Origin of the sequence: Streptomyces sp. Root1304 (assembly GCF_001426405.1) — a bacterium.
Taxonomy (GTDB): domain Bacteria; phylum Actinomycetota; class Actinomycetes; order Streptomycetales; family Streptomycetaceae; genus Streptomyces.
The window spans coordinates 1-56381 of sequence record NZ_LMEP01000022.1 but is presented as its reverse complement, the minus strand read 5'-3'; the positions used below and the strand labels follow the sequence as shown (position 1 = coordinate 56381).

The following is a 56381-nucleotide window of genomic DNA, read 5'->3' as shown; positions in this document are numbered from 1 at the left end:
GCTGGTGCCACCCGCAGCACGGCGTGCTCGGCCCGGACCGCTTCATCCCGCTCGCCGAGGACACCGGCCTCATCGTGCCGCTCGGCCGCTGGGTGCTCCAGGAAGCCGTCCGCCAGGCCCGCTTCTGGCAGACCCGGCACTCCGACGGCGGTCCGCTGAGGATCAACGTCAACCTCTCCCCGACCCAGCTCCACCACCCGCGCCTGGTCGCCGACACCGTCGACGTCCTGGAGCGGTCGGGGCTCGAACCGGGCGCGCTCTGCCTCGAAGTCACCGAATCGGCGCTCATCGGCGCCGACGAGGACCTCCTGAAGCCGCTGCGGCAGCTCGCCGAGATGGGCGTGGACATCGCGCTCGACGACTTCGGCACCGGCTACTCGAACCTGGCCAACCTCCGCCGGCTGCCGGTCAGCGTCCTCAAGCTCGACCGTTCCTTCACCCGGGGGATGCAGCAGCACCCGGTGGACCCGGTCGACCTCAAGATCGTCGAGGGGATCGTCTCGCTCGCCCACAGCCTCGAACTCGCCGTCACCGTCGAGGGCGTGGAGACCGGAGCGCAGGCCCGGCAGCTGCGGGACCTCGGCTGCGACACCGCGCAGGGCTGGTACTACGCCCGCCCCGGCGCTCCGGACCGGATCCACTCGCTGCTGCTGGCGGACGCGGTCTGAGACCCGGGCGTACGCGTACGGGACCGGCCTCCCCCCACGAAGCCGGGCCCAAGAGAACCGGCCTCCCCGCGCGAAGCGGGGAGGCCGGGAAGAGGTACGGGGGAGGAAAGCGGAGAGGCTAATTCAGGGAGTGTGAGAAGGAAGCCTCTCCATGGCCTCGCCCCGGAACGACCGTAACACTCAGGCGGGCAGCAGGTCGCGCAGATTTTCCGGGGTGAGCACGCGCGAGCCCGGAGCCAGCCCGTCCGGACGCTCCAGTCCGATGTACGTGACCGGGGTGTCCGGCAGCGTCCGGCCGTCCCACAGCGTCGTCGGCGCCCCCGACTCGCCCATCAGCTCCACCAGGTGACGTACCGTCAGCGGCGTCCGCCCGAACAGACCGCGCAGCAGGACCGCGATCGACACCCGGTGCTCCTCGACCCGGTTCGCCGACGGGGTGCCCCGCAGGTACAGATGCAGCCAGTGCGCGTTCCAGCGGCCCTCGTCGTCCCGCCGGAACGCGAGCGGCAGCGCCACCCGGCCCGGTCCCCGCAGATCCGACTTCATCCGGACGGTCCGCGGCTCGAACGGCCGGCCCTGCTGCGCGGAACCGCGCAGCATGAAACCGAAGAAGCACTCCGCCGCCTCGTCGAAGCCCTCGCCCGAGAAGACGTGCACCTGCGGAACGACGAAGGTGCCGCGCACCGCGCCGAGCCGCAGGTCGATGAACTCGGAAGCCCCGTCCGGCGCCGAGGTGATGTCGCCGGAGTGAGCGCCCTCGACGTCGGTGAGCGCCGTGTACGAGAGCCAGGTGACCGTCGCGAAGTCCTCGTCCAGGACGAGCGCCGACAGATCGTGGTCGGTGGTGCGCGCCGCCTCCCTCCAGTACGTGAAGAAGCGCAGCAGTTCGCCCTCGACCGGTGAGACCGAGCCGCGCGGCAGCACACCGAACCCCGCCGACGCCGCTCGGCCGCTCAAAGGCAGGGCGACATCGAGGACTTCGGGATCGATCAGGAGGTGACCGGGGTCCGGAAGCCGGCGCCGGGTCTCCGCGTCGAGCACCTCGATGAGCCGCTCGCGGTCGCCGTCCTCCAGCGGCCGACGCGTGTCGGCGGTGACCCAGGCCCTGCCCTCCCGGTTCACGAACACCCGGCGCTCCCCGCCGTTCCCGCCCGCGCGGTTCTGCAGGTGCTCGCGCACCGACAGGACGACCCGGCCCGACACCTCCGGCGCGGCCCGCTCGACGGCCGCCAGGACCGCCTTGCGCTCCTCGGCCTCCGTCGCGTCGCGAAGCAGCCGGTCCAGGGCGCGGAACAGCCGGCCCGGGGCCGCCGAGGCCAGCAGCCCGGCCGCGGCCGTGACGTCACCGCGCCCGAGGATCTCCTCCACGCGGCTGTCGAGCGACGGCACCTTCCGCTCGCCCCGGGCGACGGCGAACACCTCGGCGGCGTGCGGCCAGTGAGGGTACTCGTGGGGGTGCAGCCGCTCCCCGAGCCGCTTCCACGCCCCCGCGTGCGCGGACACGTCCGCCAGCTTGGCCGCGGACGCGGCCACCACCGCGTCGAGCCCCGCGAGCAGAGCACGCCGGTACGGGCGGGACAGCGCGCGGAAGCGGGTCGGCTCGCGCAGGGCGACATCGCCCTCGGCGAGGGCGCAGGCCAGCCGCAGGACGTCGGTCACGGTGTCGAGCAGCGGGGCGGCGCCCACCCGCAGCCGGGCGCGGTTGACCACGGCGCGGTTCTCCCGGACGGTGATCGTCTCCGGCTGGGGGCCGTCCGCGCAGTGCTCGGCGAGCACGGCCAGATCGTGCAGGTGCTCCTCGCCGAGCGGGGTCGTACTGTCGGCCAGGGCCAGATAGAGCCCCGTCACCTCGTCCTCCGCGGCCGCGCCGAGGTGCAGCACCGTCAGCCGGTCACCGGCCGCCGCGATCAGCTCCTCGTGGACGGCGAGCATCTCCTCGTACGTGTGCCCGTAGCGGCCGTACGAGGGGAGGGTCAGCAGGTCGAGAACGCCCGTGCGCAGCCGGTCGAGCGCACCGGAGTCGACGGAGCCGTCGTCGATCGCCTCGGTCACGCAGGTCATCCAGAAGTCGAGCGTGTCCGGCACGTCGGCCGGGAAGTCGATGAAGCGGACGTTGTGCCGCACATGGTCGCCGAGGAGTTCGCGGACCGTGGCGAGGGTGCGGACGGCGGTCTCGACGACGGTCGGCTCCGCCAGGCCCGAGAGGCGCTCCAGCAGCTCGGTGGAGAGCTTGAACCCGGCGGTCATGAGGGCCGCGTCGAACCGGCGCGCGACGGCGGTCCCGTCCCCGGCGGGGCCGGTGGGGCAGGGGAGACGGAGGGTGTGCCGGACGACCAGGTGTTCGAGAGGGTGGACCATGCGGGCATGCTCGCAGCCGCCGGCCGTCGGCCGCACGCGGATTTCGCGACCGGGGCCGTACGCACGAGGCCGAGGGCTCAGCCCGCCGCCGGCCCCTCCGGGGCCGCGCGTCGCGAGGCCAGCAGGATCCGCTGGAGCTCCCGCGCCGCCCTCGGCGGGGCCACGTCGCTCCGGTGCGCCAGGGCGATGGTCCGGCGCAGGCCCGGCCGGGCCAGCGCGGTCACCCGGAGGTCCCGGCCGCCGCGCGCCGCCACCATGGCGGGGACGACCGCGAGCCCGAGGCCGGCCCGTACGAAACCGAGGACCGCGTCCAGCTCGCCGCCCTCGACCGTGAACGTCGGCTCGAAGCCCTCCGCCCGGCACGCCGCCACGGTCAGTTCCCGCAGGTCGTAGCCGTGCCGGAACATCACGAGCGGCTGGTCCCGCAGGTCCTTGATCCGCACCGGGCGGCGGGGAGCGGGCGCCGACGCGGCGGAGACCACCACCAGGTCCTCCCGCAGCAGCTCCACCGTCGTCAGCGCCGGGGACGGGGTCGGCAGCGGGAGCACCACCAGCGCCAGGTCGAGGGCGCCGCGCGCCAGCTCCCGCACGAGGTCGTGCGAGCCGCCCTCCTCGATGAGCAGCTCGATCCCCGGGTGGAGGTCGTGGAAGGCCCGCAGGACGTCCGGGAGGAGGCCCGTGCACAGGCTCGGGGTCGCGCCGAGCCGCACCCGCCCCCGTTTCAGCTGGGCCAGCTCCTGCACCTCGATCCGGGCCGTCTCGGTGTCCGCGAGGATCCGGCGCGCGAGCGGCAGCAGGGCCTCGCCCGCGTCGGTCAGCGTGATGTTGCCCCGGGCGCGGCTGAACAGCTCGGCGCCCAGCTCTTGTTCGAGCGCCTTGATCTGCTGCGAGAGGGAGGGCTGCGAGACGTGGACGCGCTCGGCGGCCCGGGTGAAGTGACGGGTCTCGGCCACGGCGACGAAGTAGAGGAGCTGCTGGAACTGCATGGTCCCAGGGTAGAGGACATGAATAGGTGCTGCCTATCGAGATCAGCCGGACCATGTCTTGGACCTCTCGGGGCCTTCGGCCCTACCGTCATGAGCATGGCTCTGGCACCCACGAGGGACCGGACGACGGGCCGCCCGCCGTCCCCCACACCGTCACGCGGATTCCTGTCATCGACCCTCGGCAAGAAGACGGTCATGGCCGTCAGCGGGCTGATCATGCTCGGCTACCTCGTCGCCCATGTCGCCGGCAATCTGAAGGTCTTCTTCGGCCCCGAGGAGTTCAACGCCTACGGCCACTGGCTGCGGGTCATGGGCGCCCCCGTCCTCCACCACGCGTGGGCCCTCTGGATCGTCCGGATCGTGCTCCTCGCCGCCGTCGTCGGCCACGCCGTCTCCGCTTACCAGCTCAGCCGCCGCGACGTGAGGGCCCGCCCGACCGCGTACGTCCACCGCCGCAAGGGCGCGTCCTACGCGACCCGCACCATGCGCTGGGGCGGGATCATCCTCGCCCTCTTCATCGTCTGGCACGTCCTCGACCTCACCACCGGCACCGTCCACCCCGGCGGTTTCGAGGAGGGCAAGCCCTACCAGAACGTCGTCGACACCTTCTCCACCTGGTACGGCAACGTCATCTACATCGTCGCCATGCTCGCCGTCGGCCTCCACGTCCGCCACGGCTTCTGGAGCGCCGCCCAGACCCTCGGCGTCGGCAACGCCCGCCGCGAACGCCTCCTCAGGGCCACCGCCAACACCCTCGCGCTCGTCCTGACCGCGGGCTTCGTCTCCGTCCCCGTCGCCGTCATGACCGGAGTGGTGAGCTGACATGAGCTATTCCGACTACCGCACCGGCGAGCCGGTGGCCGACACCAAGGCCCCCGCGGGACCCGTCGCCGAACGCTGGGACACCCGCCGCTTCCAGGCCAGACTGGTCAACCCCGCCAACCGCCGCAAGCACCGGATCATCGTCGTCGGCACCGGCCTCGCCGGCGGCTCCGCCGGCGCCACCCTCGCCGAACAGGGCTACCACGTCGTCCAGTTCTGCTTCCAGGACTCCCCGCGCCGCGCCCACTCCATCGCCGCGCAGGGCGGCATCAACGCCGCCAAGAACTACCGCAACGACGGCGACTCCATCCACCGCCTGTTCTACGACACCGTCAAGGGCGGCGACTTCCGCGCCCGCGAGTCCAACGTCCACCGCCTCGCCCAGATCTCCGTCGAGATCATCGACCAGTGCGTCGCCCAGGGCGTCCCCTTCGCCCGTGAGTACGGCGGACTCCTCGACACCCGATCGTTCGGCGGGGTCCAGGTCTCCCGCACCTTCTACGCGCGAGGCCAGACCGGACAGCAGCTCCTCCTCGGCGCCTACCAGGCGCTGTCGCGGCAGATCGCCGCAGGGAACGTCGAGATGCACGCCCGTACGGAGATGCTGGACCTGGTCGTCGTCGACGGCCGGGCCCGTGGCATCGTCGCCCGCGACCTGATCACGGGCGAGATCTCCACCCACTACGCCGACGCCGTCGTTCTCGCCAGCGGCGGCTACGGGAACGTCTTCTACCTCTCCACCAACGCGATGAACTCCAACGCCACCGCCGTCTGGCGGGCCCACCGGCGCGGCGCGTACTTCGCCAACCCCTGCTTCACCCAGATCCACCCCACCTGCATCCCGCGCACCGGCGACCACCAGTCCAAGCTGACCCTGATGAGCGAGTCGCTGCGCAACGACGGCCGCATCTGGGTGCCCCGGGCGAAGGGCGACACCCGGGCCGCCGCCGACATCCCCGAGGACGAGCGCGACTACTACCTGGAGCGGATCTACCCCTCCTTCGGCAACCTCGTCCCCCGCGACATCGCCTCCCGCGCGGCGAAGAACGTCTGCGACGAGGGCCGCGGCGTCGGCCCCGGCGGCCAGGGCGTCTACCTCGACTTCGCCGACGCGATCCGCCGGATGGGCCGGGCCGCCGTCGAGGAGAAGTACGGCAACCTCTTCGACATGTACGAGCGGATCACCGCCGAGAACCCGTACGAGGTCCCGATGCGGATCTACCCCGCCGTCCACTACACGATGGGCGGACTCTGGGTCGACTACGACCTCCAGACCACCGTCCCCGGCCTGTTCGCCGTCGGCGAGGCCAACTTCTCCGACCACGGGGCCAACCGGCTCGGCGCCTCCGCCCTCATGCAGGGCCTCGCCGACGGCTACTTCGTCCTCCCCGCCACCATCAACGACTACCTGGCCCGCCACCCCCACACCGAACCCGTCACGGACGAGCACCCCGCCGTCCAGGAGGTGCTCGCGGAGACCGAGGACCGGCTCCACCTCCTCCTCTCCGTCGACGGCGACCGCACCCCCGACTCCTTCCACCGCGAGCTCGGCGAACTCATGTGGGAGTACTGCGGGATGGCCCGCACCGAGAGCGGCCTGCGGACCGCCCTCGACCGGATCCCGAAGATCCGCGAGGAGTTCTGGAGCCGCATCAGGGTCCCCGGCACCGGCCAGGAGTTCAACCAGTCCCTGGAGAAGGCCAACCGGATCGTCGACTACCTGGAACTCGCCGAGCTGATGTGCCTCGACGCGCTCCACCGCGCCGAGTCCTGCGGCGGCCACTTCCGCGAGGAGTCCCAGACCCCCGACGGCGAAGCCGCCCGCCGCGACGAGGAGTTCGCCTACGCGGCGGCCTGGGAGTTCGGCGGAACCGGCACGGCTCCCGTCCTCCACAAGGAGGACCTGACCTTCGAGTACGTCCACCCCACCCAGCGGAGCTACGCATGAGGCTCACCCTGCGCGTCTGGCGCCAGAAGAACGCCGACGCCCCCGGCGCCATGTCCACCTACGACGTGGACGGCGTCTCCGACGACATGTCCTTCCTGGAGATGCTCGACACGCTCAACGAGGACCTCATCCTGCGCGGCGAGGACCCCGTGGCCTTCGACCACGACTGCCGCGAGGGCATCTGCGGCGCGTGCAGCCTCGTCATCAACGGCGACGCCCACGGGCCGGAGCGGACCACGACCTGCCAGCTCCACATGCGGTCCTTCCGCGACGGCGACACCATCGACGTCGAACCCTGGCGGGCGTCCGCCTTCCCCGTCGTCAAGGACCTCGTCGTCGACCGCTCCGCCTTCGACCGCGTCATCCAGGCCGGCGGCTACGTCTCCGCCCCCACCGGCTCGGCCCCCGAGGCGCACGCGACCCCGGTGCCCAAGGCCGACGCCGACTTCGCCTTCGAGCACGCCGAGTGCATCGGCTGCGGGGCCTGCGTCGCGGCCTGCCCCAACGGCTCCGCGATGCTCTTCACCTCGGCCAAGGTCAACCACCTCAACGTGCTGCCCCAGGGATCCCCGGAACGCGAGACCCGGGTCCTCGACATGGTCGCCCAGATGGACGCGGAGGGCTTCGGCGGCTGCACCCTGACCGGCGAGTGCGCGACGGCCTGCCCCAAGGGCATCCCGCTGCCGTCGATCTCCGCGATGAACAAGGAGTGGCTGCGGGCGCGGAGGAAGGCCAAGGGGTAGGAGCGGGGCGGCCGCCCGCCGGGAGCCGCCCGGACCCGGGCCGGTCAGCCGCCTGCGAGCGCCCGCGCCAGGTACGGAGCCGTCCGGCTCACGGGAGAGGCGGCCACCTCGGACGGCGGCCCGGCCGCCACCACCCGGCCGCCCTCGTCGCCGCCGCCCGGACCGAGGTCGACGACCCAGTCGGCGGTGGCGACCACGTCCATGTCGTGCTCGACGACGACCACCGAGTGGCCCGCGTCCACCAGACCGTGGAGCTGCCGCATCAGGACCTCGACGTCCGCCGGGTGCAGCCCGGTCGTCGGCTCGTCGAGTACGTACAGGGTGGGGGAGCGGCGCGGACGCTGGAGCTCGGAGGCGAGCTTGATGCGCTGCGCCTCGCCGCCGGACAGTTCCGTCGCCGGCTGCCCGAGCCGCAGATAGCCGAGGCCCACCTCGAGGAGGGTCCGCAGGCTGCGGGCGGCGGCGGGGGTGTCCTGGAAGAACTCCGCCGCCGACTCGACGGTGAGGTCCAGGACTTCGGCGATCGTCAGTCCGCCCAGCCGCACCTGGAGCGTCTCGGGGTTGTACCGGGCGCCGCGGCAGTCGGGGCAGGGCGCGTAGGTGCTCGGGAGGAAGAGGAGCTCCACCGAGACGAATCCCTCGCCCTGACAGGTCTCGCAGCGCCCGCCGGGCACGTTGAAGGAGAAGCGGCCCACCTTGTAGCCGCGCTCCCGCGCCTCCGCCGTCTCCGCGAACAGCTTGCGCACGACGTCGAAGAGCCCCGTGTACGTGGCCAGGTTGGAGCGCGGGGTACGACCGATCGGCCGCTGATCCACCGTCACCATCCGCTCCACCTCGGCGAGTTCGTCGGTCAGCGCGCCGACGAGTGTCGACTTCCCGGAGCCGGACACGCCCGTGACGGCGGTCAGTACGCCGACCGGGAAGGCGGCGTCGACCGCCCGCAGGTTGTGGCGGGTCACCGGACCCGTCCGCAGCCACCCGGCCGGGGCGCGTACCTCCCGCGCGGGTACGGGCGCCCGGTCGAAGAGGAAGCGCCGGGTCGCGGACGCCTGTACGGCTGCCAGCTCGCGCGGCGGCCCGCTGTGGAGCACCCGGCCGCCGTGCACCCCGGCACCCGGGCCGACGTCCACGAGCCAGTCGGCGTGCCGGACCACGTCGAGGTGGTGCTCGACGACGAAGACCGAGTTCCCCGCCGCCTTCAGCCGGTCGAGGACCACGAGCAGCGCCTCGGTGTCGGCCGGGTGCAGGCCGGCGGACGGCTCGTCGAGCACGTACACGACACCGAAGAGCCCCGAGCGCAGCTGGGTGGCGAGCCGCAGCCGCTGGAGCTCGCCGTTGGAGAGCGTGGGCGTGGCCCGGTCCAGACCGAGGTAGCCGAGACCCAGCTCGGTGACCGTCCCGATCCGGGCGACGAGATCCTCGGTGAGGACCCGCGCGGTCTCCGAACCGTCCGTCGGCGTCGCGGAGAGGAGCCCGGCCAGGACCGTCAGCGGAAGCGACCCCAGCTCGGCGATCGTCCGCCCCGCGAAGGTCACCGCCAGCGCCTCGGGCCGCAGCCGGCTGCCGCCGCACACCGGACAGGGCGCACTCGTCAGGAACCGCTCCGCCTTCGCCCGCAGCGTCGTGCTCTTCGAGTCCGCGAACGTCCGCATCACATACCGCCGGGCGCTCATGTACGTCCCCTGGTAGGGGCGTTGGATGCGGCCCGCCTCCCGTACCGGATGCACCGTGACGACCGGCTGCTCCTCCGTGAACAGGATCCACTCCCGGTCCTTCGCGGCCAGCTCGCGCCACGGCCGGTCGACGTCGTACCCGAGGGTGTCCAGGACGTCCCGCAGGTTCTTCCCCTGCCAGGCGCCCGGCCAGGCGGCGATGGCCCCCTGGCGGATCGACAGCTCCGCGTCGGGGACGAGGAGTTCCTCGCTGGTCTCGTGGATCCGGCCGATGCCGTGGCACGAAGGGCAGGCGCCCGCAGCCGTGTTGGGGGAGAAGGCGTCGGAGTCGAGCCGCTCCGCCCCCTCCGGGTAGCGGCCGGCCCGCGAGAACAGCATCCGCAGCGAGTTGGAGAGCGTCGTCACCGTACCGACCGACGAGCGGGCGTTCGGCGAGGACCGGCGCTGCTCCAGGGAGACCGCCGGCGGCAGCCCGCTGATCTCGCCGACGGCGGGCGCCCCCACCTGGTGGATCAGCCGCCGGGCGTACGGGGCCACCGACTCGAAGTAGCGGCGCTGGGCCTCGGCGTAGATCGTGCCGAAGGCCAGCGACGACTTGCCGGACCCGGAGACCCCGGTGAAGGCGACGAGCGCGTCGCGCGGGATGTCGACGTCGACCCCCGCGAGATTGTGCTCGCGGGCGCCGCGGACGCGGACGTAGGGATCACGAGGGTTGTCGTACACAGGGCGATTTTATCCATTGATCCCCCGGTGTCCTGTTCGGGGGCGGCAGGCCTCCGGCGGTGCCGGGCCCACCGCGTGTCGGCACCCCGCCGGGCGGCTACTCGTACCGGTACTTCAGCGAATCCGCCTCCGCCTGCTCGACGTCCGCGAGCGTCAGCTCCGGCATCCGCAGCTGCGCCAGCGTCACCTCGGCCGAGGTCGGCTGGGCATCCGCCGGCAGCCACTCCTCCGGCTTCCAGGCCCCGCTGCGCAGGAGCGACTTGGGGCAGTGCGGGTAGACCTCCTCGATCCCCACCACCAGCGCACTCGCCGGCGGCTTGCCCACGGCGGTCAGCCGCGAGAGCAGCTCCGGGCGGGTGGAGACGCAGGCCCGGCCGTTCACCCTGAGCGTCGTGGTGCGCCCGGGGATCATGAACAGCAGCCCGGCCCGCCCGGTGGCGATCACGTTCCGCAGGGTGTCCAGGCGCTTGTTGCCGGTCGCGTCCGGTATCGCCACCGTCCGCGCGTCCAGGACGGAGACGAACCCGGCGGGACCGCCGCGCGGGGTGACGTCGCAATTGCCCTCGGCGTCCGCGCTGGCGACCATGACCAGCGACGAGCAGCCGATCAACGCGCGTGTCCGGTCAGTGAGTTCGGTCATCTGCTTGCGCACGGCCGCGTCGCTGGGCAGTGCGTAGACCCGACGCAGGGCCTCCTGGTCACGCACGGCGTCGAGACGGAGGGAGTCGAAGGTGCCGAGGGTGAGGGGTGTGGTCATGGCTCCGAACCTTGAGAGGGCCGACCGTGAGGGATCCCGGTCGGCGGTGACGTGACGTGGAGGCGGTCGCGCCCGCTGATGCCGCGGGTCCCGGCCGCCCGGCCGTCATATTCCGATGAAGCTCACTGTCTCCGGCATCTTCGCCCGCCCGGTGCGCGGCCGTGGCGCGCCCTCCTTCTCGAATCCCACCGAGACACCGCAGAACAGCACGAGCCCGTCCTCGGCCCCGACCGCCCGGGCGACGGTCCTGTGGTACATCGTCCACATCACCTGGGGGCAGCTGTGCAGCCCTTCCGCCCGCAGCAGCAGCATGACCGTCTGCAGATACATCCCCGCGTCCGCCCACTGCCCCGGGCCCATCGTCCGGTCGAGGTAGCAGAAGAGTACGACCGGCGCCCCGAACGCCTCCGCGTTCAGGGCGGCGATCTTCCGGGGCCGGTCGGGGTCGTCGCGCTCGATGCCGAGGGCCTCGTACCGCTGGGCTGCCGCGGCCGCGAAGCGGTCCGTGTACGGGGAGGCCAGGTCGGCCGGGTACATCGGATACTCCCGCTCGTCGCCCGGGTCGCCCGCCCGCGCCCTGGCCGTGGCGCGCCTCTTCAGCTCGGCCAGGGGCTCACCGGCCACGACATAGGCGTGCCACGGCTGGAGGTTCCCGCTCGACGGGGCCCGCGTCGCCGCGCTGAGCACCCGGTCGAGAACCTCCCGGGGCACCGGCTGGTCGCTGAACGCCCGTACGGCCCGACGACCGTCCACGGCTTCGTACACATCCACGTGGTTCCTGTCCTCTCGCTCGACGTAGTGCCGCCTGCTGGTCGGCAGATGACCCGTACCGGTCCCGGATCGCCGCGGTACAGCTCCTGCCGGTCGGTGGGGAAGGCGGTCACGGGACCGTGGACCGGCTCGCGGGCACGGTGTCCTTCGCCGCCAGAGTGCCGCCCGACCAGCAGAGCCGGTAGAGGTCGACCTCGGTCAGGAGGTCGCGGCCGGACCGGTAGAACTCGCAGCGGGTGCCCGGCGGTGGCGGTGCGGAACGGGTGTCGTCGGGCGGGTAGGGGTAGGTGTGGTCCGGCAGCAGGGCAGCGAGTTCGGCGCGCGGCCGGCCGAGGGTCAGCTCGTCGAACCGGGACGGCGGCAGCACGCTGGTCGTCAACTGCCAAGCCAGGTAGACGGCCGCGGGTACGAAGAAGGCGGCCGCGACGACAGGAGCCGCGAACGCGGCGACCGAGCGGCGGCGGGCGGCGTTCCGTACCGAGGTGAGCCGGGTGACGGACTCCGGTGCGGTGGGCGTCCCGGTGGTCGTCCCGGTGGCCGGGTGAGCGGCTCCCGCGTCCGGCCCGTCGGGTGCGGGCACCGCGCCCGGCAGGGGTGTCCCCGGGGCGGCGGCGACCTGGTGCGGAAGGACCGCGGTGACACGGAATCCGCCCTGGTGCGGGCCGGTCCACAGGGAGCCGCCGAGCACCGTCACCCGCTCCCTGAGCCCCGTCAGACCTCGGCCACCGGCGCCGGTCGCCGGGCCCTCGGCCGCGGCATCCGAGCGGTCGGCGGGCGGAGCGTCGTTCACGACGCTCACGCGGGTACGGTCGGCCCCGTGCGAGATCCGGACCCGGATCTCACCGTCGGGTGCGTGCTTCACCGCGTTGGTGAGGGCCTCCTGGACCGCCCGGTACAGCCCCCGCCGGACCAGGGGCGACAGCACGGGCGCCGCCCCCTGCCGCTCCCAGCGCACCGGCACCCCGGAGGCCACCGCCCGCCCGAGGAGGTCCTCGACGGTGTCGGTGACGGGCAGGCCCGCGCCCGGTTCCGTCCCGGCCGGGTCGTGCAGGACCGCGACCGTCTCGCGCAGCTGCTCCACGGCGTCCGCGATCGTCCCGCGCAGCTCGGCGAGATCGGTGCGGTCGCGGTCGGTGAGGTCGGGGGAGAGTTCCAGGGCGCCGGCCCGCAGCGCGACCAGGCTGAGCGCGTGCCCGAGGGAGTCGTGCATGTCGGCCGCGATGTCCGCGCGTTCGGTCAGCCGCGCCCGCTCCGCGACCAGGTGCTGCCGCTCCTCCAGGCTCCGGGCCAGCCGCCAGCCCTCCCGCACCAGCTCGCGCCGGCCGCGCCAGTGCCGTCCGGCCAGCCAGGGCAGCAGGAGGGCGGCGGGCAGCACGGCCAGCGCGTAGAACCACCACACGGCCGGCGTCCGCAGCACCGCGCAGGTCGCGAGATCGACGGCCAGGCAGCCGGCCAGGACCAGGAGCGGGCGCCCTGCTGCGGCGACCCGGGCTCCCAGCAGACAGCTCAGGGCGGCCAGCGAGAGGACATGGGCGTTGGCGGGCGTCGCCGGATCGGCCATGCCCAGCGCGCAGAGTCCGTTGACCAGGGCGACGGCGGTCCCGGGACGGCGGCGGGACAGCGGCACGGCCACCGCCAGGACGGCCAGCGGGAGGAACAGGTCCCCGACCGGCGAGGCCGCCGCACCCGCGTCCCGGAACCCGTAGGCGGTGGCGGCGGCGAGCACGCACCACAGGGCCACATCACCCCACGCGAGTCCGACCCGGGGCCCGGGCGCGTGCGGCAGGGTGCGCCGACCGTCCTTCTGGTGCATGTCCTCACCTCTCCGGGTCGATTCTGGGGGACGGGCCGGGACGCCCGGTGCGGGAGGGGTCCGGCGCGAGGGGCGGGTGGGCCCGGAGCGATCGTGGGGCCCGCCTGGGGCCTGCCGTCGGCGCCGGACTCAGGCGTCCCTTCGGCGCAGCACGTACAGACCGATCAGGTGGGCCGCCGCTGCCCACGCCGCCACGATCAGGAGCGCCGTCACCGGACCGTACGGTCCCTCGGCGGCGGGGCGCATGAAGTGGTCGCCCGCACCGTGCGGCAGCTTGTCGTTGAGGTCCGCGAGCGTGGGGCCTCCCAGGCCCAGGAGGATGCTGGGCAGCGCCCACAGGAGGGTGACGAGGATCGAGAGCGCGCCGGCCGGATGACGCGTGGCGAACGCCACCCCCACGCTCAGCACGGCGATCAGCGCCTCGTAGAGACCGACCGCGAGGACCTGGCGGAGGGTCGCGCCGGCGGCGAAGGTGGCCCGTCCGTCGAAGCCCACCCAGGCCACCGCCGTGCCCACGACGGCGAACGCGGTACCGGCGACGAACGCCACCGCGGCCGCCACCAGGGCCTTCGCGGCGTGGACCCGGTGCCGCCGGGGAACCGCGAGGAGCGAAGCGCGCACGCTGCCCGTCGCGTACTCGGAGGTGACCGCGATCGTGGCGAGGACGACGACGGTGAACTGGACGAGGACGGCGGAGGAGGCCGCCGCGTTCCCGACGGGTTGCACCGGATGCTCGTTGATACGGGCGATCGAGGCGTAGTAGTAGGTGAAGACACCGGTGATCGCGAGGCCCGCCAGAAGACAGAGCCAGGCGGCTCGCACGGACCACAGCTTCGTCCACTCGGCGGCGACGGCCCCGGCGAAACCGCCGGGAGCGCCCCGCCCGGGAGTCTCGGGGCCGGTGTGCGGCCGGTCGGGGTGCGCCTGGTCCGCGTGCCTGGCGGGTGTCGTCGGGATGGTCACGGTCGTCCCCCTTCGCCCGGTGCCGCGAGCGCGGCGGCCGTGTCCTCGCTGCTGCTGCCTGTCGTGCCTGTCGTGCCTGTGCCCGCCGTTTCCGTGGTGCCGCCGCCCGTCGTGTACTCCAGGCTGCGCGCGGTCAGGTCCATGTACGCCTGCTCCAGCGAGACCCGGACGTCGCTCAACTGGTGCAACCGGACCCGGCAGTGGTGGGCCAGGTCCCCGATCTCGGCGGCGGTGCGGCCCTCGACGGTGAGTTCGCCGGACCCGGAGGTCTCGACGCTCACCCCGTCGGCCGCCCTCAGCCGCCGTACCAACGTCGCCCCCTCCTCGGCGTCGGGCACGAGCGCCCGCGCCGACGCGGGGGAGGCGGCGGCCAGGAACGCGGTCATGGAGGTGTCGCTCAGCAGCCGCCCGCGTCCGATGACGACGAGATGGTCGGCCGTCAGCTGCATCTCGCTCATCAGATGGCTGGAGAGGAACACCGTGCGTCCCTCCGCCGCCTGGTCCCGTACGAGCCCGCGGATCCACCGCACGCCGTCCGGGTCGAGGCCGTTGACCGGCTCGTCCAGGACGAGCACCGACGGATCGCCGAGCAGGGCGCCCGCCACCCCGAGCCGCCCGCTCATGCCGAGCGAGTACGTGCCCGCCGGCCGACGGGCCGCCTTGGCGAGGCCCACCCGCTCCAGCACCTCGTCCACGCGGCGCGGGGGGATGCCGTTCGACCGGGCCTGGGCGATCAGATGCGTACGGCCGGAACGCGCCGGGTGGATGGCCCGGGCGTCGAGCATCGCGCCGACCGCGCGGAGCGGCCTGCGCAGGTCCGCGTAGGGGCGCCCGGCGATCAGGGCCCGCCCGCGCGTGGGATGGTCGAGGCCCAGGATCATGCGCATGGTGGTGGACTTCCCGGCCCCGTTGGGGCCGAGGAAGCCGGTCACACGACCGGCTTGGACGTCGAACGTCAGCTCGTCCACGGCGAGGGTGTCGCCGTAACGTTTGGTCAGTCCTCGGAGGGTGATCACGGAATTCCTTCGTGTCGGTACCGGGCCGCGCCACGGACCGCGGAACACAGCCTCGCGAGAGGCGAAGGCGGCGGGTGACGGGTGCACACGGGCGTACGGCCGGCCCGGAGCGGCTGCCCCGTCTCCCGTACGGAAGCGACGCTAGGCGTCCGCCGCGCCCGCTCCCATGGGCCGATCGGCAGCGGCGTCCTGCCTTTCGTCAGGGGTGCCCTCCACCCACGGGCGGATCTGCGGCACTCGACGCCCGCACGGCGGCGCACCCGGCCGTAGGCTCGCCGTGTGGAAGAGACGACACCCGGCAGTCGGCCGGTCCGGGTCCTCGTGGCCGACGACGAGGCGATGGTCCGGGCCGGGGTGCTGGCCGTCCTGGCCAGGGACCCGCAGGTCGAGGTGGTCGCCGAGGCGGGCAACGGTCACGAGGCCCTCGCACTCACCCGCCTGCACCGGCCGGACGTGGTGCTGCTGGACATTCAGATGCCCGGCATGGACGGGCTGACGGCGGTCTCGCGGCTCCACCGGGAGCAGGCCGGGGTCGGCGTGATCATCCTGACGACCTTCGGCCAGGACGAGTACATCACCCGCGCCCTGGAGGAGGGCGCCGACGGCTTCCTGCTGAAGGCCGACGACCCGAGGGAACTCCTCAACGGGGTACGGGCGGTGGGCGCGGGCGGCGCCTATCTGTCCCCCAGAGTGGCCGGCCGCGTCATCACCGGGATGCGCGCCCACCGGGCGGCCCACCCCCACCGCTCACTGGACCGCCTCACGGAGAGGGAGCGCCAGGTACTGGCCGGACTCGGGTCCGGGCAGTCCAACGCGGAGATCGCGAACAGCCTGCACCTGGTCGAAGGCACGGTGAAGGCCCACGTGAGCGCGGTGCTCTCGAAACTGGGCGCGCGCAACCGGGTGGAGGCGGCGATCGTGGCGTACGAGGCGGGACTGGCACCGTCACGGCGGGCGTGAGGCGGTGCCGGAGTCCCCGCTGCCGAAACATCCGGGTCGGGCAGGGGTGGGCGTGGTACGAACACTCATGACCCACCTCGCGACGGAAGGGACTCGGGATGGACCACGACGAGACGGACGTGCCGCCGGTGTCGGCGGCTGAGTTGTTCGATGGGCTGGGGATCGACTACGAGCACGCCTTCGTTCGTCTGCCGGCCCAGTGGGAGGCGATCGAGTGGCTCACCGCACGGCTGGGCGCGGGGGCGAAGGTGCTCGACGTGGGCAGTGGGACCGGGCGGCCGGTGGCCGAGCTGCTCGTGCGGGCCGGCTGTGAGGTGACCGGGATCGACGTGTCCGGCGAGATGGTCGCCCTCGCGGGCGCCCAGGTGCCCGGGGCGGCCTTCGAGCAGTGCGACGTGCGGGCGTTCGACGCGCCGGAGGGGCACTTCGACGCGGTGTGCGCGTTCTTCCCCCTTCTGATGATGAGCAGGGCGGAGGCGGCCGAGTCCCTCAAGCGGATGGCCGGCTGGCTGGCGCCCGGCGGCTTCCTGGTGACGGCGACCGTGCCCGCGGACGTGGAGGACGTCGAGATCGTCTGGATGGAGAACAAGGTCAGGGTCTCCAGCTTCTCGGCGGAGGAGTACCTGCGGCTCCAGCGCGAGGACTGCGGCCTCGACGTCCTCCACCACACGGTGTCGCTCTTCGCCCCCGACGACGACCGCGCGGCCCCCGAGGAGCACCTCTTCACCTACGCCCGCCGCCCGGTCTGACGGGAAGCGCGGCGGCCGGGCGATGTCTGACGCATCGTCAATTGACGTTGCATCAGTTATTGACGGTTCATCAGTTCGGTCACAGAATGCGGGCACCCGACGGAGGGATCGCCCGTGCCTCGACCGTTGCGCGTCATCGCCGCCGCGTTCGCCCTGCTCCTCGTCACCGGCTGCAACTCCGCCTCCAGCGGCGGAAGCCCCTCGACCACCACCACCGTACGCGGAGTCACCGCCGACACGATCAAGGTCGGCGGCATCGTCTCCATGACGACCGCCAGCGGATACTCCAAGAAGGACACCGACCTCGGCGCCCGGGCCCGCTACGACCGGGCCAACGCCGAGGGCGGGATCAACGGGCGGAAGATCGCGTACCTGGGGGCCGAGGACGACGGCCAGGACCCGGCCAGGAACCTGGCCGCGGCCCGCAAACTCGTCCAGCAGGACAAGGTCTTCGCCGTCTCCCCGATGAGCTCGGTCTCCTTCGCCGGGGCCGACTTCCTCGACGCCCGGAAGGTCCCGACGGTGGGCTGGGGCACCCTCCCCTCGTTCTGCGGGCCCGCGCACCTCTACGGCTTCAACGGCTGCCTCGTCCCGACACCGGGCGGCACGCTCAACCAGACCTGGCCCGAGAGCCTCGCGGCCGTCCTCGGCGGGTCCGGTGGCAAGTCGGTCGCGCTGATCGCCGGCGACAACGACGCAGGCAAGTTCGGCATCCGCACCTTCACCCAGGGCTTCAAGGCGGCCGGCTTCCAGGTCCCGTACGCCAAGGCCGTGGTGCCGGCGACCTCGATGCCCAGCGACTGGTCCGCGTACACCAAGGAGATCCTCCGCTCCGGCCCCGGCGGCCGCGCGCCCGACGCCGTGATCTCCGTGATGCAGACGCCGTACAACATCGGCCTTTTCACCGCGCTCAAGCGGTCCGGCTACAAGGGCGTCATCTCCGACCCGACGGACTACGATCCCGGGCTGCTCGCGAAGGACGCGACGAAGCAGGCCCTCGACGGGGTGCACGTACTCCTCCAGTTCCAGCCCTTCGAGTCGGACACCCCCGCGATGCGGCAGTTCAAGGCCGACATCAGGAAGGCCGCCGGCGGCAAGGACATCCCCCTCAACATGCACATGATGACGGGGTACATGAGCGCCGACCTCTTCCTCTCGATCGCCGCGAAGGCCGGCAAGGACCTCACCGTGGAGTCCTTCCAGACGGCCGCCGCGGGCTTCTCCGACACCGGCACGCTCGTGGGCGACCGCGCCGAGCCGAAGGGGAAGAAGGAGAGCTTCGGCTGCGGGGCGCTCGTCCGCCTGAAGAACGGGCGGTACGAAGTGGCGGTCCCCTTCAAGTGCTACCCGCCGATCCCCTTCGGCTGAGGGGCGCGTCACGTGGGTGACCTGCTGGGCTTCGTCCTGAGCGGACTGGTCTCGGGCGCGCTGTACGCGCTGCTCGCGACCGGTCTCGTGCTGTCCTACTCCGCCTCCGGCCTCTTCAACTTCGCGCACGGCGCCACCGCCTATCTGTGCGCGCTGGCCTTCTACGAGCTCCGCTCCGGCTTCGGCTGGCCGGCCGTCCCCACCGCACTGTTCCTGGTGTTCGTGGTGGCGCCCGGCCTCGGCTGGGCCCTGGACCGGCTGATGTTCAGAAAGCTCGCGAAGGTCGGCGAGACGGCGCAGATCGTGGCCACCATCGGTCTGCTCGTCGCGCTGCCCGCCGCCGGACGATGGGCGGTCGAACTCCTGGAGCGGGCGGGCGCCCCCGTCCAGCCCGCCGACAACCAGTTCGGACTGCCCGGTGTCGGGCCGAGCCCGGCGGTGTCCTGGCAGCCCTTCGACGGGGTGGGCATCGACTCCGACCAGCTGATCACCTGGATCGCCACGGCCCTCGCGGCGGCCGGCCTCTGGGTCCTGATGCGGCACACCCGGCTCGGCCTGCGGCTGCGGGCGGCGGTCGACGACCGCACGCTGACCGAGCTGCGGGGCATCGGCGCGGACCGGCTGTCCTCGATCGCGTGGATGCTGTCGTCCGGTCTCGCGGGCCTCGCCGGTGTCCTCGCGACCCCGCTCCTCGGACTCTCCGCGCACGACTACACCCTGTTCCTGTTCGTCTCGGCCACCGCCGCGGTCCTCGGGCGCTTCGTGTCCGTCCCCCTCGCCTTCGCGGGCGGACTCGGGCTCGGCGTACTCCAGAACCTGGTGGCGGGATACGCCTCGTTCACCGACGACATCACCGGCTTCCGCACCGCCGTGCCGTTCCTCATCCTCTTCGCCGGCCTCGTCGTCCTGGTACGGCGGCAACGCGCGGCGGGCACGGCGGCCGCGGACCCACCGCCCGTCGACTACCTCGCCGGGAAGGCGTGGGGCCGCCGCTGGGGCGCCTGGGCGGTGGCCGGCGTGCTGCTCGGGACGGCGTTCTACACCGTCACCACGCCCTTCTGGAGCGGGATCCTGGCCCAAGGTCTCGCGATCGGGCTCGTGTTCATGTCCTTCACGGTCGTCACCGGCCTCGGCGCGATGGTGTCACTGGCCCAGGCGACGTTCGTGACCGGCGCGGCCCTGGTCGCCGGGCTGCTGATGAGCCACGGCTGGCCCTTCGTCGCCGCGGCGGCCGTCGGCACGGTGGCGGCGGCCCTGCTCGGGGCGGTGGTCGCACTGCCCGCGCTGCGGCTCGGGGGCAGATCACTCGCCCTGGCCACCCTCGCGCTCGCCTTCCTGGCGGACCAGGTCCTCTTCCAGCTCGGCGGGCTGCGCAACGGCGACACCGGCTGGGAGATACCGCGCCCGGTGGCCGGTCCGGTGGACCTGGGCGACGACCGGGCGCTGGGCCTCGCGCTGGTCCTGCTGAGCGGGGTGCTCGTCGCCCTGCTGACCTGGCTGCGCGGCTCCCGCTGGGGCCGGGCCATGCTCGCGGTCCGATCCGCCCCCGAGGCCGCCGCGGCGTCGGGCGTCTCGGTGGTACGGACGAAACTCCTGCTGTTCACGGTGTCTGCGGGCCTCGCGGGCTTCGGCGGAGTGCTCTACGCCTCGTACAACACCCGGATCACGGCCACGGACTTCACGGCGATGACGGGCCTGGTGTGGCTGGCGGTCGTGGTCGCGGCGGGGGTGCGGAGGCCGCAGTTCGCGGTCGTGGCGGGGCTGGTCTACGCGGTGGCCCCGCATCTGATGTCGGAGTACGTGACGGACTCCGCCCATCTGCCGGTGATCCTCTTCGGCCTGGCGGGGCTCGCGCTGGCGAACGACCCGGACGGTTACTGCGCGGCGCTGCCGGCGAGGAGAGCGGCGCGGCGCGCGGCGAGAGGGGCGGAGGGGACGCGGGCGGCGCTGCCTGTGCCTGTTCCTCCGGCTCGCGCCCCGGATCGGGCGATGTCGGCGGACACCCGCGCCCCGGATCGGGTGGTCTCGGAGCGCAACGGCTCCCGGGATCGGCCGGCACCGGGGGAGACCCGCTCCCCGGATCCCGAACCGAGCCCCTCCGGCCCCGGGAAGGGCGAGCGGAGCGAGGCGCCGGCCGCCCTCGAACTGAGCGGCGTGCACGCCGGGTACGGCGGTGCGCCCGTGCTCCACGGTGTGGATCTCGTGGTGCGCGGTGGCGAGGCCCTGGTGCTGCTCGGGCCCAACGGGGCCGGGAAGTCCACCCTCTGCCGGGTGGCGGCGGGACTGCTGCGGCCCGCCGACGGAGTCGTACGGGTACGGGGCGAGGACGCCACCCGCGACGCGGCGGTTGCCCGGGCGCGGCGCGGGCTGCGGCTCGCCCCCGAGGGGCGGGGGATCTTCGCCGGGCTCTCGATCGAGGAGAACCTGGCCCTCCAGCTGACGGAGGCCGAGGACCGCGACGCCGTGTACGCGCGCTTCCCCGCGCTCGCCGCTCGCCGCGCCGTCCTCGCCGGTTCCCTGTCGGGCGGCGAGCAGCAGCTCCTCGCCCTCGCCCCGCTCCTCCAGCGACCGCCGGCCGTCCTCGTCGCCGACGAGCCGTCCCTCGGTCTCGCGCCGCGCGTCGTGGACGAGGTCTTCCAGCTCCTGACCGAACTCCGGGGCCGCGGCGCCGCGCTGCTCCTGGTCGAGGAGAAGGCGGCCGAGGTGCTCGGCATCGCCGACACCGTCGCGTACCTCGCGCAGGGCGAGATCGTCTGGTCCGGGCCGAGGTCCGAGGTGGACCGGGACCGGCTCGCCGAGGCCTACCTGGGGACGGGAGCCCGCCGATGAGTCACCCTCTGCTCCACGCGAGCGGGATCGACGTCCGGTTCGGCGGCGTCCGCGCGCTGACGGGCGTGTCCCTCTCCGTACGCCCGGGAGAGATCTGCGGTGTCATCGGCCCGAACGGGGCGGGGAAGACGACGCTTTTCGACGTGCTGTCGGGGATGCGGCGACCGGACGCGGGGGCCATCGCGTACGACGGTACGGACATCACCCGCCGGTCCCCGGTCTGGCGGGCCCGGCACGGCATCCGCCGTACCTTCCAACGCCAGCAGCTCTTCGGACAGTTGACCGTGGCGGACAATCTCGTCGTGGCGCAGGACTGGCGGGGCGGGATGCGGCCCGCGGCCCGGCGGCACCGGGAACGGGCCGCCGCCGTGCTCCAGGAATGCGGGCTCGACGCGCTCGCCGGGTCGTACGCGGGCGGTCTGCCCGTCGGCCGGGCGCGCATGGTCGAGCTGGCCCGCGCGCTCGCGGACCCGCCCCGGATCCTGCTCCTCGACGAGCCCGCGTCCGGGACGACCGCCGAGGAACGCCACCGACTCGCCTCCGTCATACGCCGGATGGCCGAGGAGGAGAACTGCGCGGTGCTGCTCGTCGAGCACAACGTGGCGTTCGTGATGGAGCTGTGCTCCCGCGTGGTGGTACTCGACCTCGGCCGGGTCCTCACCGAAGGGACCCCGGCGGAGGTCCACGCGGACCCGGCGGTACGGGAGGCGTACCTCGGCACCGGCTGAGGCGCGGGCAGGGACGGCGGCGGCGGCGACTGCGGTGACGGCGGGGCACGCGGGCACGGGGGCACCGGGGACCGGGAGCGCCGCCCCGCGCACCCGCCCCGCCTCCTAGGCTGACCCCGTGACCGACGACATCCGGCCCCTGGCCGTCTTCGACCTCGACAACACGCTGGCCGCCACCTCCCACCGTCAGCACTTCCTGGAGGGCCGGCCCAAGGACTGGGACGGCTTCTTCGCGGCGGCGCCCGACGATCCGCCGTTGGCGGAGGGTGTCGCGCTGTGCGCGGAGGCCGCCGAGGAGTGCGACATCGTCTACCTCACCGGGCGCCCGGAGCGCTGCCGCCGCGACACCCTGGAGTGGCTGGCCGCCCAGGGGCTGCCGGACGGGCCGGTCCACATGCGGCGCAACCGGGATTTCCGGCCGGCCCGGGTGACCAAGGTGGAGATCCTGCGCCGGCTCGCCGCCGAGCGGCCGGTGCGGATGCTCGTCGACGACGACCTGCTGGTCTGCGACGCCGCGGAGGAGGCCGGCTTCACCGTCGTACGGGCCGGGTGGGCCACCCCGTCGCACGCCCTGAGCGACGCCCAGGAGAAGGAGGGCCGGACCTGACGGTGCCGCGGAGCGGCACCCGAGGGTGCGGAAGCGGAGACCCGCCGTGACCCGGGGGCGTACCGGACCATCAGGGCCTGTCCACCGGACAGGCCCTGACCGCGTTCACCGGCCCACGGGCGTGGTCGCCCGCCGCCCCGCCGGGCGGAAGGTTCCGTTCCCGCTTCGATCGCCCTAGCTCGACTCCTCCAGCCGGAATCCGACCTTCATGCCCACCTGGTAGTGCGCGACCTGGCCGTTCTCGACGTGGCCGCGGATCTCCGTGACCTCGAACCAGTCCACTGCCCGGAGCGTTTCGCACGCCCGCGTGATCCCGTTCCGGATGGCGGTGTCCACGCCGTCCGGGGACGATCCGACGATTTCCGTGACTCGGTAGACGTGGTCTCCCATGGCGGGCCTCTCCTTCGTTCCGATTCCATCCCACCCTGCCCGGAAGCGGGTGCAGCCGCGAGTCGGGACGGGGGGTACGGGCGCCGGTCGGCCGAATGCCCCTGGTCGGCGAGCAATTACCGACGGTAAGGGGACGGAGGGTGTATTCGGTGCGCGGGACGGGATGGTCAAGGACTTGACCATCCCGTTGGTCCAGACCAGAATCCAGGCCACATACCCGCGCGAACACCCCGTTCGGTCCCCCCATGTCGGGTCAGCCCCCCATGCCGCACGACCCCGTGCTGAACCGCAGAAGGTGACCCACGTGAAGAATCGCCATCTCGCCTGCCCCCTGGCAGCCGCCACCGCGCTCGCCCTCGCCGGCTGCGGGATGCTGCCGGGCGGGGGCAGCCAGACGAAGACCGTCAACATCTGGCTCATGCGGGACAGCGTCAGCGAGGACTTCCTCAACCGCTTCACCGAGGCGTACGAGGAGGAGCACGACGGCGTCGAGCTCAAGGTCACCGTCCAGGAGTGGACCGGCATCGGGAAGAAGGTCACCGAGGCCATCCAGGGCTCCGGCGGACCGGACGTCATCGAGGTCGGCAACACCCAGGTCGCCCAGTACGCCGACACCGAGAAGCTCTTCGACCTCACCCTGGAGTCGGTCCGCGACCTCGGCAGCGAGGACTGGCTGCCCGGTCTCGCCGAACCCGGCAGCATCGGCGGCTCGCAGTACGGCATCCCCTGGTACGCGGCCAACCGCATCGTCATCTACAACAAGGACCTCTTCGAGGACGCCGGGATCGACAAGCCCCCGGCCACCCGCGCGGAATGGCTCTCCGACACCGAGAAGCTCAACAGCAACGGCTCCCAGGGCATCTACCTCGCCGGACAGGACTGGTACACCCTGGCCGGGTTCATCTGGGACGAGGGCGGCGAACTCGCCGTCGACAAGGGCGGGGAGTGGACCGGCGCGCTCGACAGCGAGGCGGCCCGGCGCGGCATGAACTTCTACAAGGACCTGCAGTCCCTCGGCTCCGGGCCCAAGGACGCCGACGAGCAGAACCCGCCCCAGGCCGATGTCTTCGCCAAGGGCGACGTGGCCCAGCTCATTGCCACCCCCAGCGCCGTCGCCGCGATCCTCAAGGCCAACCCGGCCCTCAAGGACAAGCTGGGCTACTTCCCGATACCCGGCACCAAGGCGGGCCAGCCCTGCGCCGTCTTCACCGGCGGCTCCGACCTGATCATCCCGGAGAACGCGCCCCAGCGCGGCGCCGCCATCGATGTCGTCAAGGCCCTGGCCGGCGAGAAGTGGCAGTCCGAACTGGCCCGCGCCATGGGCTACGTGCCCAACAAGAAGGGACTCGCCTCCGTCGTCGCCGCCCAGGAGGCCACCGCCGTCATGGCGAAGGGCGCCGCACGCGGCCGGGCCACCCCCAACTCCCCGCAGTGGGCCGATGTCGAGGGCGACAACCCCATCAAGCCCTACATGACGGCCGTCCTCCAGGGCGAGGACCCGATGAAGGCCGCGAAGCTGGCCTCGGCCGAGATCACGGAAACCCTCGCCGAATAGCATTCAGCGCCTCCACACCCGCGATCCCCCGGACGGCCATGTCGAATCAAGCCGGTCACGGAAGAAGTAAGGAGCCGGGCCACCGCTCGCACGGCCCGGCTCCGCCCCTTCCCCTTCCGTACGCCGGAGGAGTCCGACATGGCCGCACCGACCCCCACGATCGCCGTCCCCGCGCAGCCGCTCGCCGGTCCCGCGCAGCCCCTGGCCCCCGCCCAGCCCGCGCCGCAGGCCCCCGACGCGCCGCCCGCCCCCCGGTACGTCGTCGGTCTCGCCCGCGACCAGGAGGACGTACGGGCCGCGCAGCGACTGCGCCACCAGGTCTTCGCCGGAGAGCTCGGCGCCCAGCTCGACGGTCCCGAGCCCGGCCTCGACTCCGACGCCTTCGACGCGTACTGCGACCACCTCCTCGTACGCGAGGAGACCACCGGCGAGGTCGTCGGCACCTACCGCATCCTGCCGCCCGACCGCGCCGCCGTCGCCGGGCGCCTCTACTCCGAGAGCGAGTTCGACCTCGCCCGGCTCGCGCCCATCCGCCACGACCTGGTCGAGGTCGGCCGCTCCTGTGTCCACCCCGCCCACCGCAACGGCGCCGTCATCGCCCTCATCTGGGCCGGGCTCGCCCGCTACATGACGACCACCGGCCACAACTGGCTCGCCGGCTGCTGTTCCCTCCCGCTCGCCGACGGCGGCACGCTCGCCGCCGCCACCTGGGACACCGTCAAGGCCAAGCACCTCGCCCCCGAGGAGTACTGGGTCACCCCGCACAAGCTCTGGAGCCCCGACGGCATCACCCGCCCCGAGGGCCGCACCGAGCTCCCGCCGCTGCTGCGCGGCTACCTCCGGCTCGGCGCCTGGGTCTGCGGCGCCCCCGCGCACGACCCCGACTTCGGCGTCGCCGACCTCTACGTCCTGCTCTCGCTGCGCCGCACCAACCCGCGCTACCTCAACCACTTCCTGTCGCTCGCCCCGGCACGGTGAACGGGACCACGGCCCTCTCGCCGTGGCTCCCCACGGCGCCCTGCACCCCGGGCCACTGCGCCGCCCACCCCGACGAGCACGGTCCATCCGAAGCGCACGGCCGGCCCGACGAGCACGGTGGCCGACAGCCCGACAGACACGGCCCCGACAGGCACGCCCACCCCGAGGACCACGGCCGGCACCCCGACGAGGACCCGGCGGGGGTCGTCCGGGCCGTGGCCCGGCTGACCGCCGGGCTCGGCACCGTCCTCCTCGGCCTCCTGCTCGCCCCGGCGACCGGTCTCCTCCCGGCCGCCACCCGGCTCGCCCTCTGCCGGTTCTGGTCGCGCGCCGTGGTCCGCGCCTTCGGCATCCGCGTCCGGTACGAGGGAGCGGGCGTCGCGACCGGCCCGCTCCTCGTCGTCGCCAACCACGTCTCCTGGCTCGACATACCGCTGCTCGCGGCCGTCCTGCCCGGCCGGATGGTCGCCAAGGCCGAGGTGCGCCACTGGCCCGTCCTCGGCACCCTCGCCGCCCTGGGCGGCACCCTCTTCATCGACCGCGACCGGATCAGGGCCCTGCCCGGCACCGTGCGGACGATGGCGGAGGTGCTCGCCACCGGCGGCCGGGTGGTCGTCTTCCCCGAGGGCTCCACCTGGTGCGGCCGGGCCCAGGGACGCTTCCGGCCCGCCGCGTTCCAGGCGGCCCTGGACGCCGGCTGCCCCGTACAGCCGGTACGTGTCGACTACCGGCCCACCGACGCCGCCGCCTACGTCGGTGACGATCCCCTGGGGGCCTCGCTGTGGCGGGTCGTCACGACCCGGCGGCTCACCGCGGTCGTCCGGCCGGGCGAGCCGCTCCCCGCCCGCCGCCACCCGGACCGCCGCGCCCTGGCGGCGGCCGCTCAGCGGGCCGTCGCCAGCGACAGGGCGAACCTGCCCTCGCTCTCGGTCCACCAGCGGTCCAGGTCGAGGCCCGCCTCGGCCAGTTCCGCCCGGACCCCGGCCTGACGGAACTTCGCGGACACCTCCGTCCGCATCTCCTCGCCCGCCGCGAACGGCACCACGAGATCCAGCTCCGGGATCTTCACGGTGAGCGCGCGGCGGGCCCGCAGCCGCATCTCGATCCACTCCCGCTCGCGGTCCCACACCGCCACGTGCTCGAAGTCCGCCGGATCGAAGTCCGCGCCCAGCTCCCGGTCGATCACGGACAGCACGTTCCTGTTGAACGCGGCCGTCACCCCCGCCGCGTCGTCATAGGCGGCGACGAGGGTCTCCTCGTCCTTGACCAGGTCCGTGCCGAGCAGCAGGGCGTCGCCCGGCGTCAGCATGGACCGGACCGAACGCAGGAAGGTCCGCCGCTCCTCGGGCAGCAGATTGCCGATGGTGCCGCCGAGGAAGGCCACCAGACGCGGACCGGGCGTCCCCGGCAGGCCGAGGCCCCGGGTGAAGTCCGCGACGAGGGCGTGCACCCGCAGCTCCGGCCGCTCGGCGAGCAGCGACTCGGCCGCCCCCGTCAGCGCCGTCTCGCTCACGTCCACGGGCACGTAGCTGTCGAGCCCCGGCAGTAGCGCGTCGATCAGGAACCGGGTCTTCTCCGACGAGCCGGAGCCCAGCTCCACCAGGGTCCTGGCCCCGGTGGCGGCGGCGATCTCCCCCGCCCGCTCCTTCAGGATCTCCCGTTCCGCCCGGGTCGGGTAGTACTCGGGCAGCCGGGTGATCTCCTCGAACAGCTCGCTGCCCCGGGCGTCGTAGAACCACTTCGGCGGCAGTTCCTTGGGGGAGCGGGACAGACCGTGCAGGACGTCGGCACGCAGATCGGCGCCCGCGGCGTCCGCTGCGAGGGTACGGGTCAGCTGGAACGGGCTCACGCGGACGGCTCCTTGAGCGGGGTGAGGGTGACATCGGTGCGGTCGGCGGTCACGAGTGTGTGCTCGGGGACCGCCCGCCATCGGGGATCGTCGTCGTACGGTTCGGAGGCCACGACCACCCGGCCGGGACCCTTCAGGTACCAGAGGCTGTTCCCCCAGGCGGTCGCGGCGATCCGCGTCCCGTCGGTGAGCAGCAGGTTCAGCCCCGCGCCGGGAGCCGCCTCGGCGGCCTCCCGCACGGTGTCGGCCAGCGCGGGACCCGGCGCGTCCCCGGCACGCAGCCGGTGCAGCACCAGCGCCCAGAGCAGCGCCGAGTCGGTCCGGGCCTCGACCCGGAGCAGTTCACCGGCCGGCAGCGTCGCGGCGAGGGGCACCAGCGGTTCGGGCCACCCCGGGACGGCGCCGTTGTGACTGAACAGCCAGGGACCGGCCGCGAACGGAGCCGCCGCGGCCTCCCCGTCGGCGCCCGGCAGGGTCGCGCCCCGGACCGCCCCGAGCAGCGCCCCTGAGCGCACCACCCGGGCAAGGTCCGCGAAGGACAGGTCGCCCCAGATCGGAACCGCCCGCCGGTACCGCGCGGGCACCGGATCGCCCTCCGCGTACCAGCCCACGCCGAACCCGTCGGCGTTCACCACACCGCTGGTCTGCGTACGGGGTTCCCAGGACTGGCGCAGCAGGGCGTGCGGCGGCCGGACGAGCAGCTCGCCGAGCGCCACCGGATCGCCCACGAAGGCGATGTGACGGCACATCAGTCGAGCTCCGCGTTCCGCGCCGTACGGAAGCCGGAGAAGATCTGGCGCCGGACCGGCAGGTCCCAGTTGCGGAAGGTGCCCCGGCAGGCCACCGCGTCCACCGCGAACGAACCGCCCCGCAGCACCTTGTGCTCCGGCCCGAAGAACACCTCCGAGTACTCCTTGTACGGGAAGGCCCGGAAGCCCGGGTACGGCAGGAAGTCGCTCGCCGTCCACTCCCACACGTCGCCGATCAACTGCCGTACGCCGAGCGGCGACGCGCCCTCCGGGTAGCTGCCGGCCGCGGCGGGCCGCAGATGCCGCTGCCCCAGGTTGGCGTGCTCGGGACCGGGGTCGGCGTCGCCCCACGGGAAGCGGCGCGAGCGCCCGGACTCCGGGTCGTACCGGGCGGCCTTCTCCCACTCGGCCTCCGTCGGCAGCCGCCGTCCCGCCCAGCGCGCGTAGGCGTCCGCCTCGTACCAGCTCACGTGCAGGACCGGCTCCTCCTCGGGCACCGGCTCCGTCACCCCGAAGCGGCGACGCAGCCACTGCCCGCCGTCCCGCCGCCAGAACAGCGGCGCGGCGATGCCGTGCTCCCTGATCTGCGCCCAGCCCTGCGGCCGCCACCAGCGGGGATCGGTGTAGCCGCCGTCCGCCATGAAGGCCAGATAGGCGCCGTTGGTGACCGGAGTGGTGTCGAGGTGGAAGGCGGGCACGATCCGGGCGTGCGCCGGACGCTCGTTGTCCAGCGCCCAGGCCTCCTCGGAGGTCCCCATGGTGAACGGCCCTGCCGGGACGAGGACTTCGGCGGGCAGCGGGCCGCCCCGGAACGACGGCGGCGGGGGAGCGGTCAGCGCCGCCGGGCCCTTCCGCAGCTGATGGGTGATCAACATCGTCTCGTCGTGCTGCTGTTCGTGCTGGGCGATCATCCCGAAGGCGAAGGCCGCGTCGAGCAGCGGACGCCCCTCGAACCGGGTCGTCCCCAGTACGTCGAGCACCCGGAGCCGGACGTCCGCCGCGTAGGCGCGGGCCTCGCCGGGGGCGAGCAGCGGCAGCGAGGGCCGGCTGGCGCGCGGGTGCTCGAAGGCGTCGTACAGCGAGTCGATCTCGGGCCGCAGCGCCTCCTGCCCGGCCACCGCCCGCCACAGCCACTGCTCCTCCTGGTTGCCGATGTGCGCCAGGTCCCAGACCAGCGGCGACATCAAGGGGGAGTGCTGGGCGGTGAGTTCACCGTCCTCGACACAGGAGGTGAGCAGCGCCGTACGCGCCCGCGCCGCGGTCAGGGCGTCCAGGGCCCGCCGGCGCAGGACCTCCGCACCGGAATCCGCCTCGGTCGCCGTCATGACGTCACCACCTCCAGGTCGTCGGCCGGGCAGCTCCCGGGGATCACGTACCGCTCGTGGAAGGCCGCCACCGCCCGCCGCACCTCCTGGCCCGCCCCGATCCGGGGCAGCGCCTCCAGCGCCGCGGCGAACACCGTGCGGGCCGCCGCGTGCAGCTCGGGGTCGGCGAGGCCGTCACGGGCCGCCGCACGCCAGAGCGGATTGCGGGGCGCGGGACCGGGACCGGACCGCTCCACGAGCGGCTTCAGCGCCCGGTACACCGTCTCCGCCGCCTCGGGGTCCTCGAACACCGCCGTCGTCACCGCCACCGGCACCATCCAGCCGTCCGGGCCGGGCTGCGCGTCGACCATCCGCAGCTCCAGATGGCCGCGCGGCCGCACCGGCGGGAACAACGTCGTCATGTGGTAGCGCAGGTCGTCGGCGTCGACCGGCCGGGGCAGGCCCGAGCGCAGCCAGTCGCGGAACGTCAGCCCCTCCGGCACCGCCCACGGACCCTCGTCGGCCCGTACGCACATCACCGGGGTGTCCAGCACGTGCGCCGCCCACTCCGCGCGCGGCTCGCCGTCCGGCGACGGCGCGAGCGCCCGCAGCGGATCGAGATCCGTCCACAGCGCCTGCCGGGTCGAGCGCCAGCCCGTACGACGGCCGCCGTGCACCGGCGAGTTGGCGAACGCCGCCACCAGGACCGCGCCCAGCAGATGCGCCAGCCGCCAACGGCGGTGATAGCCCAGCGGGCCCGGCTCCTCCAGGCCCGCGTCGAGACAGATCTGCACCGAGGCCGAGTCGCACATCATCGCCCGGCCCGACGGGCCCGTACGGTCGAGCGCCGCCTCCATCGCGTCGTACCGCGGCTCGTGGAGCACCCGGCCGCGCGGCGCGTGCCACGGGTCCACCCCGTAACCGGTGAGGGTCAGGCCGAGCGGCCCGAGCGCCGCCCGCACCGCGCCGAGGTCCGCGGCGAGCGAGTCGAGACACTCCATGAGCGATCCGGCCGGGCGCGAGCTGAGCTCCAGCTGCCCACCGGGTTCGAAGGTCAGGGACGACACCAGCGGCAGCGACCGCACGGTGTCGAGGGCCGCCGCGAGCCTCGGCGGACGGACCGGCAGCCGGGGGTCGCGCAACTCGTGCACGAACCACTCCAGCTCCACCCCGACGGTGCGGGGCGGTCCGGTCTTGAAGCAGATACATCGCAGCAGATCCTCCGCCTCTCCCTCGGTGAGAGGGGGGCCGCCGCGCGGTATGCCGCTGGACGACATCCGTACACCTCCTGGTCATCGGGACGGGTCCCGGGGAGTTGCTGCTTCCACCTAAAGCCACCACCGACCGGCGTGCAAGAGCGCCCCGAGCCCCCGGGACGCGCCCCTCGTGCCCCCGGCGGGCCGAAACCCCACGCCCGCCGTCCGGCCGGACGCGGCACCGCCCCCGGGGAAAATCCGTTGTCCCCGGCGGGCGCGAAAGATCAAGCTGGGGCCATGAGTGCACGACTGCGCGCCCTCGCGCGTCAGACCGAGGAGATCGTCGCCGCGGGCCACTACCGCGCCCCCGACGGCCGGACCGTCTCCCTCGCCGAGGACCTGGCCGCCGCGCTGGCCGGAACCCGACTCCACGGCCCCGGGCCCGTCCCCGTCACCCCGGACACCGACCGCGTCCCCACCCTCCACGTCACCCCCGAGAGCAGCCTCCAGGCCGCCCGCCGGATGACCGGAGCCGACGCCGCCCGCCCGGTCGCCGTCCTGAACTTCGCCTCCGCCCGCAACCCCGGCGGCGGCTACCTCAACGGCGCCCAGGCCCAGGAAGAGGCGCTCTGCCGCTCCTCCGCCCTCCACGCCACCCTGCTCCGCGCCCCCGCCTACTACGCCCACCACCGGGAGGAGAGGGACGCCTTCTACACCGACCGGGTCATCCACTCGCCCCGGGTCCCCGTCTTCCGCGACGACCGGGGCGCCCTCCTCGACGCCCCCTTCACCGTCGGCTTCCTCACCTCACCCGCGCCCAACGCCGGTGTCGTCCGCCGCACCACCCCCGAGCGCGCCGGCCTGCTGCCCGCCGCCCTCGCCGCCCGAGCCGAACGCGTCCTGGAGACCGCGGCCGCCTCCGGCTACCGGCGGCTCGTCCTCGGCGCCTGGGGCTGCGGCGTCTTCCAGAACGCCCCGGAGGACGTGGCAGGCGCCTTCAAGGCCCTCCTCACCGGTGAGGGCCGCTTCGCCGGCCACTTCGAGGAGATCGTCTTCGCCGTCCTGGACCGCACCCGGAACACGCCCACCCTGGCCGCCTTCACCCGGGTCCTCGCCCCGGACTCCTGACATGCGGCTCCGGGGGCTCCGTGCCAGGCTGAGGGGATACGGACCACCGTCCGACACCCGTCACGGGAGGCACGATCGTGGGCAAGAAACAGACCCGGACGAACCGGGGAGCCCGTACCGGCGGCCATGAGCACCGTACCGAGGCAGCCGCGAAGGAACAGACCTCGACGGCTCCCAAGAGCGAGACCTCGATGCCACTCGTCGAGCACGCGTCCCACCGCAAGGAACGGAAGTTCGGCCACAACTGAGCCGGAACGAGAAGCCCGACGGGGGTACGCGAGAGGGGCCCGGCGCCATGACGGCACCGGGCCCCCGCGCGTGTCACCGGCTCCGGGGACGGACCCGGTGCCGGTGACAGAGCCGCTGCCACGGAGCGCGGCCCCGGCTCTTGGACCCTCGCGGACCCGTTGAGCCGCTTCCGGCGTCCCGTCGGCTACTCCCCGTCGCCGACCGTGATCTCCACGCTCTCCTCCGACGCCCGGGGCGCCGGCGGCGCGGCGACGCCCAGCCGCTCCGGTGCGCCCGGGTTCATCGTGGCGAGCAGCTGCCGGGCCAGACCGAGCCCGGTCCCGCCCATGGTCAGCGCCTTGGCGAAGACGTCCGCCATGCCGTCGGCGCCGTTCAGCAGCACCATCTGGTCGACGTTCCCGAACGCGGAAGCGCCCGCCTGGACGATCTCGGGCCACTTCTCCGCCAGCTGCTGCGCGACCACGGCCTCCTGGTTCTCCGCGAGCGCCGCCGCCCGCGCCTTGATCGCCTCGGCCTCCGCCAGACCCTTCGCCCGGGTCGCCTCGGCGACCGCGAGCCCCCTGGCGTGCTGCGCCGCGGCCTCGGCCTCACCCGTGAGCCGGGTCGCCGTCGCCGCGGCCGCGCTCGCCAGCTCGGTCTCCTTCGCCTCGGCCTCGGCCGCCGAGATCCGGGCGTCACGCTCGGCCGCGGCCAGCGTGCGGGTCTCGTACGCCATCGCGTCGGCCGGCTTGCGGACCTCCGCCTGGAGCTGCTGCTCCTTGCGGAGGCCCTCCAGCTCGGCGACCCGGGTCTCCTGGACGACGACCTCCTGGCGGGAGGCCGCGTCGGCCAGCGGACCGGCCTGCCGGGCCCGCGCGGAGGCCTGGTCCCGCTCGGCCTGGTAGCCCGCCTGGAGGATCTCGCTGTCGCGGGTCGCCTCCGACATCCGGGCGGCGGCCTGCTGCTCGGCCTCGGTGGCGCGCCGGTTCGCCTCGGCCTGCGCGATCCGGGCGTCCCGTGTGACGGCGGCCGCGTGCGGGGCGGCCAGGTTCTTGATGTACCCGGTCGGGTCCTCGATCTCGTGGATCTGGAGCGAGTCGACGATCAGACCGAGCTTCTCCATCTCCGTGCCACAGGCCGAACGGGCCTGCCCGGTCAGCTTCTCCCGGTCACGGATCATGTCCTCCACGGTCAACCCGCCGACGATGGCGCGGAGATGACCGGCGAAGACGATGTGCACCCGCTCCGACATCAGCTTCTGCTGGTCGAGGAACCGGCGGGCGGCGTTGGCGATCGACACGAAGTCGTCACCGACCTTGAAGATCACCACACCGCGGACCTTGAGCGGGATGCCCTGGTGGGTGACGCACTCCACGGACAGCTGGGTCTCGTTGAGGTCGAGCGAGAGTTTGCGCACCGCCTGCACCCCGGGCAGTACCAGCGTGCCGCGACCGGTGACGATGCGGAAGCCCATGCCCGCGCCGAGGCCTTCGTTCTTGTGGTTGGAACCGGAGATGATCAGCGCCTCGTTGGGTTCCGCGACGCGCCACATCATTTTGAACACGATGATGAGAACGGCGAGGGCGCCGCCGACGACGCCCGCCAGAATGCCGAAACTCATGGGCAAGGTCCCCCTTCACCGGATCCGGTGCGGATCCGGTGAAGGGAGTGTGCGCCCGCGGCGCCCGCGGCTCAACGGTTCCGTCAACTGTCGTACGCGGCTGTGACATAGACGGTGCGCGGAGGGAGATGTTCCATGACCATCACCACCGTCCCGACCTCGATCCGCTCCTTGGCCGAGGCCGGATGGGCGAGGAAGTGCTCGGCGCCGCCCCGGATCCGGACGATCACCTCGCCGACGAGGCCGGGCCCGACGGTGCCGGTCACCCGGCCGAGCAGTCCCACCATCGCGGAGTCCATCGACGCGTCGTCCATGACTGAACGGTACGTCAGATCCAGTCGTCCAGCGCGGACATGAATCCGTCGAAGTCGTCCCGGTGGATCGTGTGACCCGCTTTCGCCACCGTACGGACGGTGAAGCCGCGGCCCTCCAGCATCCGGGCCGCCGCGGGGGAGACCAGCAGGCTCGGATCGGCGAGGGTGACCAGGGAGGGGACGCTCGCGCGGGACGGCCACAGATCGGCGCCCACGCATCCCGTCAGACCGTGGGCCGTCCGCTCGTCCCAGTCGCGTACGGACGCCATCTCGGTCTCGACGTCCTCGTCCGGCCAGTGCGGGTTGAAGCCCTTGATCTGCGCCCGGGTCATCGTCTTGCCCCGGACGAAGAGGCCGGCCCGGTAGCCGCCGAGGTGCCAGGCCGGGTCGGAGAAGACCGCGCGGGCCGGTGCGAGCCGGTCGAGCGCGCCGGCCAGCACGAGCCCGCCGAGCGAGTGGCCGAGGGCCAACGCGGCGCCGGCCGGAAGGGTTTCGACGAGGTCGTCGGCGTGGTCCTCCGGCCGGTACGCCTCCGGGCCCGCCGCCCGCCCGCTCGCCCCGTGCCCCCGCAGGTCCACCGCGATCACCCGGTAGCCGCGCTCCGCGAGCGCCGGTCCGACCCGCCGCCAGGTGCGGTGGTCGGCCATGAGGCCGTGGACGAGCAGGGCGATCCGGTCACCGGATCCCCAGGTGGTGGTGTGCAGGCGCACGGTGCCGCCTCTCTGACGGTGTTCTACGGGCGCCGACGCGGATCAGCGCACGCTGCGGATGGGGCGCACGGCGAGCGCGCCGAGCACCGACAGTACGGCGGCGATCAGGAAGAGCGCCGTGTACCCGCCACTGAGCGAGACGATCAGCGAGGCCACGAAGGGGGCGACGATCTGCGGGCCGGCGTTGGCGACGTTGAGGACGCCCATGTCCCGCGCGGCGTCCTCGGCCTTCGGCAGCACCATGGTCACCAGGGCGGTGTCGACGGCCATGTAGCAGCCGAAGCCCAGCCCGTTGACGACGGAGAAGGCGAGCATCGCGGTCCAGCTCGCCGACAGGGCCGGGATGAGCAGGGCGACGGCGGCGAGCGCGGCGGAGGCGCCGACGAAGAGCTTGCGCCGGTCGTAGCGGTCCGAGAGCCAGCCGCCGAGCACGGTGGAGACCGCCATGGCGACCGCGTTGAGCGGCATGAGGATCGCCACCGCCTCCTCGGCGCCGAGCCCGGCGGGCAGCTCGGTGTGGTCCTTGAGGATGTACAGCTGGAATCCGGCCACCGAGAAGTAGCCCAGGATGAGCAGGGCGCGGCCGATGAAGGCCCAGCGGAAGTCGTGGTTCCGCAGGGCGCTGCCGAAGGCCGCGAGCTGCTCCTTGACGGGCGTCGGTGCCTTGGCGGGCATCCGCTGCTCGCGGGCGCAGGTGGTGAAGAGGACGGCGGTGGCCGCGATGATCGCGCCGAAGACGAGATAGCCGGTGCGGTAGTGCTCGGAGAAGGCCGCGCCGACGAGGGCGCCGATCGTCGAGCCGATGGGGAGGCCCAGGCCGACGGCGGCGGAGGCCTTGCCGCGGGCGGCGACCGGGACCCGGTCGGGGACCACGGAGGTGAGGGCCGCCTGGTAGACGTTCATGACCGCCTGGCCGAGACACCAGACGATGGTCACGAGCAGGATCGTGTGGACGCTGCCGAGCAGGAACATCACCGGGAGGGCGAGCAGACCGCCGGCGAGGATCCACGGGTTGCGGCGGCCCGAACGGTCGGACAGGGCGCCCGCCACCGGGTTGAACACGGTGGCGAAGATCGCGGAGATCCCGGAGACGAGGCCGAAGTTCGCCACCTTGTCGACGGGATCGATCTCCTCGACCTGGAGGGCGAGGAGCATGCCGGGGACGCCGATGTACAGGGCGTACATGGCCGTGTTCCCGGCGAGGAGCAGCGGCATCAGGCCCCGCGTCGGCCGTGCGGCCGCGGGGGAGTCGGAGCCTTGGGTCGTAGAAAGGGCCACGTTGCCCTCCTGGGGAGATCGCCCGACGAACGGGCGAGGAACGGATCGAACGAGAGGTTTACTCGTGTCACTGACACGTGTAAACACTGTGTAGCACTCGTTTCCGGCCATCCGCCAGCCCCTGTGCCGGATTGTTCTGGAAAGATGCCGGAGCGATGAGCCAGCCAACCGAACACTCCCCCGAACGTCCCGCCGGACGGGCGGTCCCGACCAGCGCCGATGTCGCCCGCCTCGCGGGCGTGTCCCGGGCCACCGTCTCGTACGTCCTGAACAACACCTCGGCCGTCCGCATCAGCGAGCCCACCCGCCGACGGGTGCGCGAGGCGGCCGAGGAGCTGGGGTACGTGCCGCACGCCGGCGCCCGGAGCCTGCGCGCCGGGCACAGCCGCATGGTGCTGCTGCCCAGCTCCCACGTCCCGGTCGGACCGCTGTACAGCCAGCTGTTCAACGAGTTCCAGTGGGCCCTGCGGCGCCTCGACTACACCGTGGTCCAGTACGGCAGCGTCGGCCTCGAAGCCGACGAGGCCGCCCGTGCCTGGGCCGAGCTGCGGCCGGTGGCCGTGGTCTCGCTCGGCGAGATCCAGCTGACCGAGCAGGGCGTCGAGATCCTCAAGCGGTCCGGTGCGAGAGCCGTGATCACCCTCGGCACCGGCAGCGTCGAGGGCGCGCACGCCCTGGTGTCGGACCAGACGCGGGTCGGCGAGGTGGCCACCGCCCATCTGATCGAGGGCGGCCGGCGCCGGATCGGGGTCGTGGTCCCCGAGGAACCGGGGCTCGCGATGTTCTCCGGCCCCCGCCTCGAAGGCGCCCGGCGTGCCGCCGAGGGTACCGACGCCACCGTCGTACCCCTGCCGCTGCGGTACGACGAGGAGTCGGCCGACGCACTCGCCGGACGCTGGCGCGAGCTCGGGCTCGACGCCGTCTTCACGTACAACGACGAGTACGCGATGCTCCTGATGAGGTCGCTCCAGGACGCGGGCATCGCCGTGCCCGAGGACACCGCCGTCATCGGCGCCGACGACCTCCTCCTCGGCCGTCTCCTGCGGCCCCGGCTCAGCACCGTACGGTTCGACATGGTGCTCGGCCGCGAGCTGGCGGAGCTGGTCGACCGGGCCGTACGGGAGCCGGAGGTGCCGCCGCACACCCGCGCCATGCTCGACTCGCGGGTCATCCGGCGGGAGTCCAGCTGAACGCTTAGCGTCGGTGCATGAGCACTGTTCCGAAGCGTTTCGAGATCCTGCTGGTGCCCGCGCACGTCGAGGACCGGGGCGACGCGTCCGTGACGGACAGCGCGGTCCGCTCCGCCGTCGTCGAGGTCACCGGACGGCACGGCGAGTCGGGCTACCCGATCTACGAGGGGCACGGCCTCAGGGCCGACATCGACCCCGAGACGCGGACGGTGGAGGCCCTGCTCGTCGACGGGCGCGAGCTCGACTACGGTCTGACGGCCCTGGTGCGGCCGGCCGCGGGCGGCTGACCTGGGTGCTTCACCGCGCTTCGGTCGGCCGGGCCGCCTGTCGCCCGCCCGGCGCGTCGGTCCGTCGGGTCGGCCGTCGTGTCGGCCGTCGTGTCGGGAAAGGGCCCGTTGACACGGCGGGCCTCCGGGCAGAGACTCTGCGCGCGCGCCGGGGCGAAAATCCTTTCACCAGGCGAACAGAGTCGTTCCGAAGGCCACGTGGGAGAGAACCGATGAGCATCCGCGACGTCTACATCGTCGACGCCGTCCGCACCCCGATCGGGAAGTTCGGCGGCGCCCTCGCCTCCGTACGTCCCGACGACCTCGCGGCCCACGTCGTCCGGGCGCTCGTCGACCGCTCCCCGGCGCTCGACCCGGCGCTCGTCGACGACGTCTACTTCGGTGACGCCAACGGCGCGGGCGAGGACAACCGCGACGTGGCGCGGATGGCCGTCCTCCTCGCCGGGCTGCCGGTCTCCGTCCCCGGCGTCACCGTCAACCGGCTCTGCGGCTCCGGCCTCGAAGCCGTCATCCAGGCGGCCCGCGCCATCGCCCTCGGCGACGCCTCCGTCGCCATCGCCGGCGGCGTCGAGTCGATGTCCCGCGCCCCCTGGGTCCTGCAGAAGCCCGAGCGGGCCTTCCCCGCCGGCCACCAGCAGCTCCACTCGACCACCCTCGGCTGGCGCATGACCAACCCGCGCATGCCCGCCGAGTGGACGGTCGCGCTCGGCGAGGGCGCCGAGCAGATCGCGGACCGGCACGGCCTCACCCGCGAGCAGCAGGACGCCTTCGCCCTGGACAGCCACCGCAAGGCCGCCGAGGCCTGGGCGAAGGGCCTCTACGACGACGAGGTCGTGCCCTACCCGGGCGTGGACCTCCAGCGCGACGAGTGCATCCGCGAGGGCTCCACCATGGAGACCCTCGCCAAGCTGAAGCCCGCCTTCCGCCCCGAGGGCGGCACCGTCACCGCGGGCAACTCCTCACCGCTCAACGACGGCGCGGCGGCCCTGCTCCTCGTCGACGAGGACGGCCTGCGCGAGACCGGGCGGGAGCCGCTGGCCCGCATCCGGGCCTCGGCGGTCACCGGCATCGAGCCGCAGCTCTTCGGGCTCGGCCCGGTCGCGGCCGTCCGCCGGGCCCTGGAGAAGTCCGGTCGCTCCTTCGCCGACCTGCGGACCTTCGAGCTCAACGAGGCCTTCGCCGCCCAGGCGCTCGGCTGCCTCTCCGAATGGCCGGAACTCGACCCCGAGATCGTGAATCCCCGCGGCGGGGCCGTCGCCCTCGGCCACCCGCTCGGCGCCTCCGGTGCCCGGCTCGCCGGATCGGTGGCCCACCAGCTGGCGGCGGCCGGCTCGGGCACCGGCCTCGCGGCCCTCTGCATCGGCGTCGGCCAGGGCCTCGCCCTGGTCCTGGAGCGCTGAGCCCTCAGGGCCCGCACACGCGGCACGCACGGCTGCGTCGCACACGGCGCGAGGGGGGTACGGGAGCGTCTCCCGTACCCCCCCCGCCGTGGGTCACTTCTGCTCGGCCGCCGCAGCCGCCACGGACTTGCGGACCTCGTCCATGTCCAGCTTCCGCGCCTGGCCGATCACGTCCTCCAGCGCCGCCTCGGGCAGGGCGCCCGGCTGCGCGAAGACCGCCACGTTGTCCCGCACGATCATCAGCGTCGGGATCGAACGGATCTCGAACGCCGCCGCGAGCTCCTGCTGCGCCTCGGTGTCGACCTTGGCGAAGACGAGGTCCTGGTGGCGCTCGGACGCGGCCTCGAAGACCGGTGCGAACTGGCGGCAGGGACCGCACCAGGAAGCCCAGAAGTCGATCAGGACGAACCCGTTGCCGCTCACGATCTCGTCGAAGTTGTCCTTGGTGAGCTCTACGGTGCTCATGCTGCCTACCTTTCGGGGGTCTCCTGGCGGTGTCCTCACGGTCCCCTGGGGACTCGACCGGCACAACGGCGTATCGAGCCGTGCTATTCCGCCCCCCTGGAGCAGACTGGCCCCATGACGCGATCGGTCGAAGAAGAGCACGAGTACGCCTACGACGTGGTGGTCCTGGGCGCGGGCCCGGTGGGGGAGAACGTCGTCGACCGGGTGCGGGCCGCCGGCCTCAGCGCCGCGATCGTCGAGAGCGAACTGCTCGGCGGCGAGTGCTCGTACTGGGCCTGCATGCCCAGCAAGGCACTCCTCCGGCCCGTACTGGCCCGCTCCGACGCCCGTAAGGTCGCGGGGCTGCGCGAGTCGGTCTACGGCCCGCTGGACGCCCTGGAGGTCTTCGCCCACCGGGACGAGGTGGTCGGCCACTGGAAGGACGACGGCCAGGTGGACTGGCTGGACTCGATCGGCGTACGGGTCTTCCGGGGGCACGGCCGCCTCCACGGGCCCCGCCGGGTCGAGGTCACCGGTCCCGAGGGCGAGCGGCACGTCCTCACCGCCCGGCACGCGGTCGCCGTCTGCACGGGCACCCGCGCCGTCCTCCCCGACCTGCCCGGACTGGCCGGGGCGCGGCCCTGGACAAGCCGCGAGGCCACCAGCTCCGGCCGGGTGCCCGGGCGCCTCGCCGTGGTCGGCGGGGGAGTCGTCGGCGTGGAGATGGCCACGGCCTGGCAGGCCCTCGGGGCCCAGGTGACGATGCTCGTCCGGGGCGGGGGCCTGCTCCCGAGGATGGAGCCCTTCGTCGGCGAGCACGTGGCCGAGGCGCTCACCACGCGCGGCGCCGACATCCGCACCGGCGTCACGGTCAGCGCGGTCGTGCGCGACGGGGGCACGGGGCCCGTCACCGTGGTCCTGGAGGGCGGCGACCACGTCGAGGCCGACGAGGTGCTCTTCGCGACCGGCCGGTCCCCGCGCACCGAGGACATCGGCCTGGACACGGTGGGCCTGGAGCCGGGCTCCTGGTTCGACGTCGACGACAGCCTCCGGGTCACCGGCAGCGACTGGCTGTACGCGGTCGGGGACGTCAACCACCGCGCGCTCCTCACGCACCAGGGCAAGTACCAGGCGCGGATCGCCGGCGCGGCCATCGCCGCCCGCGCGCGGGACGGGAAGGCCTTCGACGCGGAGAGCTGGGGCCCGCACGCGGCGACCGCCGACCACGCGGCCGTCCCGCAGGTGGTGTTCAGCGACCCCGAGGCGGGTGCCGTCGGACTGTCGCTCGCGGAGGCCGAGCGGGCCGGGCACCGGGTGCGCGCGGTGGACCTCGACATGCGGCAGGTCGCGGGCGCCGGGCTGTACGCCCAGGGCTACCGGGGGCACGCCCGGATGGTCGTCGACCTCGACCGCGAGGTGCTCCTCGGCGTCTCCTTCGTCGGCCCCGGCATCGGGGAACTCGTCCACGCGGCGACGGTCGCGGTCGTCGCCGAGGTCCCGATCGCCCGTCTGTGGCACGCGGTCCCGTCGTACCCGACGCTGAGCGAGGTGTGGCTGCGGCTCCTGGAGGCGTACCGGGGCTGATGCTTCCTCAGTCCGCCGCGCCCGAAAAGGAGTTGCCGCCCTCCGGCGCGTACGGGGTGATCAGTGCCCGGGTCGCCGAGCGGGCCACCTCCAGGGCGGACCGTTCGTCCCGGCCGGACTTCTGGCCCAGGACCACACGGGTGCTCAACCCGTCGAGCAGGGCCAGGAGTTCGGAGGCGCGGGCGGCGGTGTCGAGGGGCGCGAAGCGCCGGCGCGCCACCCCGGCCGCGAGCAGCGCCTCCAGGTCCTCCCGCTGGGCGCGGTCCAGCTCTTCCTGGGCCTCCCGGAGCGCGCTGTTCCCGGGGGATCGACGTCGCCACCGCCGTCGAGGGCTACATGATGGGCTCGGCGTACGCCAACTTCCTTGAGGGCGAGCGGGGTTCGCTCACCGTCGGCAAGCTCGCCGACTTCGTCGTCCTCTCCCGCGACATCCTCCGCGTCGCGCCGGATGAGATCCCCGGCACGGTCGCGGAGACCGTCGTGGTGGGCGGAGAGGTCGTCGTGGAACGCTGACCCGCCCCCGTCAGTGGCCCTCCTTCCCGGTGGTCACCGCGACGCGCCGCTCGAAGCGGGCGCCCGCGTCCCGTGACTCGTACACCCCGTCCTGGGTGGCGACGAGCAGCCGCCGCGCATCGACGACGGTGAGCGCCTGCGGGGCGCCGCCCGGGACGGTGGACACCCGGGTCCAGACGGTGCCCCCGGCCGTCCCCCGGAAGAGGACGCCGTCGGTGTCGACGCCGAACAGGGCGTCGGGGGCGCCCCAGGAGAGGTACGCCAGGACCCGGCCCGCTCCCGGCGCGAACGTCCTGCCGCCGTCCGTGCTGCGGGCCACGCCGGACTCGGTGGTGGCGAGGACGGTGCCGGGCGCGGTGGGGGAGACGGCGATGTCGAGGGCGCGCAGGGAGGCCCGGTCCTCCCAGGTGACCCCGTCGGGGCTGGCCCTCAGGAGCCCGTTCGCGCTGTCGTACCCGTAGACGGTGGAGTCGGACGCGGTGTCGAGGGCGTGGAAGTCGACCTCGCCCGCGAGCGACTTCTCCCGCCAGGTGATCCCGGCGTCCGCCGACGCGACGAGGCCGAGGTCGGAGGGTCCGGCGGCGCCCGGCGCGGGGTGCCCGCTCGCCAGGAAGGTGCCGTCGGGGGCGACCGTGAAGCCCATGAAGTCGTCCCGGCGGTCACCGACCGGCATCGGCCGGCCGTCGGCGTCGGGGGTGTGGATCCCCTGGTGGGTCGCGATGTAGAGGGTGTCGCCGCGGAGGCCGAGCCCGTGGATGTGGCTGAGGGCGGCGCCGGGGTCCGCGGCGGTGTCCGTGCCGTCGGCGGCCGAGCAGGCGGTGAGGCCCAGGGTGAGGGCGAGGGACACGGAGATGAGGGCGGCGGCGCGGCCGGAGAAGTACGTCGTCATGGTTCTTTCGCCTGAGGGCCCGGAAGTCCGAGGGCCCGGGGATCCGAGGAGCGTGGGTACGGCTGCGGGGCGGCCCGCCCCCGAGGGGGACGGGCCGCGAGTCGCGTGCGTGGGTGCACGGGGGAAGGGGATCCGGGCCGGTCAGAGCCGGTCGAGGATCTTCCGCAGCGCGGCGACCTCTTCGGACTGGGTCCGCACCACGTCGTCGGCGAGCGCCTTCGCCGTCGCGTTGCCGCCGTTCTTCTGCTCCTCCTTCGCCATGTCGACGGCGCCGTTGTGGTGGGCGATCATCAACTCGGCGAACTTGCGGTCGAAGGCCTTGCCCTTGACGGCGGCGAGGTCCTTCATGTCCTGCTCGGACATCATCCCGGCCATGCCGTGCCCACCGGAGCCGTGGCCCGCGGACTCGGGCTTGCCCCAGCCCTTGAGCCAGGCCTTCATCTTCTGGATCTCCGGGTCCTGCGCCTGCTCGATCGCGGCGACCAGCTTCTTGACCTCGGAGTCCTCGGCCCGCCCGTCGGCGAGCTCCGCCATCTCCAGGGCCTGCTGGTGGTGGGGGATCATCATCTGCGCGAACATGACGTCCGCGTCGTTGAAGGCGCCCGGGGCGGGGGCGCCGGCGCCGGCGGCGGACGGGGACGGGGACGCGCCGGTGGTCGCGGAGGCGGAGGCGGACGTACCGCCGTGGTCCATTCCGCTCATGCCGTCGTCGGTGCCGCAGGCGGCGAGCAGGAGACCGGTCGCGGTGACGGCGCCGACCAGGGCGAGCTTCCGGGCGGTGCGGTTCGTGAAGGTACGCATGTGGGTGAGACCTCGTGTGCTGTTCGTACGGACGGAAAGGGGCAGGCCGAAGCGTTCACGGGCAGCGCGAGGCGCCCGCGGTGGCGGTACGGCCTAGATCCGCAGGACGGACAGCAGGGAGAGGTCGGGGGGTCGGGGCGGCGGGGCGTGCGGCCCGAGCGCGGGGGTGAGCCGCGCGAGGAGAAGGGCGAGCCACTCGGGCCGCCGCGCGAGCGCGGCGCGGACGAGCCCGGCGAACAGCCAGCCGGCGAGGACGGCCACGCAGAGCGTGGTCATGTCCATCCCGGAGCCCGGCCCGTGCCGGGCGTCGGAACTGTCGTCGCCACCGGGAGGGACGGCGGAGTGGCCGTTCACGGCGGCGGAGGAGGCCGCGTGAGCGGACTGACCGGTGCCGGGTGAGGAGGGCACGGCAGCCGACGACGAGGCGGCCATCGATGCGGAGGAAGCGGCCGTCGACGACGAGGACGTGTGAGCGCTCGCCGTATCGCCGCCGGCCCCCTCGGGGTGTCCGACGGCGTGCATCAGGAACACGCCGAGCGCGAGCACGACGACGAGCAGAAGGTGCGCGAGGGCACCTTCCGCTCGTCTGCCGCGTTCCGCTCGGTGTGTCCGCACAGCCAGGCCTCCTGGCTGCCGAATATACCGCGCCGGGGTATCAGACCCGCGTCAGGACGACGGCGTCTCACCCGACATGGCGGCGGCCATCCGCAGATGCGGAGCGGCCTCGTCCGGCCGGCCCTGGCGCTCCAGGGCGCGCCCGAGCATCAGCCGGGCGTAGTGCTCGACCGGGTCGCGCTCCAGGACGGCGCGCAGCTCGGTCTCGGCCCGCGAGAGCTGGGCGGAGTGGTAGTAGGCACGGGCGAGGAGCAGCCGCTGGGCCGTCTGGTCCGGGTGCTCGGCGACCAGGCCGCGAAGGATGCGGACGGCGGTTCCGTACTCCTTCGCGTCGAAGAAGAACCGGGCGCGGTCCCAGCGTTCCGAGGCCGTTCCGAACTCGTAGTACGTGTCGCTCACTTGCTCTTCCTCTCCAGCGGCCCGCATCTGCCACCCTGTGTGGCGGTCGACCAGGTCAACAAGCCTGGATGGTTGAACATTCCACAATGATGGGTTGAGCGTCATGAGCAATCTTGATCGTCAGGCCGCCCTGACCGTGTGCGGTGGCCGCGGCTTCGTCGCAGCCGAGCCGGTACGGGAACTCCTCAGCCCCCGGCACGTGCGGCTCGGCGAGTCGACCGAGGTCCGCCGGCTGCTCCCGAACCTCGGCCGGCGGATGGTCGGCGCCTGGGTCTTCGTCGACCACTACGGCCCCGACGACATCGCCGACGAACCGGGGATGCAGGTCCCGCCGCACCCGCACATGGGGCTCCAGACCGTCAGCTGGCTCCACGAGGGGGAGGTGCTGCACCGCGACTCCACCGGCAGCCTCCAGGCGATCCGCCCGCGCGAACTGGGCCTCATGACCTCGGGCCGTGCCATCTCCCACTCGGAGGAGAGCCCTCGGCCGCACGCCCGCTACCTGCACGGCGCCCAGCTCTGGGTCGCCCTCCCCGACGCCCACCGCCAGGTCGAACCGCATTTCCAGCACCACGCCGAGCTGCCCCGGGTCACCGCGCCCGGCCTCACGGCCACGGTGATCCTGGGCGCCCTCGACGGCGCCGCCTCGCCCGGCACCACGTACACCCCGCTCGTCGGCGCCGACCTCGCGCTGACCGCGGGCGCCGAGACGCGCCTCCCGCTGGACCCGGACTTCGAGTACGCGGTCCTGGCGATGTCCGGCGAGGTCCACGTGGACGGCGTGCCCGTCCTGCCCGGCTCCATGCTCTACCTGGGCTGCGGCCGCACGGAGCTCCCCCTGCGCGCGACCTCGGACGCGGGCCTGATGCTCCTGGGCGGGGAGCCCTTCGAGGAGGAGATCGTCATGTGGTGGAACTTCGTCGGCCGCACGGACGAGGAGATCCGCGTGGCGCGGGAGGACTGGATGGCGGGCGACCGCTTCGGCGAGGTGAAGGGCTACGACGGTGACCGGCTGGCCGCACCGGAGGTGCCGGCGACGCAGCTGAAGGCGCGAGGAAGGGTGCGCTGACCTGCTCTTTTCTTTGCCGATTCGATGTGGGGTCAGGGGTGCTCGATACCCCCTGCAGCTGTCGTAGCTGGGTTGGCCGGTCGGCCGGTAGACACCGACCACGGTGCCGCCCTTCGTCGTCGAGACGTGAACGGGTTGTCGGGATCGGCCGTCGGCCAGTACGACGCGAAGATCTCGTACGTCTCGCGTCCGAGCAACATCGCGTCGGAGCGCTCGTACCCAGCGGCGACGGCCGCGCCGACCTCGTCGTCCACCGGCCTTTGCCGGCCGCCGTGCTGGAACCCGCTCTCCGCGTCCTCGTCCGGACCGCCCGGTGTCTGCATGACGCCGTCGAGCGTCAGGAACGTGCAGATGATGATCTTGCGCATGGTGTGTTCCCTTCGTCTACGGGCAGACCACACAACCGCCGGAACTCATCGCGCCGCTTCCGCGGCACAGCACTACGGGGTCGCACCGCGACACCGGATCCGGTATCCGTGCGACACCGACCGTGACCTTCGGGCGCGACATCCGAGACCTTGCAACTCGTGGGTACGCCCTCGCGGTGTCGTGCGCCATCACAGTGACCTGGATGTTCCTCGTGGATCCCGTGCCCTGTCGCCCGCCGGCCCGGAGCGGCTCGGCGAATGCTGGACATGTGCCGGCCCGGACCGACGGCGGCGCGTTCCCGGGGTCCGCGACAGGGCACCGTCGTTCCCCTCACTCGCGGGGTGTTCCGCGTTGCCGTCGATTCGGTACGGACCCCAGCGGTCCCGGCAAGGCCAAGGACGTGTCGCCCGAGTGACGGGGCTCTGGGCACGCTGATCGGCCGGAAATCCCACTCCCGCAGGCCACACCACGCCCTAGACTGCGACCGCTCCGAGACCTGGGGACCATCGGGAGGGTGTGCAAGATGAGACGAGCACTGACCAGTGCGTTCGCGGCCGCGGCGTTAGTGGTGTCCGGGGGAAGCGTCGCCACCGCTTCCCACAGCGCTCCGCCGCGCACCACGCACGGTCCCTGCCAGTACGGCCAGACCCCGGAGGAGCCGCCGGCGCGCCGTGTTCCGCTGCCGCCCGATCCACGGCGCACCCCCGATCGTGGCACGGTCGACTTGGCCGTTCCGACCAGTCAGGGCCCGCTTCCACTGCGCCTGGACCGGGCCAAGGCGCCGTGCACGGTCCAGAGTTTCCTGCACCTGACACGGCACGGCTTCTACGACCGCACGGTGTGCCACCGCCTGACGGCGTACCCGACGCTGAAGGTCTTGCAGTGCGGCGACCCGACCGGCACCGGTGAGGGCGGGCCCGGGTACAAGTACAAGGACGAACTGCCGGTGGACCTGCCGCCCGCAGCCACCGATCCCACGGGCACGCGCCGGCTCTACGGACGCGGCCTGCTGGCGATGGCCAACGCCGGCCCGAACACGAACGGCTCACAGTTCTTCGTCGTCTACGGCGACTCCGCACTGCGACCGAACTACACGGTGTTCGGCACGGTCGGCCCCGCCGGTCTGGCGACGCTCGACAAGGTCGCCGCCGGAGGCATCGAACCGACCGCGGAGAACCCGGCACCGGTCGACGGCACACCCGTACTGCGGACCGAGCTGCTCCACGTCCGACCGTCCTGCCGGCACTGACGCACCGCATTGTCGCCGCGTCCACGATGAACATGCCTGGCGGCATGCGGCATGCGGCATGCGGCGTGCGGGGTCGGCTTGCGGCGACACCCGAATGCCCGGTGAGTCCCTGGCCCCTCCATGGAGTCGGATCGATCGCGTCGCCTTCGCGTCGCGTCCGGGGTGACAGCAGTCCCTGGTCCTCGATCCGGTTCAGATGCGTATGCCGCTCGGTTCCGTGTCCGCCTCCGTGGTCCGCAAAGGGCCACACCTGCGTGTTCTTTGTTCCGGTATCGGTTGTAGGTCGCGAACACCGTGGACGGGGGACAGGTCGGGTCCCCCAGCGTCGGAGCCAGAGCGGCCGGCGGGCGGCGCCGAGGCCGCGGCGAGCCGCCTCGGTGTCCGGGCGGGCGTCGTCCACCTGAGGCGGCTTGCCGATGAGCTGCCGGCCGCCTCCGCGACGGACCGGGCCGACGGGCGCTGCCAGCTGCTGAGTTCTGTCGCCGCCCGTGAGGCCGTCGCCTTCTACGAGCGGCCGGGCTGGGCCCAGGTCACCCACCCCGCGCCCCTCGCAGCCGTCCTCGTCCCTTCTGACCCACGACCAGAGCAGTGAGACCCTCGCGCGCCGCCAACGTCCGCCGGCGCTTCCTCGACCACTTCGCGCCGGTAATGCCCAACCTGGCGGGCGGATGCCCACACCCGGACTGTGCCCACGCGAGGCGCGTCTCGACCGCGATACGGGTGAGTGCTCATCCGCATCCGCCCTCCCGCCGACGGCAGACCGATGCGGCCTGGGCCTCGAAGACGGTTCCTGGCGGCGATCCGTGCGTAGGAGGTTGCCGTCGCCTGCGGAGGGGAACCGCCGGCTACTGGTGCGCGACCTGCGGGGACGCAGCCTGGGATGCGGCACGATGGCCCTGTGAACGCACAAGAGGGAAGCACGACAGGGGAATCCGTCGGGGAGCTCGCCCGGCGACTCCTCGCGGCAGATACGGACGGCTGGACGCCGGAGGGCGTGAGGGCCGTGGCGGCCGAGTGGGGATGGGCCTGGGGCGGCACGCCGGACGCCCCTGCACTGATCACCGGGCGGGCCTCGGGCGATGCTCGCCTGCGCCCGGTCGGCGACTACGAGAAGCGTCACGTCGACGGCGAGTCGTACGTGGAGCTCGCGGTCCCCGTGGCGGTTCCCGCGCCGGACGCCGCGGCGCAGGCGGCGGCCTTCCGCGCCGCGAAGGAGGAAGTGACCGCCGCACTGGGCGAGCCGTCCGTCATGGGCTCGCACGGTGACATGGGCCCCTTCTACGGCAGCCAGCCGCTCTGGGGCGCTCCCTTCCTGCGCTGGCGCGGCAGGCCGGACACGCTCGAGCTGCGGGCCGGGAAGTCGGGGCCCGAGCTGGTCCTGCAGCCCACCGACCCCGCGGAGAACTGGTTCTGGCGTCAAGGCCACGGCGAGGAGCACGCGATCAGCGGCTTCTTCGGGAGCAACCGGGATCAGGCCAACGTCGGCCTCGGCTTCCCGGGCGGGTGGACCGCCCGTAGCTGGGAGACCGTCACCCGGTCGCTGGGGGAGTTCCTGGAAGCGCTGCCCGCCGAGACCACCGCCCTGGGGATCCGGCTCGGGATGCCGTTCTACGGGCGTGACGGACGCAGCGCTCCCCTCCTCTTCGACGTGGTGTGCGGCGACCGGCTCTCGATCGCCTGCTTCGCCCCGGACGCCGTCGATCCGGCCGCACTCGGCTGGGGCACGGTCGCCGAATTCCCGCACACGGCATCGGTCTTCGGCGACGACGATCCGGTGTGGCGTGTGGACGCGGGCGGGCCCGGCGAGCCGAAGGGCCACGCACTCGCCGAGATGCTCGTGGCCACGGCCAGGGCGGCAGGCGCGAGCGATCCCACCGACCTGATCATCGGCGGAGAGGCGGGCTACGTGGACGGCTACCACGTGACCTACTACGGGCTGGGCCTGCCGACCGGCTGACGGCCTCCCCGGGGCGTACCGCCACGACAGTCCGCCTCTGTTCCTGGCGCTCGCCGGCGAGCAGGACGCGAGGAGGCTTCGGCCCGACCCGATGCGCGGTGTCCGGGACGCCGACCGTCGGGCAGGGCGAACGGGGTTCCCACGGGTGCCCTCCCGACTCGGATTCCCCCATGGACCCGACCGTGCCCCAGGGACCCGCCGACCGCCCCCGCGGCCGTGCGGCCGGCCTCCGCTTCCACCGCGGTCCAAGCCCTTCGGAGCGGTGACGGCCAGGTCACCGGTCTCCCCGGACTTCCGCGGGACGGGACCGTGCGACCCCTGCGGGGCCTTCCGCGCCCGGGGCGGTGGCAGACAGGGCCCCGGAGCACACAAGTGGGCATCGAGGGCGGTCGGCAGGGTCGGGCGTGCGCCGACAGGCGCCGGTGCACGGCGGTGCACGCCGCATCATGAGCGTGCTTTCACGCACCCTCCGTGAGCTCCGTGCGCCCTACCGGCGCCCGCGGGCGCCGGAAAGGATGGGTGCACCGCACGTGAACCAGGTGATCCGCACCCCTGTCCTCGGTCAGGTGGACATGCGGCGGAAGGAGCTCATGGTGTTGCTTCTCATCTCCCCGGACGGTGTCGAGGAAGCCCTCGACTGCGCGAAGGCCGCGGAACACCTCGACATCGTGGACGTCAAGAAGCCCGACGAGGGCTCGCTGGGCGCCAACTTCCCCTGGGTCATCCGGGAGATCCGCGACGCGGTGCCGGCGGACAAACCGGTGTCCGCCACCGTGGGGGACGTGCCGTACAAGCCCGGCACGGTGGCGCAGGCCGCGCTCGGTGCGGTCGTATCCGGCGCCACGTACATCAAGGTCGGCCTGTACGGCTGTACGACTCCCGAGCAGGGTGTCGAGGTCATGCGAGCGGTCGTCCGCGCGGTGAAGGACCACCGCCCCGAGGCGCTCGTCGTCGCCTCGGGCTACGCCGACGCCCACCGCATCGGCTGCGTCAACCCGCTCGCCCTGCCCGACATCGCCGCCCGCGCAGAGGCCGACGCGGCCATGCTGGACACCGCGATCAAGGACGGCACGCGGCTCTTCGACCACGTTCCGCCCGACTCCTGCGCCGAGTTCGTCCGGCGCGCCCACGCGTACGGTCTGCTCGCCGCCCTCGCGGGCAGCGTCAAGCAGGACGATCTCGGTCCACTGACCCGCATCGGCACGGACATCGTGGGCGTACGAGGCGCAGTCTGCGCGGGCGGCGACCGCAATGCCGGGAGGATCCAGCCGCATCTGGTCGCCGCCTTCCGCGCGGAGATGGACCGGCAGGCCCGGGAGCACGCCGTCGGCACCCCGGCCGTGAACTGACCACCGGGATGCCGACACCGGAAGCCGCTCGTGTCCCCGGGCTGCGTGCCGCACGCCTCGCCGTCGTCGACCCGGCCACCGGGGAGCCATTCGACGAGGCCCCCGACCAGAGGCCGGAGGAGCTGGACGAGGTGGTCGCCCGGGCCCAACGGGCCTGGCACGGCTGGCGCTCCGACCCCGCCGCCCGTACCACTGCCCTGCGCGCCGCTGCCGACGCCGTGGAAACGGCCGGCGACGCCCTCGCCCGGCTGCTCACGCGCGAACAGGGCAAGCCCCTGACCGAGTCGTACGCCGAGATCGCCCGTACGGGGGCCCGGCTGCGCTACTTCGCCGACCTGGCCCCGGAGACCCACCGCATCGACGACGGCCGACCCGTGCACAGCGAGGTCCGCTGGCGGCCCGTCGGGCCCGTCGCCGCGATCGTGCCCTGGAACTTCCCGATCCAGCTCGCGGCGGCGAAGTTCGCGCCCGCGCTCGCGGCCGGCAACACCGTGGTCCTCAAACCGTCCCCTCACACCCCGCTCGCCACCCGGCTGCTCGGCTCCGTCCTCGCCACCGTCCTGCCCGAGGACGTCCTGACCGTCGTCACCGGCCGCGAACCCCTCGGCGCCCGTCTCGCCGGCCACCGGGGCATCCGCCACGTCACCTTCACCGGCTCGGTGCCCACCGGTCGGGCCGTCGCCGAGGCCGCGGCGGGCTCGCTCGCCCGGGTCACCCTGGAACTGGGCGGCAATGACGCCGCCGTCCTCCTGGACGACGTCGACGTCGACCGGATCGCGGACCGGCTGTTCTGGGCAGCGTTCCGCAACTGCGGACAGGTCTGCATGGCGGTCAAGCGCGTCTACGCCCCCACCCGGATCCACGCCGAGGTCGTCGAAGCCCTCGCCCAACGCGCGAAGACCGTCGCGGTCGGATCCGGACTCGACCCGGACACCCGGATCGGTCCGGTCAACAACGCTCCCCAGCTGGCCCGGGTCGAGCAGGTCACGCGGCAGGCCCTGGCGGCCGGCGCCCGGGCCGCGGCCGGCGGCCGTCGACTGGACGGAGCGGGCTACTTCTTCGCTCCCACGGTCCTCACCGACGTCCCGCCCGACAGTCCGGTGGTGACCGAGGAACAGTTCGGACCCGTCCTGCCGGTACTGCCGTACCGGAACCTCGACGAGGCGATCACCGCGGCCAACGGCACCGACTTCGGCCTTGGCGGCTCCGTCTGGGGCACTGATCTCGACCGGGCCGAGGCGGTGGCCGACGGGTTGGAATGCGGCACGGCCTGGATCAACCACCACGCGGAGCTCTCCCTCGCCCAGCCCTTCGCGGGAGTCAAGGACAGTGGCGTCGGTGTCGCGGGCGGACCGTGGGGCCTCTACGGCAACCTTCGGCCGTTCGTGGTCCATCGCCCGTGGGAGGAGGGAGCGTGACGAGGAGGTTCCAGGCGGCCGTACTTCGCTCGTACGAGGACCCGTTCACGGTCGAGGAAGTGGCCCTGCGCACGGAGCCCGGCCCCGGCGAGATCCTCGTCGAGATCGCGGGAGCCGGGATGTGCCGTACCGATCTCGCGGTACGCCGATCGGCGGGCCGCAGCCCGCTGCCGTCGGTCCTCGGCCACGAGGGCGCCGGGGTCGTGGTGGCGACGGACGGCGACCCCGGCAACGGGCTGGGCGTCGGCGACCACGTCGTACTGAGCTTCGACTCCTGCGGACACTGCAGAAACTGCCGGGCCGCCTCACCCGCTTACTGCGATTCCTTCGCCTCCCTCAATCTGTTCGGTGGGCGCGAGGAGGAACCTCCACGGCTCACCGACGCGGCCGGAAATGCGCTGGCCCCCCGGTGGTTCGGCCAGTCCTCCTTCGCCGCGTACGCGCTCGTCCCGGCCCGCAACGCCGTCCGGGTCGACCCAGCCCTGCCACTCGAACTGCTCGGACCGCTCGGCTGCGGCTTCCTCACCGGTGCCGGTGCCGTACTGAACACCTTCGCCGCAGGACCCGGTGACACCCTCGTGGTCCTGGGCGCGGGAGCAGTGGGCCTGGCCGCCGTGATGGCGGCCACCGCCGCCGGCACGCGGACGGTGGCCGTCGACCGGCATACCGAACGCCTCGACCTGGCCGAACGGTTCGGCGCGACCCCGCTGTCCGCCGGATCGTACGGACTGCCCGAGCGGATCCGCCGACTGACCGAGGGCGGAGCCCAGTACGCCCTGGACACCACGGCCTCGGCCCCGCTCATCAACGACGCGCTCCGAGCACTGCGCCCCACCGGCACCCTCGGCCTCGTGGCACGCCTCCACGCCCCGCTGCCGCTCGAACCGGGCACGCTCGACCGGGGCCGAAGCATCCGCCACATCTGCGAAGGCGACGCGGTACCCGGACTGCTGATACCCCGGCTGATCGGCCTGTGGCAGGCCGGCTGCTTCCCCTTCGACCAGCTGATCCGCACCTACCCGCTGGCCGACATCAACGAGGCCGAACGCGACTGCGACGGCGGCCGCGTGGTCAAACCCGTCCTGCTGCCGGAAAGACCGGAAAGAGGAGAGCGATGAGCGAGACCTCCACCACCGAGGAGTCGTCCCATCCCGCCACCGAGGGAGACGCGGCCGCCACAGCGGCTCGGCAGGCCGACGCGGACGGCGTGGACGGCGGTGTGGGACTGACCGCGCTCCTGGTCGCCGCGGCCCGGGCGATCGAGACCCACCGCCGTGACAGCCTCGCCCAGGACGTCCACGCCGAGCACTTCGTACGCGCCGCCGCGGCATGTGCGGACTGGCCGGTACGCATCGGGCAGGTTCCGGAGGGGGACGAGAACCCACTGTGGGGAAGGTTCGCCCGCTACTTCGGGCTGCGGACCCGGGTCCTCGACGACTTCGTCCTCGGGTCGGTACACGACGGCGCTCGACAAGTCGTCCTGTTGGGAGCGGGGTTGGACACGCGTGCCTTCCGCCTCGACCTGCCGTCCGACTGCGTGGTTTTCGAGATCGACAGGGCGGGTGTGCTGGCCTTCAAGCAGCAGGTGCTCACGGACCTGTCGGCCGCCCCGAGGGCGAAGCGCGTCCCCGTACCGGTCGACCTGCGCGCGGACTGGGCCACCGCGCTGACCTCCACCGGCTTCGACCCGGCCGTACCGAGCGTCTGGCTGGCCGAGGGGCTGCTCTTCTACCTGCCGGGGCCCGTCGAGACGTACCTCATCGACACGGTGGACCGGCTGACCACCGGGGGCAGCGCCCTGGCCTTCGAGGCCAAGCTGGAGAAGGACCTGCTGGCGTACCGCGACAGCGCGATCTACACGGCGACGCGGGAGCAGATCGGTATCGACCTGCTCGACCTCTTCGACCTGGGACCCCGCCCCGACTCGGCGGGTCACCTGACGGCCAGGGGATGGTCCACGTCGACGCGCAGGCCCTTTGAGTTCACCCGCCGGCACGGACGCGGTCCCCTCCCCGAGGCCAACGACGCCTTGGAAGGGAACCGGTGGGTCTTCGCCCACAAGCCCGGGCCGTGACGCCCGGCGATCCGACGCCGTCCCGGGTTGGCCGACGCCGCCCCGGGACGCGCGCGTGACCGGGCAGTGTCAGACGGCCGGAGCGCCCACCAGCCGGTCACCGGGAATTCCGGCCAGGTCCGGTGCGTAGTAGTCCTCGATGCCGGTGGCCCACGTGGCCACGGTGATGCGGTCCTCGGCGTCGGGGCCGAAGGCGTCGAAGAGCGCGTGGATGTTCGCCTCCTCGAAGCCGATCGCCGTCATCAGCGACAGGAAGAGCGGGCGCTCGATCAGGCCGTCTCCGTCCGGGTCGCCGAGTGCGGAGAGCGCCTCGGCGAACTCGCTGACCGCGGGGCCGAAACGCGCGGGGTCGAGCACGAAGGGGCGGAACTCGTCGATGGTGACCACGCCGTCGCCGTCGGCGTCCAGCTCGGTGGCCAGAGTCGTCCACCAGCGGCGGAACGCCTTCCGGATGGCTTCCTTGGCACCGGCGTCCGATGCGACCGCCGCCTCCAGAACGCGTCCCGTCATGAGGTCGAAGTCGTCGGAGTCGATGACTCCGTTGCCGTTGGCGTCGAAGAGGGAGAAGACCAACTCGACCCGCTTGGCGGCCTCAGTGCGCATGTTCGTCACCTGTCTCGTGATGTGGCCCGTCGGTCCGGACCCGGCTCAGTGAGTGCTCCTGCACAACCGTGCTGGGAAAGAGCCGTGACGGTGAGGCGGTCGCCACTACCGGAAGGAGTGAGTTCTCCGACCACCAGTCCGAGCTGCTCGGACCGGGCACCGCCGACAACCGCGTGGACCCAGCGGTCGGCGGCATGCGCGGAGCACGGGACGCGCCTCTGGTGCCCGACGGTCCGTCAGCCACCCAGGAGCTCGTCGTTCGGATCGAAGGTGTGGCCGTCGACCGGCAGGTCGTCGAGGATGCCGGAGCGGATCTCGCCGGTGAGCACGGACAGGACGACACCGACACACCGGGACTCCTGCCGGCTGTGACCGTCACCACCGCCAGCGTCCACGACTCCGCCGCCGGCACCCCACTCCTGGCCGAAGTCCGCCAGCAACACCCCACCATCACCAAAGCCTGAGCCGACAACGGCTACATCTCATCGAGCAGTCCATGGAGGAGCGGGACCGTGTGAGCGGGCCGATCCTGGCCGGGCCGAGTTTGCGGTCGGTCCGCAGTCGGCAGACCTGTGCCTCCACCACACCGGAGGTCTTCGCCATGATCAAGACCAGTCGACGTCGACAACGCTCGTGATCAATACACCTGACTCCAGGGACGGCATCAGGGCGAGCCAGTCGGGGAGCCGGCCGAGGCCGTTGCTCCGCAGATCGATCTGGCGCAGTCGGGGGAGGTCGGCGAGTGACTCCGGCACGTCGTTCAGGGAGTTCTCGCGCAGGTCCAGGTGGCGCAGTTCATGTAGCTCGGCCGCTGACGACGGCAGGTGCTCGATCGTGTTTCCCCGGAGCCACAGCTCGCGCAGACCGCGGAGCCGGCCGATGGTGTGGGGCAGGGTGGTGAGCCGGTTGTGCTGCGCTCTGAGAGGGCGTTAAGTCCGATCTTCCTCGGTTCGTGATCGCTCGATCGTGGTACTGATCGCCACGCCGGGCACCTGCTGGGCATGCTCATGCTGAGATGCGAGCCATGNAGAGGGCGTTAAGTCCGATCTTCCTCGGTTCGTGATCGCTCGATCGTGGTACTGATCGCCACGCCGGGCACCTGCTGGGCATGCTCATGCTGAGATGCGAGCCATGGACAGAAAGCCGTACCCCAGCGACTTATCGGACGAGCAGTGGGCGTTGATCCAGCCGATGATCACAGCGTGGAAGCAGGAACGGGTAGCACGGTCGGCGACCGGTGATCCCGGCGCCTGCGACCTGCGGGAAGTCGTGAACGCGATCTTCTACCAGAACCGAACGGGCTGCCAGTGGCGCTACCTGCCCCACGACCTGCCGGCCTGGTCAGCGGTGTTCTACTACTTCACGCTGTGGCGCCAGGACGGCCTCGACCAGCGCATCCAGGAACTCCTGCGCTGCCAGGTGCGGGAGAGAGCCCGGCGATTAGAGGACCCGTCCCTCGTGATCATCGACACCCAGTCCGTCCGCGCGGCCGCCGGTGTCCCGAGGACCACGACGGGACTGGACGCCAACAAGAAGGTGTCGGGCCGCAAGCGGGGACTGGCCGTCGACGTCCTGGGGCTGATCATCGGCGTCGTCGTGCTGACCGCCTCCGCCCATGACAACGCCGCCGGCACCGCCCTGCTCGACCAAGCCGCCGAGCGGTGCGGCAACCGCCTGGAGAAGGCCCTGGTGGACCAGGGCTTCAAGGACGAGGTCCTCATCCACGGCGCCCTGCTGGACATCGACATCGAAATCGTCCGCCGCAACCCCGCCGACCGGGGCAAAGGCTTCATTCCGCAGCCCAAGCGGTGGATCGTGGAGCAGGTCAACGGCACATTGATGCTGCACCGCCGCCTCGCCCGTGAGTACGACCACCGGCCCGACACCTCCGCCTCACGCGTCTACTGGGCCTCAATCGCGAACATGGCCCGCCGCCTCACCACGCCGAGTCCGGCCTGGCGCGACACCCTCGAGCTGGCCGCGTGAACGTCACCGAGCTCCTGGTCGACCTCCAGGTCCAGCACGACGAGACCACAGTCAGGGCCTCTGAACTACGCGACCAGATCGCGCACTTGACCGCTACCCTCGCCGAGACCGAAGCGCGACTCGCAGACCTGGCCACCACCACCAAGGTCATCACCGAACTCGCACCAGCTGGAGGCGACCCCGATCCGCCCGAGACGAACACCGCCTACCAGGCCATCGTGAGCACCTTCAACCAGCACCCCGACCAGGTCTTCCGAGCCCGTGAACTGCACGAACTCCTCGGCCTGCCCACCGACGAGGCATCCGTCAACATCACCCGCAGCCGCCTCGGACGCCTCACCCGTCAAGGCTTCCTCACCCAGCCCGGACGAGGCCGCTACCAGAAACGGACTTAACGCCCTCT

General features: G+C 72.8%; 55 protein-coding genes and 1 pseudogene (1 of these 56 running past the window's edge). 29 read left to right on the top strand and 27 right to left on the bottom strand.

Annotated elements, in window-relative coordinates:
- Positions 1–668, top strand: partial view of an EAL domain-containing protein gene (locus ASD33_RS19710; protein WP_056561906.1) — the 3' end only. The gene continues 1498 nt to the left of window position 1, outside the view; only the last 668 of its 2166 coding nucleotides appear in the window; its start codon lies beyond the left edge, outside the window; the stop codon is at positions 666–668.
- A gap of 180 nt (positions 669–848) precedes the next feature.
- Here ASD33_RS19710 and ASD33_RS19705 read toward each other — a convergent pair whose 3' ends face one another.
- Together ASD33_RS19705 and ASD33_RS19700 are read right to left on the bottom strand one after the other, a co-directional pair.
- The gene (locus ASD33_RS19705) at positions 849–3026 is read right to left on the bottom strand and encodes a hypothetical protein (protein ID WP_056563065.1); all 2178 of its coding nucleotides are present in this window, start codon (positions 3024–3026) and stop codon (positions 849–851) included.
- A 77-nt stretch (positions 3027–3103) separates the two neighbouring features.
- Complete coding sequence (locus ASD33_RS19700) at positions 3104–4012, bottom strand: LysR substrate-binding domain-containing protein (RefSeq protein WP_056561905.1); 909 nt, start codon at positions 4010–4012, stop codon at positions 3104–3106.
- A gap of 195 nt (positions 4013–4207) precedes the next feature.
- On the opposite strand from ASD33_RS19700, the gene ASD33_RS19695 reads away from it, so the two are divergent.
- From ASD33_RS19695 to ASD33_RS19685, 3 genes are read left to right on the top strand one after another with little or no spacing between them, the layout of a single operon-like run.
- Complete coding sequence (locus ASD33_RS19695; protein WP_056561904.1) at positions 4208–4834, top strand: succinate dehydrogenase cytochrome b subunit; 627 nt, start codon at positions 4208–4210, stop codon at positions 4832–4834.
- 1 nt (position 4835) lies between these two features.
- A complete protein-coding gene (locus ASD33_RS19690; protein ID WP_056561903.1) occupies positions 4836–6782 on the top strand; it encodes a fumarate reductase/succinate dehydrogenase flavoprotein subunit in 1947 nt (648 codons plus the stop codon).
- On the top strand, positions 6779–7525 hold the full coding sequence (locus tag ASD33_RS19685; protein WP_056561897.1) for a succinate dehydrogenase/fumarate reductase iron-sulfur subunit: 747 nt from the start codon (positions 6779–6781) through the stop codon (positions 7523–7525). The genes ASD33_RS19690 and ASD33_RS19685 overlap by 4 nt, the downstream gene beginning before the upstream one ends.
- Positions 7526–7569: 44 nt before the next feature.
- Here the strand turns inward: ASD33_RS19685 and ASD33_RS19680 are convergent, their stop codons facing one another.
- From ASD33_RS19680 to ASD33_RS19655, 6 genes are all read right to left on the bottom strand, one after another.
- Positions 7570–9921: an excinuclease ABC subunit UvrA gene (locus ASD33_RS19680; RefSeq protein ID WP_056561895.1), complete on the bottom strand. Its 2352-nt coding sequence runs from the start codon at positions 9919–9921 to the stop codon at positions 7570–7572.
- Between the two features lie 97 nt (positions 9922–10018).
- On the bottom strand, positions 10019–10678 hold the full coding sequence (locus ASD33_RS19675; RefSeq protein WP_056561893.1) for an MSMEG_1061 family FMN-dependent PPOX-type flavoprotein: 660 nt from the start codon (positions 10676–10678) through the stop codon (positions 10019–10021).
- A 105-nt stretch (positions 10679–10783) separates the two neighbouring features.
- The gene (locus ASD33_RS19670; RefSeq protein ID WP_056561891.1) at positions 10784–11449 is read right to left on the bottom strand and encodes a nitroreductase; all 666 of its coding nucleotides are present in this window, start codon (positions 11447–11449) and stop codon (positions 10784–10786) included.
- 109 nt (positions 11450–11558) lie between these two features.
- Entirely contained in the window at positions 11559–13262 is a 1704-nt protein-coding gene (locus ASD33_RS19665; RefSeq protein WP_079044883.1) for a histidine kinase, read from the bottom strand.
- Positions 13263–13391: 129 nt separating this feature from the next.
- Positions 13392–14225 carry an ABC transporter permease gene (locus ASD33_RS19660; protein WP_242427107.1) on the bottom strand — a complete coding sequence of 278 codons (834 nt, stop codon included), beginning with the start codon at positions 14223–14225 and terminating at the stop codon, positions 13392–13394.
- A complete protein-coding gene (locus ASD33_RS19655) occupies positions 14222–15241 on the bottom strand; it encodes an ATP-binding cassette domain-containing protein (protein WP_056561889.1) in 1020 nt (339 codons plus the stop codon). Before ASD33_RS19655 ends, ASD33_RS19660 begins: the two co-directional genes overlap by 4 nt.
- A gap of 279 nt (positions 15242–15520) precedes the next feature.
- On the opposite strand from ASD33_RS19655, the gene ASD33_RS19650 reads away from it, so the two are divergent.
- The 6 genes from ASD33_RS19650 to ASD33_RS19625 all read left to right on the top strand — a co-directional run bounded on the left by ASD33_RS19650 (position 15521) and on the right by ASD33_RS19625 (position 22482).
- Entirely contained in the window at positions 15521–16201 is a 681-nt protein-coding gene (locus ASD33_RS19650; protein ID WP_056561887.1) for a response regulator transcription factor, read from the top strand.
- A 98-nt stretch (positions 16202–16299) separates the two neighbouring features.
- Positions 16300–16950, top strand: a complete 651-nt coding sequence (locus ASD33_RS19645) for a class I SAM-dependent methyltransferase (protein ID WP_056561885.1) — start codon at positions 16300–16302, stop codon at positions 16948–16950.
- Between the two features lie 114 nt (positions 16951–17064).
- Positions 17065–18318, top strand: coding sequence for an ABC transporter substrate-binding protein (locus tag ASD33_RS19640; protein ID WP_056561884.1), 1254 nt, complete (start codon positions 17065–17067; stop codon positions 18316–18318).
- Between the two features lie 12 nt (positions 18319–18330).
- Positions 18331–21147 (top strand): ATP-binding cassette domain-containing protein, encoded by a 2817-nt coding sequence (locus ASD33_RS19635; protein ID WP_056561879.1) that lies wholly within the window; start codon positions 18331–18333, stop codon positions 21145–21147.
- Entirely contained in the window at positions 21144–21875 is a 732-nt protein-coding gene (locus ASD33_RS36820) for an ABC transporter ATP-binding protein (RefSeq protein WP_056561878.1), read from the top strand. Before ASD33_RS19635 ends, ASD33_RS36820 begins: the two co-directional genes overlap by 4 nt.
- Before the next feature lie 118 nt (positions 21876–21993).
- On the top strand, positions 21994–22482 hold the full coding sequence (locus tag ASD33_RS19625; RefSeq protein WP_056561875.1) for a hypothetical protein: 489 nt from the start codon (positions 21994–21996) through the stop codon (positions 22480–22482).
- Between the two features lie 174 nt (positions 22483–22656).
- Here the strand turns inward: ASD33_RS19625 and ASD33_RS19620 are convergent, their stop codons facing one another.
- Positions 22657–22872, bottom strand: coding sequence for a dodecin (locus tag ASD33_RS19620; RefSeq protein WP_056561873.1), 216 nt, complete (start codon positions 22870–22872; stop codon positions 22657–22659).
- Between the two features lie 304 nt (positions 22873–23176).
- Between ASD33_RS19620 and ASD33_RS19615 the strand changes: the two genes are divergently transcribed.
- The 3 genes from ASD33_RS19615 to ASD33_RS19605 all read left to right on the top strand — a co-directional run bounded on the left by ASD33_RS19615 (position 23177) and on the right by ASD33_RS19605 (position 26394).
- The gene (locus tag ASD33_RS19615; RefSeq protein ID WP_056563059.1) at positions 23177–24427 is read left to right on the top strand and encodes an extracellular solute-binding protein; all 1251 of its coding nucleotides are present in this window, start codon (positions 23177–23179) and stop codon (positions 24425–24427) included.
- Between the two features lie 138 nt (positions 24428–24565).
- Positions 24566–25405 (top strand): GNAT family N-acyltransferase, encoded by an 840-nt coding sequence (locus tag ASD33_RS19610; protein ID WP_242427106.1) that lies wholly within the window; start codon positions 24566–24568, stop codon positions 25403–25405.
- The gene (locus ASD33_RS19605) at positions 25402–26394 is read left to right on the top strand and encodes a lysophospholipid acyltransferase family protein (protein WP_056561867.1); all 993 of its coding nucleotides are present in this window, start codon (positions 25402–25404) and stop codon (positions 26392–26394) included. Before ASD33_RS19610 ends, ASD33_RS19605 begins: the two co-directional genes overlap by 4 nt.
- Here ASD33_RS19605 and egtD read toward each other — a convergent pair.
- From egtD to egtA, 4 genes are read right to left on the bottom strand one after another with little or no spacing between them, the layout of a single operon-like run.
- Positions 26289–27254, bottom strand: coding sequence for an L-histidine N(alpha)-methyltransferase (egtD, locus tag ASD33_RS19600; protein WP_056561865.1), 966 nt, complete (start codon positions 27252–27254; stop codon positions 26289–26291). The two genes, ASD33_RS19605 and egtD, sit on opposite strands and share 106 nt — an antisense overlap.
- Positions 27251–28003 (bottom strand): ergothioneine biosynthesis protein EgtC, encoded by a 753-nt coding sequence (egtC, locus tag ASD33_RS19595; protein WP_056561862.1) that lies wholly within the window; start codon positions 28001–28003, stop codon positions 27251–27253. Before egtC ends, egtD begins: the two co-directional genes overlap by 4 nt.
- The gene (gene egtB / locus ASD33_RS19590; protein ID WP_056561861.1) at positions 28003–29328 is read right to left on the bottom strand and encodes an ergothioneine biosynthesis protein EgtB; all 1326 of its coding nucleotides are present in this window, start codon (positions 29326–29328) and stop codon (positions 28003–28005) included. The genes egtC and egtB overlap by 1 nt, the downstream gene beginning before the upstream one ends.
- The gene (egtA, locus tag ASD33_RS19585) at positions 29325–30584 is read right to left on the bottom strand and encodes an ergothioneine biosynthesis glutamate--cysteine ligase EgtA (RefSeq protein ID WP_056561859.1); all 1260 of its coding nucleotides are present in this window, start codon (positions 30582–30584) and stop codon (positions 29325–29327) included. Before egtA ends, egtB begins: the two co-directional genes overlap by 4 nt.
- A gap of 216 nt (positions 30585–30800) precedes the next feature.
- On the opposite strand from egtA, the gene ASD33_RS19580 reads away from it, so the two are divergent.
- Together ASD33_RS19580 and ASD33_RS35820 are read left to right on the top strand one after the other, a co-directional pair.
- Positions 30801–31631, top strand: a complete 831-nt coding sequence (locus tag ASD33_RS19580) for a TIGR02452 family protein (RefSeq protein WP_056561857.1) — start codon at positions 30801–30803, stop codon at positions 31629–31631.
- 77 nt (positions 31632–31708) lie between these two features.
- Positions 31709–31879: a hypothetical protein gene (locus ASD33_RS35820; RefSeq protein ID WP_199863556.1), complete on the top strand. Its 171-nt coding sequence runs from the start codon at positions 31709–31711 to the stop codon at positions 31877–31879.
- A gap of 185 nt (positions 31880–32064) precedes the next feature.
- Here ASD33_RS35820 and ASD33_RS19575 read toward each other — a convergent pair whose 3' ends face one another.
- The 4 genes from ASD33_RS19575 to ASD33_RS19560 form a co-directional block, all read right to left on the bottom strand.
- Positions 32065–33480 carry a flotillin family protein gene (locus tag ASD33_RS19575; protein WP_056561855.1) on the bottom strand — a complete coding sequence of 472 codons (1416 nt, stop codon included), beginning with the start codon at positions 33478–33480 and terminating at the stop codon, positions 32065–32067.
- Between the two features lie 83 nt (positions 33481–33563).
- Positions 33564–33794 carry a hypothetical protein gene (locus ASD33_RS19570; protein WP_056561854.1) on the bottom strand — a complete coding sequence of 77 codons (231 nt, stop codon included), beginning with the start codon at positions 33792–33794 and terminating at the stop codon, positions 33564–33566.
- 14 nt (positions 33795–33808) lie between these two features.
- A complete protein-coding gene (locus ASD33_RS19565) occupies positions 33809–34504 on the bottom strand; it encodes an alpha/beta fold hydrolase (RefSeq protein WP_056561853.1) in 696 nt (231 codons plus the stop codon).
- A 42-nt stretch (positions 34505–34546) separates the two neighbouring features.
- A complete protein-coding gene (locus ASD33_RS19560) occupies positions 34547–35782 on the bottom strand; it encodes an MFS transporter (protein ID WP_056561852.1) in 1236 nt (411 codons plus the stop codon).
- A 155-nt stretch (positions 35783–35937) separates the two neighbouring features.
- On the opposite strand from ASD33_RS19560, the gene ASD33_RS19555 reads away from it, so the two are divergent.
- The 3 genes from ASD33_RS19555 to ASD33_RS19545 all read left to right on the top strand — a co-directional run bounded on the left by ASD33_RS19555 (position 35938) and on the right by ASD33_RS19545 (position 38659).
- Positions 35938–36972: a LacI family DNA-binding transcriptional regulator gene (locus ASD33_RS19555; protein ID WP_056561848.1), complete on the top strand. Its 1035-nt coding sequence runs from the start codon at positions 35938–35940 to the stop codon at positions 36970–36972.
- A 17-nt stretch (positions 36973–36989) separates the two neighbouring features.
- The gene (locus ASD33_RS19550) at positions 36990–37259 is read left to right on the top strand and encodes a hypothetical protein (protein ID WP_056561847.1); all 270 of its coding nucleotides are present in this window, start codon (positions 36990–36992) and stop codon (positions 37257–37259) included.
- 212 nt (positions 37260–37471) lie between these two features.
- Positions 37472–38659, top strand: a complete 1188-nt coding sequence (locus ASD33_RS19545; RefSeq protein WP_056561846.1) for a thiolase family protein — start codon at positions 37472–37474, stop codon at positions 38657–38659.
- A gap of 93 nt (positions 38660–38752) precedes the next feature.
- Here the strand turns inward: ASD33_RS19545 and trxA are convergent, their stop codons facing one another.
- Positions 38753–39124: a thioredoxin gene (gene trxA / locus ASD33_RS19540; RefSeq protein ID WP_056561845.1), complete on the bottom strand. Its 372-nt coding sequence runs from the start codon at positions 39122–39124 to the stop codon at positions 38753–38755.
- A 114-nt stretch (positions 39125–39238) separates the two neighbouring features.
- Between trxA and ASD33_RS19535 the strand changes: the two genes are divergently transcribed.
- Entirely contained in the window at positions 39239–40687 is a 1449-nt protein-coding gene (locus tag ASD33_RS19535) for an NAD(P)/FAD-dependent oxidoreductase (RefSeq protein ID WP_056561844.1), read from the top strand.
- A 7-nt stretch (positions 40688–40694) separates the two neighbouring features.
- Here the strand turns inward: ASD33_RS19535 and ASD33_RS19530 are convergent, their stop codons facing one another.
- Positions 40695–40955: a TetR family transcriptional regulator C-terminal domain-containing protein gene (locus ASD33_RS19530; RefSeq protein WP_242427155.1), complete on the bottom strand. Its 261-nt coding sequence runs from the start codon at positions 40953–40955 to the stop codon at positions 40695–40697.
- A gap of 68 nt (positions 40956–41023) precedes the next feature.
- On the opposite strand from ASD33_RS19530, the gene ASD33_RS34320 reads away from it, so the two are divergent.
- The gene (locus ASD33_RS34320; RefSeq protein ID WP_242427105.1) at positions 41024–41200 is read left to right on the top strand and encodes an amidohydrolase family protein; all 177 of its coding nucleotides are present in this window, start codon (positions 41024–41026) and stop codon (positions 41198–41200) included.
- 10 nt (positions 41201–41210) lie between these two features.
- On the opposite strand, the gene ASD33_RS19525 is transcribed toward ASD33_RS34320, so the two are convergent.
- The 4 genes from ASD33_RS19525 to ASD33_RS19510 all read right to left on the bottom strand — a co-directional run bounded on the left by ASD33_RS19525 (position 41211) and on the right by ASD33_RS19510 (position 43904).
- The gene (locus tag ASD33_RS19525) at positions 41211–42089 is read right to left on the bottom strand and encodes a F510_1955 family glycosylhydrolase (protein WP_056561843.1); all 879 of its coding nucleotides are present in this window, start codon (positions 42087–42089) and stop codon (positions 41211–41213) included.
- A 141-nt stretch (positions 42090–42230) separates the two neighbouring features.
- On the bottom strand, positions 42231–42890 hold the full coding sequence (locus ASD33_RS19520; RefSeq protein WP_056561839.1) for a DUF305 domain-containing protein: 660 nt from the start codon (positions 42888–42890) through the stop codon (positions 42231–42233).
- Positions 42891–42983: 93 nt separating this feature from the next.
- Positions 42984–43505 carry a hypothetical protein gene (locus tag ASD33_RS19515; protein ID WP_056561838.1) on the bottom strand — a complete coding sequence of 174 codons (522 nt, stop codon included), beginning with the start codon at positions 43503–43505 and terminating at the stop codon, positions 42984–42986.
- A gap of 51 nt (positions 43506–43556) precedes the next feature.
- Positions 43557–43904 (bottom strand): tetratricopeptide repeat protein, encoded by a 348-nt coding sequence (locus ASD33_RS19510; RefSeq protein ID WP_056561836.1) that lies wholly within the window; start codon positions 43902–43904, stop codon positions 43557–43559.
- Between the two features lie 103 nt (positions 43905–44007).
- Here ASD33_RS19510 and ASD33_RS19505 point away from each other — a divergent pair, with 103 nt between their 5' ends.
- The gene (locus ASD33_RS19505; RefSeq protein ID WP_056561835.1) at positions 44008–44973 is read left to right on the top strand and encodes a pirin family protein; all 966 of its coding nucleotides are present in this window, start codon (positions 44008–44010) and stop codon (positions 44971–44973) included.
- A 128-nt stretch (positions 44974–45101) separates the two neighbouring features.
- Here ASD33_RS19505 and ASD33_RS19500 read toward each other — a convergent pair.
- Positions 45102–45341 (bottom strand): annotated as a pseudogene (locus tag ASD33_RS19500) (dihydrofolate reductase); the annotation flags it as partial.
- A 524-nt stretch (positions 45342–45865) separates the two neighbouring features.
- On the opposite strand from ASD33_RS19500, the gene ASD33_RS19495 reads away from it, so the two are divergent.
- The 6 genes from ASD33_RS19495 (at position 45866) to ASD33_RS19470 (ending at position 53389) form a co-directional block, all read left to right on the top strand.
- The gene (locus ASD33_RS19495) at positions 45866–46591 is read left to right on the top strand and encodes a peptidylprolyl isomerase (protein WP_056561831.1); all 726 of its coding nucleotides are present in this window, start codon (positions 45866–45868) and stop codon (positions 46589–46591) included.
- A gap of 898 nt (positions 46592–47489) precedes the next feature.
- Positions 47490–48548 (top strand): hypothetical protein, encoded by a 1059-nt coding sequence (locus tag ASD33_RS19490; RefSeq protein ID WP_242427101.1) that lies wholly within the window; start codon positions 47490–47492, stop codon positions 48546–48548.
- A gap of 593 nt (positions 48549–49141) precedes the next feature.
- Entirely contained in the window at positions 49142–49897 is a 756-nt protein-coding gene (locus ASD33_RS19485) for a (5-formylfuran-3-yl)methyl phosphate synthase (RefSeq protein WP_056563053.1), read from the top strand.
- Positions 49898–49905: 8 nt separating this feature from the next.
- Entirely contained in the window at positions 49906–51315 is a 1410-nt protein-coding gene (locus ASD33_RS19480; RefSeq protein ID WP_056561826.1) for an aldehyde dehydrogenase family protein, read from the top strand.
- Positions 51312–52433, top strand: a complete 1122-nt coding sequence (locus ASD33_RS19475; RefSeq protein WP_056561824.1) for an NAD(P)-dependent alcohol dehydrogenase — start codon at positions 51312–51314, stop codon at positions 52431–52433. The genes ASD33_RS19480 and ASD33_RS19475 overlap by 4 nt, the downstream gene beginning before the upstream one ends.
- A complete protein-coding gene (locus tag ASD33_RS19470) occupies positions 52430–53389 on the top strand; it encodes an SAM-dependent methyltransferase (RefSeq protein WP_079044879.1) in 960 nt (319 codons plus the stop codon). Before ASD33_RS19475 ends, ASD33_RS19470 begins: the two co-directional genes overlap by 4 nt.
- A 69-nt stretch (positions 53390–53458) precedes the next feature.
- Here ASD33_RS19470 and ASD33_RS19465 read toward each other — a convergent pair whose 3' ends face one another.
- From ASD33_RS19465 to ASD33_RS19455, 3 genes are all read right to left on the bottom strand, one after another.
- Positions 53459–53992 (bottom strand): EF-hand domain-containing protein, encoded by a 534-nt coding sequence (locus tag ASD33_RS19465; protein ID WP_056563047.1) that lies wholly within the window; start codon positions 53990–53992, stop codon positions 53459–53461.
- Positions 53993–54228: 236 nt separating this feature from the next.
- Complete coding sequence (locus ASD33_RS35815) at positions 54229–54435, bottom strand: hypothetical protein (RefSeq protein WP_199863555.1); 207 nt, start codon at positions 54433–54435, stop codon at positions 54229–54231.
- A gap of 162 nt (positions 54436–54597) precedes the next feature.
- Positions 54598–54855 (bottom strand): leucine-rich repeat domain-containing protein, encoded by a 258-nt coding sequence (locus tag ASD33_RS19455; RefSeq protein WP_347232299.1) that lies wholly within the window; start codon positions 54853–54855, stop codon positions 54598–54600.
- A 268-nt stretch (positions 54856–55123) separates the two neighbouring features.
- Between ASD33_RS19455 and ASD33_RS19450 the strand changes: the two genes are divergently transcribed.
- Together ASD33_RS19450 and ASD33_RS19445 are read left to right on the top strand one after the other, a co-directional pair.
- Positions 55124–55978 carry an IS5 family transposase gene (locus ASD33_RS19450; RefSeq protein WP_056561822.1) on the top strand — a complete coding sequence of 285 codons (855 nt, stop codon included), beginning with the start codon at positions 55124–55126 and terminating at the stop codon, positions 55976–55978.
- Positions 55975–56373 carry a hypothetical protein gene (locus tag ASD33_RS19445; protein ID WP_199863554.1) on the top strand — a complete coding sequence of 133 codons (399 nt, stop codon included), beginning with the start codon at positions 55975–55977 and terminating at the stop codon, positions 56371–56373. Before ASD33_RS19450 ends, ASD33_RS19445 begins: the two co-directional genes overlap by 4 nt.
- The last annotated feature ends 8 nt before the right edge of the window (positions 56374–56381 follow it).

What these genes read in the sequence shown, in the direction of transcription:
- ASD33_RS19705 (WP_056563065.1), bottom strand. Translation starts at nt 3,026, where the DNA reads ATGGTCCACCCTCTCGAACACCTGGTCGTCCGGCACACCCTCCGTCTC.
- ASD33_RS19700 (WP_056561905.1), bottom strand. Translation starts at nt 4,012, where the DNA reads ATGCAGTTCCAGCAGCTCCTCTACTTCGTCGCCGTGGCCGAGACCCGT.
- ASD33_RS19695 (WP_056561904.1), top strand. Translation starts at nt 4,208, where the DNA reads ATGGCCGTCAGCGGGCTGATCATGCTCGGCTACCTCGTCGCCCATGTC.
- ASD33_RS19690 (WP_056561903.1), top strand. Translation starts at nt 4,836, where the DNA reads ATGAGCTATTCCGACTACCGCACCGGCGAGCCGGTGGCCGACACCAAG.
- ASD33_RS19685 (WP_056561897.1), top strand. Translation starts at nt 6,779, where the DNA reads ATGAGGCTCACCCTGCGCGTCTGGCGCCAGAAGAACGCCGACGCCCCC.
- ASD33_RS19675 (WP_056561893.1), bottom strand. Translation starts at nt 10,678, where the DNA reads ATGACCACACCCCTCACCCTCGGCACCTTCGACTCCCTCCGTCTCGAC.
- ASD33_RS19665 (WP_079044883.1), bottom strand. Translation starts at nt 13,262, where the DNA reads ATGCACCAGAAGGACGGTCGGCGCACCCTGCCGCACGCGCCCGGGCCC.
- ASD33_RS19645 (WP_056561885.1), top strand. Translation starts at nt 16,300, where the DNA reads ATGGACCACGACGAGACGGACGTGCCGCCGGTGTCGGCGGCTGAGTTG.
- ASD33_RS36820 (WP_056561878.1), top strand. Translation starts at nt 21,144, where the DNA reads ATGAGTCACCCTCTGCTCCACGCGAGCGGGATCGACGTCCGGTTCGGC.
- ASD33_RS19620 (WP_056561873.1), bottom strand. Translation starts at nt 22,872, where the DNA reads ATGGGAGACCACGTCTACCGAGTCACGGAAATCGTCGGATCGTCCCCG.
- ASD33_RS19610 (WP_242427106.1), top strand. Translation starts at nt 24,566, where the DNA reads ATGGCCGCACCGACCCCCACGATCGCCGTCCCCGCGCAGCCGCTCGCC.
- egtC (WP_056561862.1), bottom strand. Translation starts at nt 28,003, where the DNA reads ATGTGCCGTCACATCGCCTTCGTGGGCGATCCGGTGGCGCTCGGCGAG.
- egtB (WP_056561861.1), bottom strand. Translation starts at nt 29,328, where the DNA reads ATGACGGCGACCGAGGCGGATTCCGGTGCGGAGGTCCTGCGCCGGCGG.
- egtA (WP_056561859.1), bottom strand. Translation starts at nt 30,584, where the DNA reads ATGTCGTCCAGCGGCATACCGCGCGGCGGCCCCCCTCTCACCGAGGGA.
- ASD33_RS19580 (WP_056561857.1), top strand. Translation starts at nt 30,801, where the DNA reads ATGAGTGCACGACTGCGCGCCCTCGCGCGTCAGACCGAGGAGATCGTC.
- ASD33_RS19575 (WP_056561855.1), bottom strand. Translation starts at nt 33,480, where the DNA reads ATGAGTTTCGGCATTCTGGCGGGCGTCGTCGGCGGCGCCCTCGCCGTT.
- ASD33_RS19570 (WP_056561854.1), bottom strand. Translation starts at nt 33,794, where the DNA reads ATGGACGACGCGTCGATGGACTCCGCGATGGTGGGACTGCTCGGCCGG.
- ASD33_RS19555 (WP_056561848.1), top strand. Translation starts at nt 35,938, where the DNA reads ATGAGCCAGCCAACCGAACACTCCCCCGAACGTCCCGCCGGACGGGCG.
- ASD33_RS19550 (WP_056561847.1), top strand. Translation starts at nt 36,990, where the DNA reads ATGAGCACTGTTCCGAAGCGTTTCGAGATCCTGCTGGTGCCCGCGCAC.
- ASD33_RS19545 (WP_056561846.1), top strand. Translation starts at nt 37,472, where the DNA reads ATGAGCATCCGCGACGTCTACATCGTCGACGCCGTCCGCACCCCGATC.
- trxA (WP_056561845.1), bottom strand. Translation starts at nt 39,124, where the DNA reads ATGAGCACCGTAGAGCTCACCAAGGACAACTTCGACGAGATCGTGAGC.
- ASD33_RS19535 (WP_056561844.1), top strand. Translation starts at nt 39,239, where the DNA reads ATGACGCGATCGGTCGAAGAAGAGCACGAGTACGCCTACGACGTGGTG.
- ASD33_RS34320 (WP_242427105.1), top strand. Translation starts at nt 41,024, where the DNA reads ATGATGGGCTCGGCGTACGCCAACTTCCTTGAGGGCGAGCGGGGTTCG.
- ASD33_RS19525 (WP_056561843.1), bottom strand. Translation starts at nt 42,089, where the DNA reads ATGACGACGTACTTCTCCGGCCGCGCCGCCGCCCTCATCTCCGTGTCC.
- ASD33_RS19520 (WP_056561839.1), bottom strand. Translation starts at nt 42,890, where the DNA reads ATGCGTACCTTCACGAACCGCACCGCCCGGAAGCTCGCCCTGGTCGGC.
- ASD33_RS19505 (WP_056561835.1), top strand. Translation starts at nt 44,008, where the DNA reads ATGAGCAATCTTGATCGTCAGGCCGCCCTGACCGTGTGCGGTGGCCGC.
- ASD33_RS19495 (WP_056561831.1), top strand. Translation starts at nt 45,866, where the DNA reads ATGAGACGAGCACTGACCAGTGCGTTCGCGGCCGCGGCGTTAGTGGTG.
- ASD33_RS19480 (WP_056561826.1), top strand. Translation starts at nt 49,906, where the DNA reads ATGCCGACACCGGAAGCCGCTCGTGTCCCCGGGCTGCGTGCCGCACGC.
- ASD33_RS19470 (WP_079044879.1), top strand. Translation starts at nt 52,430, where the DNA reads ATGAGCGAGACCTCCACCACCGAGGAGTCGTCCCATCCCGCCACCGAG.
- ASD33_RS19465 (WP_056563047.1), bottom strand. Translation starts at nt 53,992, where the DNA reads ATGCGCACTGAGGCCGCCAAGCGGGTCGAGTTGGTCTTCTCCCTCTTC.
- ASD33_RS19450 (WP_056561822.1), top strand. Translation starts at nt 55,124, where the DNA reads ATGGACAGAAAGCCGTACCCCAGCGACTTATCGGACGAGCAGTGGGCG.